Source organism: Providencia sp. PROV122, from assembly GCF_028482365.1.
Lineage (GTDB): Bacteria > Pseudomonadota > Gammaproteobacteria > Enterobacterales > Enterobacteriaceae > Providencia > Providencia stuartii.
Genome location: NZ_JAMPQI010000010.1, coordinates 57,672 through 115,342, shown reverse-complemented (window position 1 = coordinate 115,342; position 57,671 = coordinate 57,672). Strand labels below are relative to the sequence as shown.

The window sequence follows — 57,671 nt, the reverse complement described above, 5'->3', positions numbered from 1 at the left end:
ATGGTTAAAGCTAAAGACGAACGTCGTAGCCGTGACCTGGCTGATGAATATCAGGATGAAGAAGCTGAAGAAGCTGGGGATTCTGAAGAGTAATTGCGCAGGTGTTCACTAATCGTTTGGTGCTCACAGGCACGGTCTGTAAAGCATTAATTCGAAAAGTGAGTCCGTCGGGTATTCCTCACTGCCAGTTTGTTTTAGAACATCGTTCACAACAACAGGAAGCGGGATTGACTCGGCAAGCATGGTGCAGAATGCCCATCATTGTTAGCGGACAAGCCTTACAAGCCCATACTCACAGTATAACGGTCGGCAGTCGAATTACAGTGACAGGTTTTATTAGTACCCATCAAGGGCGCAATGGACTGAGTAAACTGGTTCTTCATGCCGAGCAGATTGATTTGATAGATTCTGGAGACTAGCCATATGGCACGTTATTTCCGTCGTCGCAAGTTCTGCCGTTTCACAGCGGAAGGCGTTCAAGAGATCGACTATAAAGATATCGCAACGCTGAAAAACTATATCACTGAAAGTGGTAAAATTGTACCAAGCCGTATCACCGGTACTCGTGCAAAATATCAGCGTCAGCTCGCTCGTGCTATCAAGCGCGCTCGCTACCTGTCTCTGTTGCCATATACTGATCGTCATCAGTAATTGGTACAGTCCATTAACGACTTTAAGAGGATAAGGTAATGCAAGTTATTCTGCTTGATAAAGTAGCTAACCTAGGTAGCCTGGGTGATCAGGTTAACGTTAAATCGGGCTATGCTCGTAACTACTTAGTTCCACAGGGCAAAGCTGTTCCTGCAACTAAGAAAAACATCGAATTCTTCGAAGCTCGCCGTGCTGAACTAGAAGCTAAATTGGCTGAAGTTCTGGCAGCAGCTCAAGCTCGTGCAGAAGCTGTTAATGCACTGGGCTCTGTGACTATTGCTTCTAAAGCAGGTGACGAAGGTAAACTGTTTGGTTCTATCGGTACTCGTGATATCGCTGATGCAGTCACTGCAGCAGGCGTTGCAATCGCGAAAAGCGAAGTTCGCCTACCAAACGGCGTTCTGCGTACTACTGGTGACCACGAAGTTCACTTCCAGTTACACAGCGATGTTTTTGCTGAGCTGAACGTTATCATCGTTGCTGAGTAATCAAAAATGATGGTAGTACTATCGGACTTATTCGATGGTACAAAAAAACACCGGCTTGTCCGGTGTTTTTTATTGCCTAAAAACCGTTATTTTTACTTAAAAGTCGTGAGCGTTTTACCTATCCTGCTGCTTTCCACGAAATAACCTTATTCACACCACTCCATCCTATATTGAGTACAGTGATACCACTGATTTGCGACTTTGATAGAAAATGGCAATAGCCTAATTTTCTCAAGTGTGAGTTAGAGTCGGAGCAATCGAGCTAAATGCGATTGCGTAATAGCAAATTTACCGCGTAAGGTTGATTGACAGTATGTGGCATAAAGCGAAATGGGATTTTTTGTATAAACATTAATGCCCCAGCTATTGCCTGATAGTGGAGCGTTAATGTTTTAACGAATAACTAAGGTGTACGGTAGTAACTACCATCACTTAAACGGGCAAAACTAACCGTTTTACCTTCCGCAGTTGTCACTTCTAAAAGCTGTACTTCACCTTTGGCATTCGCTTTCAAACGAATTTTCTGCCCTTGGCGCAAGTTACTCAATGGTTTTTCTGGGCCTTCAACGCGTGCCATGATAAATGCATCGTTGGCTTGCAGATGATTATCACGAAATAACTGAGCCAGTGTTTTTCCTTTTTGGACTTGATAATTTTGCCAATTATTAGTGGAAGGACGCGTAGCTGGACGCTTCTCTTGCTCTGTTGGTGTGGTCTGTTTTGGCTCTGATGGTGTGACCGGTTGCTTAGGTTGCTCGACAGTGGTAGGTGGAACGGTTTCAACGGGAGGCTCTTGAATAATTTCAGGCTCATTAGGTAAACGCGTTTGTGTGTCGTCTGTTCCACTACTGATGGTTGGCTCCTCCGAAGGGGCTTGGGTCACAATTTCCGGTGCTGTGGGTGGTGGAACTACAATAGGTTGTGGCTGATTTTGTGCTATTTGCTGATCGCTGTTTTTGTCATCGGCAGGTATAAAAAACGCCGCGATGATAATGATCGTTAAAACAGCAATACCAATACGATGAAATATTGAAAGTTTAAACATGACTCCTCCTTGATTGAGGAAACCCTAACAACAGGCAAAATAACTTGTGATAACAAGAATACTAGCACTGATTTGTAGTAATTTGATTACCCTAAGTTATTTTTCAGAGAACACTGAGCGGGATCAAGCCGTCCGAAAGGCTTTTATTCTTGATAGGCATTGTTTAGGTTTACCCATAAGAGAGGGGCTGTTATCCTTGGTTTTTTATCAAAAACCATACAGGTATTTTCATGGCAAACCAAAATTTTGATTCAGTAGAAGCTCAAGCAAGCTACGGTATTGGCCTGCAAGTTGGTCAACAACTATTAGAGTCTGGCTTAGAAGGCCTAGAGCCGGCAGCTATCTTAGCGGGTCTTACTGACGCATTAGAAGGTAATATGCCTTCAGTTCCCGTCGAAGCGCTACATAAAGCGTTACGTGAAATCCATGAGCGTGCAGATGCTGTTCGTGTAGCTCGCCAAGAAGCGATGGCCGCAGAAGGTCGTGCATTCCTTGAAGAAAACCAAAAACGTGAAGGTGTCTCAACCACTGAGTCTGGTTTGCAATTTTCTGTCATTAACCAAGGCGAAGGCGCAATTCCTACACGTACAGACCGTGTTCGCGTACATTATACCGGTCGCTTGATTGATGGTACTGTATTTGACAGCTCAGTGCAGCGCGGTCAACCCGCAGAGTTTCCTGTTAGCGGCGTTATTCAAGGTTGGATTGAAGCATTAACACTGATGCCTGTCGGTTCTAAATGGGAACTTTATATCCCTTCCGAGCTTGCTTATGGCGAACGTGGTGCAGGCGCATCTATTCCGCCATTCAGCACGCTAGTCTTTGAAGTTGAGTTACTCGAAATTCTGTAATCTTGGCGATCAGTATAACTGACTAAGCTACTATCAGGGCTTTGCAGGTCAGCCTTTTTATTATGAAGGCGAGGCCGCAAAGCCCTTTTTATGTTTTAAGCGGTAGGCGTAATTGTGGGTGAATCTTTTTTCGTTCTAAACACCCGTTTATTTATAAGACGTGCAATGATAATAAAAATCACAATACCAACGATGACGAAGAACTTATCTAAAGTGGCGATTTGTTGATTGGCCTTTATTGATAAATAGAGTAAGAATGCTAACAGGCTCATTATCGCCAGTAGTATAATGGTATTAATGAACGAAAGAAGCATTAAACGTTTTACCTTGAGTTGACTTCCTTGGAAAGGAATTGATCTATATATACTTAAAAGGAAGATAACGATAGCAGCTGCTGTTGCAGGAAATAACATGTCAGACGCTTGGTAACTCAGAAGCAAGAAGCCTTTTAATATCAGTTGATTCTCCTTGAATAATGCAATGCTATATACTGTGATAAAGGTAATAACAAGCGTAAAACATAACATGGTTATGGTATAGAGTGCATTGTAAATTAACCCATGATTTTTTTTTGTTAATACGAAATCATGACGCGCTTTTTTACAAAAAAATATTCTTGGTATAAATAGCAAAATAAGTATCAAGACGTTGATAATGCTAACTATAATGGAAAACCTGTAGGCATACACTAAGCTGGGGCGATGATATAATCCTATCCCTCCAAATGTCTTGTTCATGACTATGCCACTTAAGTGTTGCGTAAATTTGAGAATAAAAAAGTAGACAATGGCAATACCCGCAACAATAAGGATATTTTTAAGGTTAGCTTGGTTCAATTTGGTGTAGTAAAAGATAAGGCAAGTGGAAAGTAGGAAGATAAAAATCTTAATGAACCACTCTACCCTTAGGCCATATATAATCGAATTTAAATAATGCGGTGGCGCGTATAATAATGGTTGGATTGTCACGCTATAAAACCACAAATATTCAGTGAGGATCCAAACACTCACAAATATGGCGGGTAATCTAAAAAAAGAGAGTTTGGCTGCATTTGATTGACTCATTTTTATTCCTAAATTTTAGAGAATCACATAATTGATAGCGGTGATATATAAATAGAAGATTACATTCCCGTTCAAAAATGCTATCAAGCTTACTGTCATTTTTACTTATTGTTCTGTATGGCATTAAATCATAATGCGTTGTTGCTACTCGAGAATGGATCATAACGTTTGCTATCTTAATGTTGCCATCGGGCATAAATATAGGAATTTTTCTTAGTAGCGTGAGAGCTAAAAACCTAAACTAACTTCGGATATATATTCACAATCTATAATTGCTTTTATTTAAAAGAAGCTCACGGCTCTCGCTTATTTGTTTCTTACGCATACAAAACAATGGATTAAGCAATATCACTATTGCAAATGTCGAGTAATAAATCAAACTTAAAGCAAAATATAAAGCACTATTCTGATATAACGCAACATTTCCCCAAGAACACTATTCTTTTCATTAATTGAAACTACTTAGAAAGAAAATAATGTAGATTGATAAGGTAAGTGTGAAAGGTTTCTGTGGCTTCAATTAGCGTGCACTTACTATCTATGGCTGTTAATCTTAAGGTAAAGAGTGATGGAAAAGAGGTGAATCATGCTAAAACAAATTTGTGAACTGGCTATCGATGCAGGCTCTGCCATTATGGAGATCTATCATGCTCAAGAACCGCTACAAGTTGAGCAAAAAAGCGATAAATCTCCGGTGACGGCTGCGGATATTGCCGCTCATCAAATTATTACAGCGGGTTTGACTCGCATTGCACCGGATATTCCTCAGTTATCTGAAGAAGACCCCCCTTCATGGAATGAACGCAAAGGTTGGCAACGGTATTGGTTGGTTGATCCACTTGATGGTACAAAAGAATTTATTCATCGTAATGGGGATTTTACCGTTAACATTGCCTTGATTGAAAAGGGGATGCCCGTTATGGGGGTTATTTATGCGCCCGCCAAAGGCTTGCTCTATTATGCGGAGGGTAATCAAGCGTGGAAAGAAGAGGGTGGGCATAAACAGTCAATCCATGTTAAAGATATAACACCTCCAATCATAGCGATTAGCCGCTCTCATCAAGACGCTGAATTACGTGATTACCTTGCACAATTGGGGAACCATGACACGGTAGAAATTGGCTCATCATTAAAATTTTGCTTGGTAGCGGAAGGGAAAGCGCAGCTCTATCCTCGCTTTGGGCCAACTAACATTTGGGATACAGCAGCAGGGCATGCAATCGCAATGGCAGCTGGGGCTAAGGTGCTTGATTGGAATGGCAAAACATTAGATTACACACCACGTGAATCCTTTTTAAACCCAGGTTTTCGCGTAACGTTATTTTAAACTATGGTGAAATAATGTCGGGTAAATAACTTTATTTACCCGACAGCGCTGAATTAATTATCCAGTTTGAGCACTTTTGCCGTTGCCGCACGGATATCAGAGCAAGCTTTTGCATCGACTTTTAAGTCAATACCATAAGTTGGAATGATCTCTTTTAAGCGTGCTTCCCAGCCATCTGCACTAAGCTGCTCGGCAAAACAAGTTTTCAAAACGTTTAGCGCGATAAAGGCCGCAGTAGAAGCGCCCGGTGATGCTCCCATTAATACGGTGAAGGACTTATCTGCACTGGTAATTAGCTCCGTGCCGAATTCCAAGACCCCTTTCTTATCATGATCTGGCTTAATGATTTGTACACGTTGACCCGCGACAACTTCTTTCCAGTCTTCATGTTGTGCTTCAGGGTAGAACTCTTGTAGCATCGCAAACTGATGTGCTGATGTTTGTAATACTTGTCCAACTAAGTATTCCGCCAGCGACCAGTTATCTTTAGCAACTGCCAGCATCGGTTCGATGTTATTTAAGCGCACAGATTCAAACAAGTCTAAATAAGAGCCATGTTTAAGGAACTTACTGGAAAAACCCGCGTAAGGTCCGAATAGAAGTGAACGTTTGCCGCCAATGATACGTGTATCTAAGTGAGGCACTGACATCGGAGGGGAGCCTTTGCTTGCTTTACCATAAACTTTTGCATGATGGCGATTAGCAATCTCTTCGTTGTCGCAACGTAGCCAGATACCACTTACAGGGAAGCCACCGAAGCCTTTACCTTCTGGGATGCCTGATTTTTGTAGTAGCTCTATTGCACGTCCACCCGCGCCCACAAACACAAATTTCGCTGATGTGATGGTTTTTTCGTGAGTGAGTAGGTTTTTAACCTCAATATTCCATCGACCCTCTGCGGTTTTCTTAACATCAACCACTTCATGCTTGTAATGAACAGTGAAACCCGATTGCTGTGTTAATTGCTCCATCAATAAATGGGTCAATGCACCATAATCTACGTCAGCCCCCGTTACCACGCGTGTGACTGCAATGGCTTCTTTTGGATCACGGCCTTCCATAATCAACGGTGCCCACTCATTGATCTGCTTAGGATCATCACTGTATTCCATGTTTTGGTAGCAGTGATGAGCAGACATTTGGCGATAGCGTTGCTGGAGGAATTTTACGTTATCATCACCCCAAACAAAGCTCATATGTGGGCAAGGGTGAATGAAGTCACGGGGATCTTTGATTTTACCTTTGGTGACAAGATAGGACCAAAGTTGACGTGATAGGTCAAATTCAGTGTTAACTTCAAGCGCTTTGCTGATATCCACTGTACCATCTGGGTTCGGCGGCGTGTAGTTCATTTCACAGTTTGCTGCGTGACCTGTTCCCGCATTATTCCATGGGTGGGAACTTTCTTGAGCACAGTCATTGAGTCTTTCAAATATCGCAATATTCAGCGATGGCTCAAGCTCTTTTAAAAAAGTTGCGAGTGTGGTGCTCATGATACCTGCGCCAATGAGCGCAATATCAACTTGTTCTGAAATAGGCTTACTCATTCAAAAAACTCCTAAGACTTAGAGGGTTTAAAACACAGTTCAGTGCCTTCTTGATAAACAACATAAGCACGGCGCCATGGTTCATCACCAATTAAACGCCATTTATGGCCAGTACCTGTGTTGTCTTGTGCGAGTAAAATATCACCAGGCTTGATAATAAAAGTTGAGCCGTCTTTGGTTTCGAATTCTAAAGTGCCTGAAAGTGTGATGACATAACGTGGTACAGGATCTTTATGCCAATCCCAAGACCCACCAGAGGTTGTTTCACGAAATGAAAGTTCACTGACGGCAATAGCAGGCGTTTCTTTATCGCCTCTAGCTTCACCACTTAATTCAATCGTACCTTCTTCAAAAAGAGAATTGCCATCTTCACCGGTCCACATACGAACACAACGTATCATATTATTAACCTCTTACATTTTATATGGCTGAACAAACAACTTAATTGGTAAAAGAGTGAGACTTTCAATAAAGGACTTTCTAAAAAAGACTAAACTGAAAATTAATAATTAACCTACTCGTTATTGTTGTAAATATAAAATATCACATTATTTGATTGTATCGTGTTTTATTTAAAATAAACACTGTAGTTATTAGATTAATAGTTCCTGATAGTATATTTGTGAATAAAAAATTATCGTAACCTATTGATTGTAATTTGGTATTTTTATTTATTTTTTGAGCTGGGATAAGAAATGTCAATATTTCTAGTATAGAGGAAATAAAACGTATTAATGTAAAAATATAAGAAGAAATAAACCCTATTTAATTTTCCTTCTTGGTTCTTATCAAGAAGGAAAATAGAATAATATAAATAGTACTTTTAATGACTCTTTAAAATATTATTTAGGGCAATGTGTTGTATAAGCATAATCGTTTTTCCATCAACAATCTCACCACTTTTTATCGCGGCTAATGCTTTTGGGAATTCCCACTCTAATACTTCAATATCTTCACCTTCCTCGGTAAGCCCACCTCCCGAATTGATGCGGTCGCCATCGTGATATTCGGCAATATAAAAATAGAGTTTTTCAGTGACGGAGCCTGGGCTCATATAGGCTTCATAGACTTTTTCTATTTTTTCGATACGAAAACCTGTTTCTTCTTCTGTTTCGGCAATAATGCGTTCTTCGGGCGATGCATTATCAAGCAACCCAGCCGCAGCTTCGATAAGAAAATGAGGATAGCCGTTGATATACAAAGGAAGGCGGAATTGGCGGATCAGTATAATGGTATTTTTCGCTTGGTTGTAAAGTAGGATAACAGCCCCGTCTCCTCTGTCATATGACTCACGGGTTTGCTGCTGCCAACGACCATCGCGGCGTTGAATTTCGTAAGTGTATTTTTTTAAGGTATACCAATTATCAGAGAGTAAAGTTTCACGAATATGACGGATTTGGGGCGTTTTAGCAGACATGATGTTACCTTCGTAATAGGGGTAACGGTTAATTTAGCACTGTGGTCACCATCCTTAAATAAGAGTTTATGCCAGTTTTATCACATCAATCTCTATCAATATAAATAAGGCAGCCGTAGCGGCTACCTTAATTTTTACCAAAAGATTATTTTATAATTTGGATCTGTTTGACTTCCACTTCGCGTGTATTCCAGTCTTTGTCGATTTTACCGCGGATCTCTACTTTATCTTTTGGCGTGACATTAATGCCATTCCAGCGTTTTGGGCTAATTTCGAGATTGATGGTGCCTGTCCCATCGGTAAACTCATAATGTTTTTGATCTAACTGCTTAACAATATTACCACGCAAGATCACCCAGCTATCATCGGATAAATCGAGAGCTTTAGCGACCGTAGTTTCGCCGCTATTTGGGCCAGAAAAGCCACCAGCTTGGTTTGTTTGATTGGTGGTCGTCTGAGCCGCGCCTGGTCCATCAAAGCCACCATTTGCAGCGAGTACAGGTGCAGAAGCTAATGCAGCAATTAACGCGATTAAGGGTAATTTTTTCATAGTGGTCCTCTCCATTTGTTACCAAAATTTGTTTACGGGAGCTATTAAAACAAGAAATTCTTAACAGGATCTTAAGAACCCACAGAAAAAAAATATATTTTAAATTTAGTTCATAACAACTGGTCATATCCAAATTAATCGGATAAATATAACAATATTCTAATAAAGGAGAAAATCATGCGTATTTTGCTGATCGAAGATGACCGGTTAATTGGCGATGGTTTAAAAGTAGGATTAAGCCAACTTGGCTTTACCATTGATTGGTTTGCCGATGGTAAGCAAGGGCAAGTCGCCTTATTCGATGCGCCTTATGATGCCGTGATACTCGACCTTTCTCTGCCGAGTGTAGATGGTATGGAGATTTTGAAGTTTTGGCGCAAAGAAGGGCGTGATGAGCCTGTTTTAATCTTAACCGCAAGAGATGCCTTGGATCAGCGAGTTCAAGGGCTACAACAAGGTGCCGATGACTACCTTTGTAAGCCCTTTGCGCTTGCAGAAGTTGCCGCGCGTTTGCAGGCATTAATCCGTCGGCGTAGCGGGCAATTGTCGCCAATATTAAAGCATGGTCATATTGAAATGGATCCTGTTGCAATGACTGTCACCTGTCACGGTGAACGTATCGAATTAAAAAGTAAGGAGTTATCTCTATTATCCTTGTTTTTACATAATCCAAACAAGGTGCTGTCTCGTGCCTTCATTGAGGAAAAATTGTATAACTGGGATGAAGAGGTATCCAGCAATGCCGTCGAGGTGCATATTCACCATTTACGGCGTAAGTTAGGTACGCGTTTTATTCGAACAGTTCATGGTGTCGGCTACCGTTTAGGTGAGGAAGCATGAAAACCTTTAGCTTACGCTTAAAATTGACACTCATGCTGTTGCTACTCGCACTAATGACGTGGGGAGTGGCGAGTTTACTTGCGTGGCATCAAACATATAAAACGATCAATGAACTGTTTGATACTCAGCAAATGGTATTTGCTAAACGTTTGTCTGTATTACCTTCTGATCTCGATTTTAATGATGTTTCATTAGCAAAAACGAAGAAAATCTTACGTAAAAACCGTGGTAATCAAGATGATGATGCGCTGGCATTCGCCATTTTCACACCTCAAGGGGAGATGGTACTGAATGACGGTGATAATGGGCGCAAAATCCCGTTTAACTTTAGCCGAGAAGGGTTTACCGAAGGCAAAATTAAAGGAAGTGATGATGAATGGCGCTTTGTTTGGCTAAGATCATCGGAAGGGCAATATATTATTGTCGTGGGGCAAGAGTGGGAATATCGGCAAGATATGGCGATGGAGATTATGGTTGCGCAGTTTTTACCTTGGCTAATTGCGCTGCCTATCATGCTAATCCTGTTTTTATGGTTATTAACGCGTGCATTGAGGCCATTACATCAAGTCACAACCCAACTCTATCAACGGCGGCCCGATGAGCTGAGTTCAGTGCATGTTGAGCGGCTCCCCTCAGAAGTCAAGCCAATGTTAGATGCACTCAATAGCTTATTTACGCGTATTCAAGCGATGTTTGCTCGTGAACGCCAATTTACCTCGGATGCGGCCCATGAGCTACGTAGTCCGTTGGCAGCACTGAAAGTGCAGGCCGAAGTTGTGCAGATAGCAGGGCATGATCCTACCATTCGAGAACATGCGGTTGCTAACTTATCCGAAGGGATCGATAGAGCCACACGTCTTGTCGATCAGCTATTAACGCTTTCTCGTTTAGAGTCATTGTCACAGCTTGATGATGTGGAGCAACTTTCATGGTTAGCCTTAATTGAGTCTGCACTGCAAGATATCTCATTAGAGGCGAAAGCTGCACAGACGACAATGGATGTTGTAGTGGTTAATGAGCCACCATTATTGACTGGGCAGCGTCTGTTATTAGCTATCCTTTTAAGGAATTTGCTACATAATGCCATTCGCTATGGTAAGGCTGGTGGAAAAGTAGATATTGTACTGAATAAGGATCACCTCACGATCCATGATGATGGGCAAGGGGTAACTCAGGATGTTCTTAAACGGTTAGGTGAACGCTTTTATCGTCCACCGGGGCAAGAGAAAACAGGTAGTGGTTTAGGGTTATCTATTGCGAAACAGATTGCTGAGCTACACCATTTCAGATTGACTTTTGCAAATGGCGAAAATGGCGGTTTTTGCGTCAAAATCGCTTGGTAATAATGCTTGGTTATTAATAAATTCCAAATAATTATTCACCATATAAATTTAGTGGCTAATAAGTCTTTTTAGAATAACTCACTAGTGATAGATAAACTCACACCTCTCTTTTAATATGTGCACGACAGCGATGTTTCCGTGCACGAGAGGTGATGAGCGCTATTGAGCAAGTTCAGATTTAATTAATGTGATCACTTTATCCACTTCAGGGGCAGTGAGCGCACCGTCTTTGAAATAAAGCACTTTTCCTTGTTTATTCAAGATGATAATCGCTGAACTTTCTGGTGCGAGATGCCATGCTTTTTTAACGACACCATCGCTATCAACGATAAATTGCGAATAAGGAAACTCTTTTTTGCTGTCTTCAACACTGTTACTGACGAAAACACCTGTGCCAAAAATGGCATCATCCGCATTGATAATTGAGGTTGTTTGATAAGCATCATGGGGAAAATTCGCTTTTTTGATCGCTTCAATCAATGGTGCATTCAGCTCTTTAGCGGAAGAGCGCCCCGCAATGTGTTGAACTGTACGGACTTTTCCTGGTAATTGTTGGCTTTTCCACTCTTGATAGGAAAATTTCCCCTCTTGACTTAATAGCATCTCTCCTTTGTCTGTAACAGAAACTGCCGGTACAGGTTGATTTAGTTGGATTTGGCTTGCGAAAGCTGTGGATGATAAGGTGAGTAGGCAAGCAAGTAAAAAATTCTTTTTAATCATTATATTACCTCATTATTACTCGGTTTGAGAGTGTCATGCAATGACTGAAACATGGCAGTCATGTTTTGCGCTTACAGTTATAGCATAGCTCATCCGATGAGTTGTGAAACTGAAATTAACATTTTTGCAAAATTTAGCATAACTACAAAGTTTTTGAGGTTATTGACAGAATGTTCGTAGTGTCATTTTCTGTAAATGAATTGAATAAAACTGCAATAATAGAACCAAAGTAAATATTACTGGTCTATTATTAACGAGCGGTATGAGTGAACGAGTATCGTATGACAAAAGGAAAGGAAAAGTTCTAATGAAAATATTTAACCGTTATAACCCATCCAAAATTGCACTCTACGTTAAAACGCTATTCCGTGGTCGTATTTACATCAAAGGCTTTGGTGCATTTGAATTCAATTACGGCAAAATCTTACCACCTAAAGTGGGTGATAAGCGCCACTACAATGTAATGAGTGAGGTGAATAAACAAGTTCTGGTTCTACAATCTGAGTTGGGGTAAATGCTGTTGATTTAATTAAATAGTTGTTCGCTATTTAATTAAAAGCAGCGCCACACAAGGTGGCGCATCAAATGAAACGGCTTCGCTGTAAAGTATTACTCTTTGACTTTTTGTGTTGGTTGTTCTGCGTTAGCCGTTTCTGTGTTGTTTTTACCCGCTTGAACCACGACAGGTGCGGGTGGCGTTGTAATTCGGGTGACAAGCAACTGATCAATCTTATAGTTATCGATATCGACAACTTCAAATTTATAGCCTGCATATTTCACATAATCAGTACGTTTCGGCATTTTCCTTAAACGGTACATCATAAAGCCTGCAATGGTCTCGTAATTACTCACATCAGGGAATTCATCGATATCTAAAATACGCTGTACATCTTCAATCGGAGTACCGCCTTCAACCAGCCATGAGTTTTCATCCCGCGTGATAATCTGCTCTTCTTGGCCTGGCCCAATCAGATCACCCATTAATGTTGTCATAACGTCGTTGATCGTAATAAGCCCCATCACAAGAGCGTACTCGTTGAGAATGACGGCAAAATCGACCCCATTTGTTTTAAAAGCTTCGAGTGTATCGGAAAGCGAGAGGGTATCGGGGATCATCAGCGTATTTTGAATATGAACGCCATCTTGTAAGTTAAGGCTTTGACCATTCAAAACACGATTTAGCAAGACTTTTGAATCAACAAAGCCAATGACATGGTCAATATCACCACTGCAAACTAAAAACTTAGAATGCGGCTCGGTTGAAATTTTATGTTTAATACTCTCCTCTGACTCTTCTTTATCAAAGAAGATAATACTTTCACGTGGCGTCATTGCAGAGGGAACGGTACGTGATTCAAGTTCAAATACGTTTTCGATCAGTTCGTGCTCTTGCTTACGCAGCACACCTGCAACCGCCCCCGCTTCGACCACAGCAAAAATATCATCGGAGGTAATATCTTCATTACGTGCCGTTGGTAACTTGAAAATTTTGAAGATCAGGTTTGCAAGACCATTAAAAAACCAAACTAGAGGGCTTAATACGGTCAAACAAAAACGCATTGGATTGACAATTCGCACTGCGATGGCTTCAGGTTTCACCATTCCAATACGCTTAGGCGTTAGATCCGCCACTAAAATAAATAGGCTGGTGACAATCGTAAATGAAAGAATGGATGCGGTTTGCTGTGCCCAAGTTGGTGATAAGAAATGAATAAATACCTCTTGTAGTGATGGCGCAAAAGCAGATTCGCCGACAATACCTGCTAAGATGGCGACGGCGTTAAGGCCAATTTGCACTACGGTAAAAAACATACCCGGCATTTCTTGTAATTTTAGAACACGAGCGGCATTAACATTGCCCTCATCAGCCATGAGTTTCAATTTAATGCGGCGAGATGCTGCCAATGATATTTCTGACAGCGAAAAAAATGCGCTGATAGCACATAATAAAAGTACGATTAGTAAACTGTTAAGCATAAATTATCCAGACATTACCTTCAGGTATAACGGATCTTGATTTGAGATCACCTGAAGGTAACTCGTTCTACTACATAGGTAAAAATAACGCGGAGTGCGCAAAAATTCGGTTAGTGGCGTTATTATAGCATTAGGTTAAATTTTCTGCCTAGTTTATGTTCTGTGGTGGTAAACAAATACCGATTCCACCTAAACCACAATAGCCTGCTGGGTTTTTGTGAAGATACTGTTGATGGTAATCTTCCGCAAAATAAAACACTTCAAATGGCATGATTTCTGTGGTGATTTGGCGTGGATCACCCTGTGCTGCCATCGCTTGTTGATAAGCGTCCCGCGTCTTTGTGGCTTGCTGTAATTGCGAATCAGAGACGGTGTAGATAGCCGAACGGTATTGGGTGCCAATGTCACCCCCTTGGCGCATACCTTGTGCTGGATCGTGATTTTCCCAAAACAGGGTCAGTAAGTCTGCATAACTAATAGTTTGTGGGTCAAAGACGACTCTCACGATTTCAGTATGGCCGGTGAGACCCGTACACACTTCTTCGTAAGTTGGATTTGGCGTAATCCCGCCACTATAGCCAGCGGATGTTGAGTAAACGCCCGGTTGCTGCCAAAATAAACGCTCAACTCCCCAAAAACAGCCCATCGCAAAATAGGCAATTTCAGCGTTCTTCGGAATATTGTCAATCGAATGATGGTTAACCGCATGGTATGGTGAATGGGGAATAGCACTTTGCCTACCGGGTAGCGCTTGGGAAATATTTATGGGTTGTGACTGATTAGATGACATAACTATTCCTATGAGTAATGTTGTGCACGTTAGGTAAAAATTAGGATAAAAACTTGTATCTAAAATTTATTTTACTCAAAATAAATTGATATGGAGTCTTTAGTCAAACTATCAATGAACTTAGGAGCGGGCGTGTCAAAATACCCTATCATTTGTTTTCTCAGCTTAACGGCGGCGGTTTCTACGGCATATGCTGCAAATCTTCGCCTTAATATTGAAGGGCTTGAGGGGCAACCGAATCAGAACGTCCGAGTTCAATTATCTACGATTTCTCAAGATGAAGTTGTGCCTAATGGTCGCTTCCGTGCTCGGGTAACAAAAGCGATTGAGGATGGTTTAAAGCCGTTAGGCTACTACCAACCAAAAATTGAATTCAGCTATCAAGAAAATAAGCCACCAGCGCGTTCTGTGCTGACAGCGAAAGTGACTTTGGGTGAACCCATTCGAGTACAGGGTGTAAATATTGAATTAGAAGGGGGAGCCAAAAACGACCCTGACTATGCCAAAATGATTAAAAGTAATACACCCAAAATTGGTACGATCCAAAATGATGGTGAATATGAAAGCTTTAAAGGGAAGTTTAGTAGCCTAGCGATCCGTAAAGGTTATTTCGATGCGATAATGGAAAAAAGTCAGTTAGGGATATCGCTAGACCACCACGCGTCTTATTGGGATTTTAATTTTAATAGTGGTGAGCGTTATCGATTTGGTGCTATTTCCTATGAAGGTTCTCAAATTCGCACGGATTACCTAAATAACCTTGCTCCCTTTAAAGAGGGGGAATATTACACGTCAGAGCAATTAGCTGAATTTAACCGCCGATTAGTCGAAACTGGCTGGTTTACTTCGGCTATTGTCACTCCAAACATCGCTAAAGCGCGAGAAGATGATACTGACATATTGCCGATGGAAGGGGTGATGGTGCCTCGGGCAAAAAACTTTGTTGAATTGGGGGGCGGTTATGCGACAGACGTGGGGCCGCGTGTCAAAGCAACATGGAATAAGCCATGGGTCAACTCTCGTGGGCAAAGTATTACATCCAATATTAGCCTATCACAGCCAGAACAAATTATTGATGCAAGCTATAAGATCCCCCTTAAAGCCAATCCACTTGAACAATATTATGCCGTTCAAGGGGGGTATAAACGTACTGATTTAAACGATACGGAGTCTGATACCACAACGTTAAATCTGTCTCGTAACTGGGATTACTCCAGCGGTTGGCAGTATGGCGTCAATATGCGTTGGATGCTCAGTCACTTTACTCAGGCAGATGTCACAAATACCACGATGCTGCTCTATCCAGGGGCAAATGCGAGTCGCATTCGTCAACGCGGAGGGGTGATGCCAAGTTGGGGTGATAGCCAACGTTATTCTGTTGATTACTCAAATGAAATTTGGGGATCAGATATTGATTTTCTCGTGTTACAAACAAAACAGGTCTGGATCCGTTCTCCTTGGGAAGGGCACCGTTTTGTGTTTAGAGGCAACTTAGGTTGGATTGAAACTAATAACTTTGACAAAGTACCGCCAGACTTGCGTTTCTTCGCAGGGGGTGATGGCAGTGTACGTGGTTACGGTTACCAAAAAATCTCTCCAGAGGATAGTAAAGGCAAGCTAACCGGGGCATCTAAACTGGTTGTCGGCTCTATCGAGTATGATTACAACTTCACGGGTAATTGGTGGGGCGCCGCGTTCGTTGATACCGGTGAAGCAGTTAACGATATTAAGAAAAGCGATTTTAAAACAGGGGCCGGTGTAGGCGTCCGTTGGGTTTCTCCTGTAGGGCCAATTAAATTCGATTTGGCCACCCCAATTGGAGATTCGGATAACAATAAAATTCAATTTTACATCGGCTTGGGGACAGAACTATGAAATGGATGAAGTGGTTAAAATGGACAGGTCTCACCATTTTATTAGTCTTGATCTTGGTTTTTGCCGCGCTAGGCTGGGTACTTGGCACACAATCGGGCCTGCATTTTGCCTTGAACAGCGCCACCCGTTTTGTATCGGGGTTAGAAATCCGTTCGATTGAAGGGGATATCAATAATCTCACCTTGACCGACGTAAAATACCAAATGCCAGGTGTTGATGTGAATGCTGGAAAATTACATCTGGCGTTACGTTTAGGCTGTTTGACTAATCGGGAATTATGTATTGATGATCTTTCGACCGAAAATGTGGTCGTTAATGTTGATACATCCAAAATGCCACCTTCAGAAGAGACACCACCTTCTGAGCCATTAACAGAGTTGAATGCGCCACTGACCATCAACCTAAATCAACTACAACTGACTTCAACGCAAGTCAATGTGGATGGAATGGCGATTGATTTAGGGAAGTTTAAAACGGGTATTTCCTGGCAGAAAAAAGCGTTAACGGTAACGCCAACCGATATTATTGATTTGGCGATTAATTTACCTGAAAACAAAGAGGCACCACCAGAAGAGCCCGTCAAAGAAGTCGCGACTGGCGAAGAAAAATCTATTGGTGAAACGCTAAAAACATTATTCGCCAAACCGTTATTAGCGGAATTGCCGGAAGTGATTTTGCCTGTTGATCTAAATGTTGAAGGTATTAATGGTTCAAACTTGCAACTGACGGGAGCAACCGAAGCGGTTATTAATAGTTTGAATTTAACGCTTTCAAACGATGGGCAAAACGTTTTACTTAAGAAATTTACGATTGATTCACCGCAAGGTAATGTCGCCTTATCAGGCACCGCAACATTACAGGATAAGTGGCCGGTTTCTTTGTCGATAACAGGGGAAAGCCGCCTTGAAGATCTTAATGGACAAAAGATTGATTTATCCCTTAAAGGTGGATTGCTCGAAGAGTTAAAACTGGCACTGAATCTCAGTGGGCCAGTGAATGCGACGTTGAATGCTCAGACCGATCTTGGTCAGGCAGACTTACCTATTCAATTAACGCTAGAGAGCCAAAAATTGAGCTGGCCGCTGGTGGGAGAGGCTCAATATCAGCTTGATGGCACTCGTTTACGCTTAAATGGGCGTCCTTCGGCTTATGATTTATCCCTTCGCTCTGCGATTACCGGACAAGATATTCCACCTTCAACGCTAATGTTGGATGCGAAAGGTAATGAAGAGCAAATTAACCTTACGCGCCTACGTTTAGCGGCGTTGCAAGGTAATGCGGATATTACGGGGGTGGCTGACTGGAGCAAAGCGATCAGTTGGAATGCAGTACTGACGTTATCAGGTATCAATACCGCAAAACAGTGGCCTGAATGGCCAGCAAAAGTCGATGGTAAGATTGCTACTCGCGGTAGTCTTTATGGCGGTAGCTGGCAGTTACAAGTCCCTGAGATTAGCTTAGACGGTAACGTCAAGAATAATCCGCTAAAAGCACGCGGTCAGGCTTCAGGTAATGCGGCAGGGCAATGGAATATACCTGATCTGAAACTGTCATTGGGTAAAAACCACCTTGATGTTAAAGGAAGCCTTGCGGACAAATGGAACCTAGATACTAAAATCAATGCACCGGGCCTTGATGGCATATTGCCGGGGCTAGGTGGTGTGATCATCGGTGATGTAAAACTACGCGGTGATCTCGACGCACCAGAGGTACAAGCGGATCTTACCGCTCGTGGGGTGAGATGGCAAAAAGACCTATCCATTGATAATGCGGTTATTAAAGGAAAAGTCACATCGGGTGAGCAAATCAAAGGGGATTTATCCGTCGTTGTTCGTCAACTCAAACAGGCTGACTTGGTGATCAGCCAGCTAACATTAGATGCGAATGGGAGCGAGAAAAAACATACCGTAAAATTGGATGTGAAAGGTGAGCCAGTTTCGGGGCGCTTAACGTTAGCAGGTGGTTTCGATCGCCAAACTGAAACATGGAAAGGTAATCTCAGCAATACCTTATTTGAAACGCCAGTGGGTGAATGGCAATTAAGTAAGGTCATGGCGCTGGACTATGCAAACCAAACGCAAGAAGTGACTATTGGTACTCACTGTTGGGTGAATACCAATGCACGCCTTTGTGTTCCCAAACCGATTAAAGCAGGGAAAAGCGGTAGCGCCGATGTTGTGTTAGAACGCTTTGACCTTGCGATGTTAAAACCGTTCCTGACAGATGAGACACGTGTCAAAGGCGTATTTAGCGGTAAAGCCAATGTGGTATGGAAGGATGATGGCAGCTTGCCACAAGCTAAAGTCGATCTTAAAGGTGATGGTGTTAAAGCTGTTCAATTGGTTCAAGGTACACTATTACCGTTAGAGTTTGAGACTCTGACCTTGAATGCCGCATTGAAAAATGGCAAAGCAGACCTGAATTGGTTGTTTAAAATTGCCAACAATGGGCAGTTAAAAGGCAATGTTCATATTGCTGATTTGGAAAAGAGACGGCAGCTTTCAGGTAATGTCGAAATCAATGCGATTACCTTAGCGTTAATTAAGCCGTTATTAGGCGAGAAAGAAGTTGCCAATGGTAACCTAAATGCCAATTTACGTCTTGGCGGAACGGCGAATAACCCATTGCTAAATGGTAATTTATCCCTTTCAGGCTTAGAGATTAAATCGTCATTGATCCCATTTGATATCAAAAGTGGTCAATTAGGTATTGCCTTTAATGGTGCCAGCTCAGTCATGACGGGGCAAATTAATACGCCAGAAGGTTATCTGAATATTAATGGTGATGCGGATTGGCGTAAGGCAGAGGCATGGCACGCTAAAGTCATGGCCGTGGGTAACAATTTACGTGTATCCATGCCGCCAATGATCAAAGTGGATGTGCAGCCTGATATTGTGTTTGAAGCTTCACCGACCTTACTGACGTTAAACGGAAGTGTGAATATTCCGTGGGCAAGAATTACGGTTCAAGAAATTCCTGAATCAGCGGTAGGGGCTTCTTCCGATGTAGTGATGTTAGACAGTGACCTGAAACCTATTGAGAAGACAAGCACACCAATTCCAATTCAAACCAATCTGGATATTAAGATCGGCAACGATGTGATGTTGGATGCGTTTGGTCTGAAAGCTCGCTTAACAGGCATGTTGAAGGTACTGCAAAATAAACAAGGCCTGAGCTTGAATGGGCAAATCGATATTCCATCAGGGCGTTTCCGTGCTTATGGGCAAGATTTGATCGTGCGTAAGGGGCAAATCCAGTTCTCAGGTCCTCCGGAACAGCCTTTCTTGAACTTAGAAGCGATTCGTAATCCTGAAAACACGGCTGATAATGTGATTGCTGGTGTTAAGGTGACAGGGCTTGCAGACAAACCGAAAGTCGAGATATTCTCTGAGCCAGCCAAAACGCAACAAGAAGCTTTATCCTATTTGCTACGCGGAGAAGGATTAGAAAGCGGAGATGCTAATGGTTCACAAATGACATCAATGCTAATTGGACTCGGGGTGGCTCAAAGTGGGCAACTCGTAGGTAAGATTGGTGAAACATTTGGAGTATCTGATTTAGCCCTCGATACGCAAGGGGTTGGTGATAAATCACAAGTCGTGGTGAGCGGTAAAATTACCAATGACCTTCAAATTAAGTACGGTGTTGGTATATTTGACTCACTGGCAACGCTAACATTGCGTTATCGATTAATGCCTAAATTATATTTGGAAGCGGTGTCTGGTGTGAATCAGGCGCTGGATCTTCTTTATCAATTTGAGTTTTAATATATGCGTGTAATTGTTTATGGCAGTTTAAGGCGCAAGCAAGGAAATCATCACTGGATGACTTACGCTCAGTTGTTAGGCGAACATAGCTTAGAAGGCTATGAGCTTTATGACTTGGGGTATTATCCAGCGGTTATCAAAGGTGAAGGTGTGATTGAGTGCGAAGTGTATCGCATCAATCCCTCTATTTTGACTGAGTTAGATGAGTTAAAGAAAAATTCACAGGACTATGTTCGTGAATTAATCCCTACGCCATATGGCAATGCTTGGATTTATCTTTATCGGCATTCCGTTGAAGGCTTGCGTCGTATCAAATCAGGTGACTGGTTAAAACGTCACGAAGAAGAGTAATAAAGCGCCGGTAGCCAATGGGTTATCGGCGCTTTTTCTATAAAAAAGGCTCTCGTGTTACCACCAGAGCCTTCCCTTCCCGAGTTAGGGGAAATTATTTTTTAGCAGCGCGTTCGAAAGAAGAGATAATTTCGGCTTTAGCCGCTTCAACGTTATCCCAACCGTCTACTTTCACCCACTTACCTTTTTCTAAATCTTTGTAGTGTTCAAAGAAGTGTGTGATTTGTGCGCGTAGCAGCTCTGGCAGGTCGTTCACATCTTTAATGTGATCGTATTCTTTGCTCAGTTTAGTGTGTGGTACTGCAACTAATTTGGCATCTTCACCTGATTCATCAGTCATTTTTAATACGCCGACTGGACGGCAACGAATAACTGAGCCTGGTTGTAATGGGTAAGGTGTTGGTACCAGTACATCAACAGGGTCACCATCTAAAGATAGTGTGTTGTTGATGTAACCATAGTTACATGGATAGAACATCGCTGTAGACATAAAACGGTCTACAAATAGAGCGCCAGAGTCTTTATCAACTTCATATTTGATAGGATCTGCATTAGCAGGGATTTCGATGATAACGTAGATATCTTCTGGCAGATCTTTACCTGCCGGTACATTGTTCAGGCCCATGAAAAAGTATCCTTTATGTTAAAAACTAATATGCCCATCAATAAGTTAAGCCCTATCTAAGCAACTTAAAACGATTTTGGGTACATAACGTGAAAGGTATTATAGCCGTAAAGAGGGGTAAAACTCACTAGTTGGTAGGGCATTCATAAAAAAAAGCTGAGAAAAGGCCACAAAAAAGGCGGGATTAGCCCGCCTTAGCGCGATGAATAACATTATTCAGCGTCAGGGAACTCACGCATAAAGGATTCTGCTTTTTCAACCATAGAAGCTGTACCAACAAAGAAAGGAACGCGTTGGTGAAGTTCAGTTGGGTTGATATCTAAAATACGGTCACGTCCGTTACTCGCTTTACCGCCTGCTTGTTCTGCAAGGAACGCAATTGGGTTGCATTCGTACAGTAAGCGGAGCTTACCATTTGGATGGCTTGCCGTGCTTGGGTAGATATAGATGCCGCCTTTAAGCAAGTTACGGTGGAAATCCGCAACCAGCGAGCCAATGTAGCGAGTCGTATAAGGGCGACCTGTCGCTTCATCTTGTTCTTGGCAGTATTTAATGTATTTTTTCACGCCCATAGGGAACTTGATGTAGTTACCTTCGTTGATTGAATACATTTTTCCTTCTGTTGGGAACATCACTTTTTCGTGAGAGAGGCAGAAGACACCAAGTGATGGATCATAGGTAAAGGCATGTACGCCACATCCTGTGGTATACACCAACATGGTGGATGAACCGTAAACGACGTAACCTGCCGCGACTTGACGATGACCTGGTTGCAAGAAGTCAGCTTCAGTCACCGGTTGGCCAATTGGGGTAATACGATGGTAGATAGAGAAGATTGTTCCGACGGAAACGTTTACATCGATATTCGAAGAACCATCCAGTGGATCCATTAATACGACATATTTCGCGTTTTCTGCACGATCGCCTTCGAAAATGACGATTTCATCTTCTTCTTCGGAGGCAATACCAGCTACTTCCCCGCGAGCTTTCAAAGCGGCTTTTAATTTTTCGTTTGCATACAGGTCAAGCTTCATCTGGACTTCACCTTGGACATTCGACACACCGCTTGTGCCAAGAATGTCTACAAGTCCAGCTTTGTTAATATCACGATGGATAATTTTAGCGCCCAGTTTGATTGCTGACAGTAATGCGGTCAGTTCTCCTGTTGCATGAGGAAAATCTTGTTGCTTATCGACGATGAATTCGCCTAATGTTTTCATGACGAAGGTCCTGAATATAATTGACAGAGGTTTGCAGGGGGGAATTGTACCCTTGCGCGTGGAGTTAATCTATACCCTTGATACGTTGTACCGCCGCGATGTGGGCCGTATTTTGTTACCTAAGTCACATACTTGAGCATGTACTCTTGGGATAACAGTAACTGGCTCTTGTTGCCGCGTTTGGATCATTTTGGGAATACTCTGCCTATTTTTCCCTGTATTTAATTCGAATTTTTTGTCTATATAAACCTAACGTTGATGGGTAGAATAGTGACAAACCTCATGCTATTGGATGGAAAATAATGCACATACATATTTTGGGTATCTGCGGTACGTTTATGGGGAGCTTGGCAATACTGGCTCGCTCCCTCGGGCATAAAGTAACAGGCTCCGATGCAAACGTGTACCCTCCGATGAGTACCTTACTAGAAAAGCAAGGTATTGAACTCATTCAGGGCTATGACCCTAGTCAGCTAGAACCAGCACCTGATATGGTCGTTATTGGTAATGCGATGACGCGTGGTAACCCTTGTGTTGAAGCGGTATTGGAAAAAGGCCTCACTTATACATCTGGTCCACAATGGCTACATGATCATGTACTTCCTGAACGCTGGGTACTCGCTGTCGCGGGCACCCATGGTAAAACAACCACGGCGGGGATGCTTGCTTGGATCTTAGAAGATTGCGGTTATAAACCAGGGTTTTTAATTGGAGGCGTGCCAGGGAACTTTGAAGTATCAGCCCAATTAGGGGAAAGTCCCTTTTTTGTGATTGAAGCTGATGAGTATGATTGCGCGTTTTTCGATAAGCGTTCGAAATTTGTACACTACAGTCCAAGAACGCTGGTGCTCAATAACCTTGAGTTCGACCATGCCGATATTTTTGAAAATTTAGAAGCCATCCAAAAACAGTTCCACCATCTTGTTCGTATTGTGCCTGCTAGCGGTAAAATTTTCATGCCAGATAGCGATAATAACCTTAAACAGGTTATGACGATGGGCTGCTGGAGTGAGCAAGAGTTCGTCGGTGAACATGGTGAATGGCAAGCGAAAAAGCTGAACCACGATGGCAGCCAGTTCGAAGTCTATTATCAACAACAACGTGTGGGTGAGGTGAATTGGTCACAAGTGGGTAATCACAATATCCAAAATGCGTTGATGGCAATTGCCGCAGCACATCACGTAGGCGTGCCCGCCAAAGAAGCGTGCTTTGCTTTAGGTAAATTTATTAATGCTCGTCGCCGCCTTGAATTACGGGGGGTTGAGTATGGTGTCAGTGTTTATGATGATTTTGCTCATCATCCAACGGCGATCCTCGCAACACTGGAAGCGCTGCGCAGTAAAGTTGGGGGTACTTCCCGCATACTGGCGGTATTAGAGCCACGCTCTAATACTATGAAGTTAGGGGTTAATAAAAGTGATATTGCTCCGGCGTTAGGTCGTGCTGATGAAGTTTTAATATTCCGTGGATGGTCACTGAAATTGCGGAAAAATGTGTTCAACCTGCCCGTTGGAGTGGTGATATTGATGCGTTGGCACAAATGGTCATTGAAACCGCTCAGCCTGGCGATCATATTCTTGTTATGAGTAATGGGGGTTTTGGTGATATCCACGGTAAGTTACTCGCCGGCTTAAAAAATAAAGCAGAGACAGAGTTAGACGACTAAATATAATGGCTGACGCAAAATGCCACTTCCCTTAACAGGACAGTGGCATTTTTTGTTTTTGGATAGTAGAAAACGTCTCGTATGTTATACGACTAAACCCAGTGAATGATATTGGTGAAATGCATTGGGTTAGCGCTGTAAAATCGCGCTCTTGGCGAGGTGTGCCGAGGCTAAATGTTAACTCGCCTCAATAAATTGGCGACTATAACAATAACTATACTGTAGCTCTTGTTTTAGGCTGCCCATGTAGCAATCTAAAGAATCTGTGCAGAGATGGAAAAGACAACCAACAGCGATAGCCTTTAATTTCCACGATGGCATCAAAAAGAGGATACAATAAGCGATTGCCGCCCAGAGAGTATGTAATGGGTGAAAACCAATGCCACAGCGATTAGGATCAAAAATTGGATCCGCAAGAAGATGGTCTAAATCAATCGCCATCGTGGCTATCATAAGCAGTGACGCTAATTTCCAATTTTTGCGCCAAAATAGATAACCGAAGAGAATGGGAACTAAAAAGTGAAATCCATAGTGCACAACGTTTCTGAATATCTCAAATATCACTTTGATAGCCCATCGTTTTTATATTCAATCGCGCACGAATGCGCGAATGGAATAGAAATTAAAAAATAAAAATGGATTTAAAGCTCTTGATCAAAGAGTGAAAGGATCGCTTCGTAAAGCTCTTTAGTTGTAAAATTATTCGCTGGTGTAGAGAAAATGGTATCATCCCCTGCGATACTGCCTAAGATCCCTTCCGCTTTCCCTAAAGAATCTAGCAAGCGTGCAATCAATTGTGCGGCGCCGGGGCTTGTTCTGATCACCACAACAGAATGGTTGTAATCGATATCCAGTACTAGGTTTTTTAATGGGCTAGTCGCCGTGGGAACGCCAGGCTCTGTGGGTAAGCAGTAGACCATTTCCATTTTTGCGTTGCGAGTGCGCACAGCACCGAACTTAGTCAGCATTCTGGAAATTTTTGATTGGTTGATATTTTCAAAGCCTTGCTCTTGCAGTGCGATAACAATTTCAGCCTGAGAGCTAAATTTTTCTTCTTTAAGCAGCGCTTTGAACGCTTTAACCAAGTCTTCTTGTTTAGACGGTGTACGCATAATTAACCCATCCTATGACAATAAATTGGTCTGTATTATCTGTAAATGTGAATTTTTATGCAACAAAATTGCGTTATGATGGTTTTGTATACGATGAAAAATGAAGGCTATTGTCTTTTTTATGCATAAAAAGAGAACATTGATGAAAGTTTAGTTTAGCAAAAGTTGATAAATAAAAATAATCAATAATCTTAATGATTTATGCCTATATAAGAAGAAAATAGACCCAGTAGCATAGAGAGGTAATGCAATTTGTTGCCAAAAGGTGTAAATTTTTTGTTAATCACTTTGTGAATAACGGGATTATCAGCAGTAAAAACAATTTATTATGCAAAAATCAATAGTGATAAAAACTATTTGTTAAAAAAGTGCCCCTTATCTCATTAACAGATAAGGATTTTGTTTAGAATAGATGAAATCAGTGCGTAAGCCTATACACATTAATATGCTTCAACATCTGTTAATGAATTGTTTTTTATCAGTAATGTGTTTACTACATAACAAGATGAATCAATATACTTTTTTAAGTACAAATAAAGGAGTTTCAGAATGAAAGTTGCAGTCCTAGGCGCAGCAGGTGGTATTGGTCAGGCTCTGGCCCTTCTTCTTAAAAACCAGCTTCCAGCAGGTTCAGAACTCTCACTATATGACATCGCACCAGTAACTCCGGGTGTTGCTGCGGACCTTAGCCATATCCCAACTGACGTTAAAGTAGTTGGTTTCTCAGGTGAAGATGCGACTCCTGCACTGAAAGGCGCTGATGTTGTCCTGATCTCAGCAGGTGTTGCTCGTAAACCAGGTATGGATCGTTCAGACCTATTTAATGTTAACGCGGGTATTATTCGCAATTTGACTCAACAAATCGCTGATACTTGTCCAAAAGCATTAATCGGTATCATTACTAACCCAGTTAACACAACAGTGGCTATTGCGGCTGAAGTGCTGAAAAAAGCAGGCGTTTACGACAAAAACCGTCTATTCGGTGTAACGACTCTGGATATCATCCGTTCTAATACTTTCGTTGCTGAACTGAAAGGTAAGAAACCACACGAAATCGAAGTGCCTGTCATCGGTGGTCACTCAGGTGTTACTATCCTGCCTCTATTGTCTCAGATCCCAGGTGTTAGCTTCACCGATGAAGAAGTTGTTGCTTTGACTAAACGTATCCAAAACGCAGGTACTGAAGTTGTTGAAGCAAAAGCAGGTGGCGGATCTGCAACACTGTCAATGGGCCAAGCAGCAGCACGTCTAGGCCTGTCTCTGATCCGTGGCCTACAAGGTGAGCCAAATGTTATCGAATGTGTTTACACCGAAGGTGAAGGTGAACACGCTCGCTTCTTTGCTCAGCCAGTCCGTTTAGGTAAAAATGGTATCGAAGAGCATATCTCTTACGGCAAACTGAGTGAGTTTGAACAAAAAGCACTGAAAGACATGCTTGATGTACTGAGAAAAGATATCGAACTAGGTGAAAAATTCATTAATGGCTAATTGCTATTAATTTTCACTTATTTCTTAAGAAAACCGCTGTCCTGATATTGTTGGGGCAGCGGTTTTTTTTATATTCTTTCAGCTTGAGGTTGGGGTTTTTTCTCTTACTTTTCTTTCTAATAATTCACCTGTAATTGGATTGAAATAGCGGCTTGGCCATATCTCTGAAGGATGAATTCCGAGATAATTCGCAATAATCCATTCACCTTTAGGCCAAGGACGAGATAAGGCATTCGCCAGTGTGGAGGAGCTTAAACCTGCTTGTCGAGATATTGCTGCTAAAGTCGTTCCGCGTTTACGTAAAGCGGCAATTATATCTGCTGGATGCCAATCCGATTTCCGTAAGATCATTTTTTAGTCCTTTTTTTACTCAGAATCATGTAGAGTTAGTAGTACATCTAACAGGAGATTGTGATACATTCACTGCAATAGCCCTGTTATTGGAAATAAAATAACAGAAATTTTCCAAAATTATTTCTAATTTTTTCTAAAAATTCAGTTTTATGAAAGGAGTTTTATTTTTATGAAATATAAGAAAGATTTGGCATATATATTTGTGATTTTATCTAACATATTGAAAGTAAAAACTAACTAGTTTGGGTTATCTGTAAAAATCACATATTAATGATAGATGTTATAAGTACAGCTAATATATAAAGACGATCGCATGAAAAAAGATAACTGTGACCTCGTGTATATCCAATCTATTGTTATTAAAAGAAATTAAAATATACTTTACATGTATAACTCATAAATTAATTAATAATAAATATTAATAAAACAAAAAAGAAAAAGGTTATTGAGAAAATAAACACGTTTTTCAGCAATTATTATTAAATTGTAAATCGTGACTAGGAGGGTCAGGCATGCAAAAAGAATGGTTAACGGCGAAAGAGTTAGTTGGCTTAAAAGGACTCCCAATGACTACTCAAGGTATCAATGCGATGGCTCGTCGTGAAAACTGGTTATGCCGCAAGCGGCGGGGGATTCAAGGAAAGGCGTTGGAATATCATATTAATAGTTTGCCTGAAGGTTTATTTGAGCCCCTTTCTGTTTATGAAGCCCCAGCATTATATCAAGCAAAACATCATGATAATGCATTTATTTGGCAGGAAGTTTATCACCAGCTTTCTCCGGAAGAGCGTAACCTTATATTGGCATTTATTATGCGTGAAGGTGTAATAGCATTGGTAGATTTAATAAATAAAAAATAATTTACCTAAAAAATCGGTTTGGGTAATTCAATAATGAAGAATAGGCATATTGGTACTCAACATATTCTTTATTAACAATATTTAGATAGAGCCTCAACGGCAGATTTCATAATATAAGTTCGAAAGAGATAATATGAAAAAAATGTGGTTCACTGCGAAAGAATTAGCAGGTTTAGAAGGCTTACCAACTTCTCCTCAAGGTATTAATTTGATGGCTAGAAGAGAAGGATGGAAAAATCGTCGTAAGCGTGGCGTTCAAGGTAAAGCCGTCGAGTATCATCTAGAGAGCTTACCTGGAGAAATACAGAGTCAATTGAGTCTTTCTGAGCCTTCAGTGGGCTATCAAAGCCAAAGAATGGATGCTTCACAAATTTGGATGGAAGCCTATTACCAACTCACTGAAGCGGAGCGTGATAAAGTGGTGAAATATATTTTGCGTTATGGCCTTTCATCATTGCTCGCTAGGATCGAAAAAGAAGAAAAAGGGGAAGAGTAGTCTCTTTCCCCCTCATCGCATTCAAAACAATACGTTTAACGCTATGAGTGACGTGAAATAGCCACCTCTGCGAGGCTGATTAACGCGTCTTTATAAACTGAATCATCAAGAGTACTCAAAGCATCAATGGCTTTTTGCGATTCCTCTTTTGCGCGAGCGTAGGTGTACTCCAGTGAGCCGCAACGTTTCATAGTTGCCAGCACAGTGTCCAGTAGGTGACGGCCATTGCCCTGCTCGATCGCTTGGCGGATCAAGGCGGCTTCTTCCTCGGTTCCATGGTTCATTGCATGAAGTAGGGGCAGCGTAGGCTTCCCTTCATCAAGGTCATCCCCGGTATTTTTGCCTAATTGCTTATTATCTGCGTCATAATCCAACAAATCATCAATCAATTGAAAGGCAGTGCCGAGATAGCGACCGTAATCTTGCAAGGCTTTCTCTTGCTCGGGGGTTGCTGATGCTAAAATTGCCGATGCATGCGCGGCAGCTTCAAACAAACGAGCGGTTTTACTGTAGATCACTTGCATGTAGTTTTCTTCAGTAATGTTAGGATCGTTACAGTTCATTAACTGTAAGACTTCACCTTCAGCGATAACGTTCGTCGCTTCCGACATGAGTTTAAGGACACGCATCGAGTCAAGATCCGTCATCATTTGAAAGGATCGTGTATAAATAAAGTCCCCAACGAGGACACTCGCAGCATTACCAAATACGGCGTTCGCTGTTTGTTTACCGCGGCGCATGTCGGATTCGTCGACAACATCATCATGCAATAAAGTTGCAGTATGGATAAACTCGATCAGCGCAGCAACTTGAATATGTTTTTGCCCTGAATAACCAAGGGATCGTCCTGCCAATACCGCGATCATTGGACGGATCCTTTTCCCACCACCGCTAACAATGTAATAACCAAGTTGGTTAATTAGCGCAACGTCTGAATTCAATTGACTGAGGATTGCTTCGTTTACTGCTGACATATCCTCGCTAGTCAGTTCAACAATAGATTCTAAATTCATCGTAATTTATTCATATTATAGGATTTTAGCCGCCACCCTTTAGTCAAAAAGGTGTCGCCAATAGAACAGTTATAGCCTAAGCATAACATTAATATTTCTAAGATAATTAGTTGTAATGCAAAAAATGTTTAAATAAGTAACAATTCGAGTTATTCATCATAAATCAAAGGCTGACCGGAGTATGGAATAAAAAAGTCGGTTTTTTTGTGATCTAAATGCATTATTGGCTTGTGTTCTGACGCTTTTTTGCGTAGAATTCGCGCCCTATTGTGAATATTTTATAGCGTGCTCAGGAATTAAATTTTTTAGCGGGTACGCGGAAAGCGGAGTTAATATGTACGCGGTTTTCCAAAGTGGTGGTAAACAACACCGAGTTAGCGAAGGTCAAACTGTCCGCCTAGAAAAGCTGGACATCGCAACAGGTGAAACTGTTGAATTTGATCACGTTCTGATGGTTGCTAATGGCGACGATATCAAAATTGGCGCTCCTGTCGTTGAAGGCGTTAAAGTGAAAGCGGAAGTGGTTGCACACGGTCGTGGCGATAAAGTTAAGATTGTCAAATTCCGTCGTCGTAAACACAGCCGTAAACAACAGGGTCACCGTCAGTGGTTCACTGATGTTAAGATCACTGGCATCGCTTAAGATTTAGGAGAGCAGATTAATGGCACACAAAAAGGCTGGCGGCTCGACTCGTAACGGTCGCGATTCAGAAGCAAAACGTCTGGGTGTAAAACGTTTCGGTGGCGAAGCTGTATTAGCAGGTAGCATCATCGTTCGTCAACGTGGTACTAAGTTCCACGCAGGTAACAACGTAGGTTGTGGCCGTGACCACACTCTGTACGCTTTAGCGGACGGAAAAGTTAAATTTGAAGTTAAAGGTCCACAAAACCGTAAATTTATCAGCATCGAAGCTGAATAAGTTTTCTGACTTTTAATTCGAATTAAAGCCCTGCAAAAACTTTTTGCGGGGCTTTTTATATTTAGAATACGCCATCTCTGGGTAACACGGCCATCCAGCACTATAATGGCTATCATACGGAGAAAGAATTATGAAATTTGTAGATGAAGCCAAAATATTGGTTGTGGCGGGGGATGGTGGCAATGGTTGTGTCAGCTTCCGCCGCGAAAAATACATTCCAAAAGGCGGTCCTGACGGTGGTGACGGCGGTGATGGTGGTGATGTCTATCTGCAAGCCGACGAAAACCTGAATACACTCATCGACTACCGTTTTGAAAAATCTTTCCGCGCAGAGCGTGGGCAAAATGGTCAAAGTCGTGACTGTACAGGGAAACGTGGTCAAGATATCACGATCAAGGTGCCTGTCGGAACGCGTATACGCGATCTCGGTACTGGAGAAATACTGGGTGATATGACTCGCCATGAGCAGCGCCAAATGGTCGCGAAGGGCGGTTTCCATGGTTTGGGTAATACACGCTTTAAATCTTCAGTTAACCGCGCTCCACGTCAACGTACGATGGGGACGCCTGGTGAAACTCGTGAGCTGATGTTAGAGCTGATGCTGCTCGCTGATGTGGGTATGCTAGGGATGCCGAACGCGGGTAAATCGACCTTTATTCGTTCGGTATCGGCAGCGAAACCAAAAGTCGCTGATTATCCATTTACTACGCTAGTACCGAGCTTAGGTGTCGTGCGTATGGATAACGAAAAAAGCTTTGTGGTTGCGGATATTCCAGGGTTAATCGAAGGTGCTGCGGAAGGCGCAGGTTTAGGGATCCGTTTCCTTAAACACTTAGAACGCTGTCGCGTGCTATTGCATCTGATCGACATCTGCCCGATCGATGAATCGGATCCTGTGGAAAATGCCAAGATCATTATTAGCGAACTCGAAAAATACAGCGAAAAACTGGCAGAAAAACCACGTTGGTTAGTGTTTAACAAAGTGGATATTTTAGGCCCTGAAGAGTCCGCAAAACGTGCTGCTGAAATCGCTAAAGCGATGGGTTGGGAAGATAAATACTATATGATCTCCGCGGTGAATCACGAAGGTGTGAAGGCACTGTGCTGGGATATTATGGAGTTTATGGAAACTCAGCCGCGTGATATGGCAGCATCGGAAGATGAAAAACAGCCTGAAAAAGTTGAATTTATGTGGGATGACTACCATAAAGAGCAACTCGAAGGTGCTGAAGATCTGGATGACTGGGATGATGATTGGGACGAAGATGACGACGAAGGTGTCGAAATCATCTATCAGAAATAATCAATCTCAGAAAAACCCCCAATGATTGGGGGTTTTTTCAAATATAAAGATTGTTTTATTTACGGGGAATTGATCGAAGGATCAATTTTTCTGGTAAAGATCTTTATACAACCGACTCTCAAAACGCACGAGAGGAACGCGTCGGCTCCGTTGTTGGTTTTGTGGTACCGCATAGGCAGAGATAAACTGTACGAAAGCAACGCGTTGCCCACTAGCCGTCGTGATAAAGCCTGCTAAGTTATAGACGCCTTGTAAAGCCCCTGTTTTAGCTGAAACTTTGCCATTCACACCGGCTTCATCTAAGCCGCCACGGTAACGTAATGTACCGTCATGTCCTGCAAGAGGCAGCATAGAGATAAAATCAAGTTGCTGATCGTTTTTAGCGATAAATTGTAGAATTTCCATCATTGTCGTCGGCGTGATCAGGTTATGGCGGGATAAACCAGAGCCGTCGACCATAACGGTATTACCTAAATCGATGCCCGCTTTTTGTTTTAAAACCTGCCTAACAGCATCCGACCCCGAGCGCCACGTACCGGGAACACCGTAATAGTCTCGACCAATAGTACGAAAGACAGTATCAGCAATCATATTGTCTGATTTTTTCAACATCACCTTCAATAGGTCATGCAGCGGCTGAGATTCGGTTTTGACGAGGACCTGCGATTGTGCCGTTGGTTGGGTACGCTTTTTGACATGCCCTGTTAGCGCTATGCCCGCATTTTGCAGTTCATTTTTAACAATAGCGCCGGAATAGCTTGCGCCATTTTGTACCGCAAAGGCAAGGGGGAGAGGTTCACTACGTTGTGATAGACAGCCTGTTAACGTGTAGCGATTTAGCTCGCCAGGAACCACATCCAGTTCACAATAACGCCCTTCAGGGTCTCCCTTGGCTAATGTTTTAACCTCACTGAACATATTGACGGGGTAGAAACTGGCTGCCTTGATATAAGCCATATCCCCTATTTTTTGAGCGGGATAGAGTGAAACAGAAAAACAGTTTCTATCGATAATGGCTGCGGCAGGCGGCGCACTAAAGCATTGCGTCATATCGTTCCATACCCAGCCCGGCGCTTTATCATGGCTAGTAAATGCCGAAATATCGACAATTAAATCACCTTCAACTTTGTGGATACCAATCTGTTTCAGCGCATTGACCATATTGCGGATTTGCTGGCGTGTGAGTGTTGGGTCGCCACTAAAGCGGATAACGAGGTCGCCCGTTAGCGTATTGTTGTTTAATTTTGCATTGGTTTCGAAATTCGTCACAAAACGGTAATCAGGACCAAGCTGTAGCAAAGCCGCGAGGGCAGTGACGACTTTTTGGGTACTTGCAGGCAGTGCCATTTGCTGCGCATTGTAATCAATAATGGGGGTGTCACTACCGACTTTTTGCGCAACCAGAGCGAGGTTAGTACCATCGGGTAAATATTGCTTATAATCATCAATTGGAATGGCAAATGCTTGTCCTGTGGTGAAGACAAGTCCTAAAGTGATGATCCATTTTCTGGTAAGTGTTAATAACGGCATAAATTTCACGCATTAGGGTAGACATACTGTACATACTAAAGTGTAATGCCTGAAAAAGTAAACGATGACCCGCTATTAACTCTACGTTAGAATGGTTAGCATTGTGATAAGATAAGTGTGTGAATGGGTTTTAAAGACACATTCACAGCCTGTGTATTGTTTGAGCCTCCCCATTAACCATGGGGCGGTTCAGTGTACTGTTGTTACAAAAATCAGGAAGATACTTATTTTTAGATAGGATTGAAACAGAGGTATTTATCAATGAAACAGATTCCAATGACGGTATTGGGTGCAGATAAGTTACGAGAAGAGCTCGATTATCTTAAATCTGTCCGCCGCCCGGAAATTATTGCAGCGATTGCGGAAGCCCGCGAACACGGTGACTTGAAAGAGAACGCAGAATATCATGCCGCTCGCGAACAACAGGGCTTTTGTGAAGGCCGAATTCAAGAAATTGAATCCAAGCTTTCCCATGCTCAGGTTATTGACGTCACGAAAATGACAAACAATGGTCGTGTGATTTTTGGTGCGACAGTTACTGTGTTGAATGTTGATACGGATGAAGAGCTGACTTATCGCATTGTGGGTGATGATGAAGCAGATATTAAAATCAATCTGATTTCCGTTAACTCACCGATTGCACGCGGCTTGATCGGTAAAGAACAGGATGATGTTGTCACTATCAAAACGCCCGGTGGCGACGTTGAGTTCGAAATTCTTAAAGTTGAGTATATCTGATTCCTATTTGCCTGAATTGGTTATATTATTTTACTGTATTAGCGAAAAAGGCCGCTGGCGGCCTTTTTCTTCATATAAAAGCTGCCTTCAATGGCATTTTTATATAAATTAAGGGTGATTATTTAGGTAAAATAATTTTGCGCTCATCCGATGGACGGTAGAGAACAAGTATCTTGCCTATAATTTGTACATTAACAGCACCTGTTTCGCGAACGATCGCTGCGGCGATCAAATTTTTAGTTTCGCGATCTTCGCCTGCGATTTTGACTTTGATAAGCTCATGATGTGCTAATGAAAGTTCAATCTCAGCTAAAACACCCTCAGTTAACCCATTGTTACCAATCATAACAACTGGGTTGAGGTGATGAGCGAGGCTTTTCAGGTGTTGGATTTGTTTTTTATTAAGATTCATCGATTTTTTGCTTCGTTAGTATTGAAAATGGCTTATTCTACCGCCATCTGATATCTATCACCATCAATTATATTTATCGGATGGTAAAGAAGTAACAATGAACACCCAAAATAATTCGAATTACATGCAGTGGTATCATCAACGTTCATGTAGGCCGAAAAATGATGGGGATAGATGTGCTCTATTTAGTATAGTTGGAAAATGCAATGGCCAATAAAAAACGTTCGGCAAGCTCTAGTCGCTGGTTGCAAGAACATTTTAGTGATAAATATGTTCAACAAGCACAAAAAAAAGGGCTTCGCTCACGTGCATGGTTTAAACTGGATGAAATCCAGCAAAGTGATAAAATTTTTAAACCAGGTATGACCGTTGTTGATTTGGGGGCAGCACCCGGAGGCTGGTCACAGTATGTGGTTAGTCAAATAGGCCATAATGGCCGGGTGATTGCTTGTGATATTTTACCGATGGACCCGATTGTTGGCGTTGATTTCCTTCAAGGAGATTTTCGTGAAGAAGCAGTGCTAGCTGCGCTGTTAGAGCGGGTTGGAGATAAAAAAGTCCAGGTAGTCATGTCTGACATGGCTCCCAATATGAGTGGGACTCCCGCGGTCGATATACCTCGGTCGATGTATTTGGTTGAGTTAGCATTGGATATGTGCCGTGCTGTGCTGGCTCCTGGGGGCAGTTTTATTGTTAAAGTGTTTCAGGGGGAAGGCTTTGACGAGTACCTCAGGGATATCCGTTCCCTATTTACGAAAGTAAAAGTTCGTAAACCCGAATCTTCGCGGGCACGATCGCGTGAAGTATACATTGTAGCGACAGGGCTAAAACTGTAGTACCCTGAACGTTATTTGTTAACACAGTTGTAATATGAGGTTAATCCCTTGAGTGACATGGCGAAAAACCTGATTCTCTGGTTAGTCATCGCAGTTGTTCTGATGTCCTTGTTCCAGAGTTTTGGCCCAAGCGATTCGAATAATCGCAGAGTTGATTATTCTACGTTTATCAATGAGTTAGCCCAGGATCAGGTACGTGAAGTTCGTATCACAGGTCGTGAATTAAACGTCAGAAAGGCTGATAATAGCCGTTATACAACTTATCTTCCTATGCAGGATGAGAAGCTGTTAGACACGTTGCTAAATAAGCACGTAACTGTCGTTGGTGAGCCACCAGAAGAACCTAGCTTTCTGCAAACTATCTTTATTTCCTGGTTCCCAATGCTTCTGCTGATCGGTGTCTGGATCTTCTTTATGCGCCAAATGCAAGGCGGTGGCGGTAAAGGAGCAATGTCATTCGGTAAAAGCAAAGCTCGAATGCTAACGGAAGATCAAATCAAAACGACTTTTGCCGATGTTGCTGGCTGTGATGAAGCAAAAGAAGAAGTTGGTGAAATTGTTGATTTTCTACGTGAACCAGCTCGTTTCCAGAAGTTGGGAGGTAAAATACCAAAAGGCGTCCTGATGGTAGGTCCTCCAGGTACAGGTAAAACTTTGCTTGCTAAAGCAATTGCTGGTGAAGCCAAAGTACCATTTTTTACGATTTCAGGTTCTGACTTTGTTGAAATGTTTGTCGGTGTTGGTGCATCGCGTGTTCGTGATATGTTCGAACAAGCGAAAAAAGCAGCACCTTGTATTATCTTTATCGATGAAATCGATGCGGTTGGTCGTCAACGTGGCGCTGGTTTAGGTGGTGGTCACGATGAGCGTGAACAGACTCTGAACCAAATGCTGGTTGAGATGGACGGTTTTGAAGGCAATGAGGGTATTATTGTTATTGCGGCAACAAACCGTGCTGATGTTTTGGACCCTGCATTATTACGTCCAGGCCGTTTTGACCGTCAGGTTATGGTAGGTTTACCAGATGTACGCGGTCGTGAACAAATATTAAAAGTTCACATGCGTCGTGTTCCTATTGATCCTGCTGTTGATACAGCCATCCTTGCTAGAGCAACGCCTGGGTTCTCCGGTGCTGAATTGGCAAACCTAGTGAATGAAGCAGCCCTGTTTGCGGCTCGTGCCAACAAACGCGTTGTTTCAATGGTTGAGTTTGAAAAAGCTAGGGATAAAGTATGGCTGGGGGCTGAACATCGTTCTTTGATGATGACAGAAGAACAAAAAGAAGCTACCGCGTATCACGAAGCAGGCCATGCAATTGTTGGTTATCTGATGCCTGAGCATGACCCTGTGCATAAAGTGACGATTATCCCTCGTGGGGGGGCATTGGGCGTTACTTTCTATCTACCTGAAGGCGACCAAGTCAGTGCAAGCCGTCAGAAATTAGAAGGGAATATCGCTAGCACATACGGTGGTCGTATTGCAGAAGAGTTAATTTATGGTCATGACAAAGTCTCTACAGGGGCGTCAGGCGATATTCAGCAAGCAACCAACACCGCTAGAAAAATGGTGACTCAGTGGGGCTTCTCTGAGAAGTTAGGGCCAGTACTGTATGCTGACGAGGAAGGGCCTGCATTTTTAGGTCGCTCGGGGCACAGCTCGACTTATTCGGATGAAACTGCTCGCATTATTGATGAAGAGATTAAAGCAATTATTGAGCGCGCTTACCAAGTCGCCTATAAAACGCTGACAGACAATATGGATATTCTGCATGCTATGAAAGATGCATTATTGAAATATGAAACCATTGATATGCCAATGATTGATGATTTGATGAATCGTCGTCCTGTACGCGAACCGGCGGGCTGGGATGAAGACAAAAAAGTCAACAATGTAACGGGTTCTTTTGGTGCTGCGGTTAATACATCAAAACCTGAAACAACGACTGAAAAACCTCAATCTGAAGAGCCAAAAAACAGTAATGATGAATCTCATTCATCAGACAATACAAACGATAACAAACCACAATAAGCTATCGTTAAGTGATATGGAAAAACCCCAGTTCTCTGGGGTTTTTTACGTTAAGGTGAAATAACGATGAAAATTAGAGCAAGGGCTTGTGAACTCGATCTATCCACACCAAAAGTGATGGGGATTTTGAATGTTACTCCTGATTCATTTTCAGATGGTGGCACTCATAATCGTTATCATGACGCATTGGAACATGCCGCTAAGATGGTGAATGAAGGGGCATCGATTATTGATATTGGCGGTGAATCGACGCGTCCGGGAGCGGCAGAGGTTTCTGTCAATGAAGAACTCGATAGAGTTATTCCAATTGTGGAAGCCATTGCACAGCGTTTTGATGTGTGGATTTCTGTTGATACCTCAAAAGCGGAAGTGATGTCAGAAGCCGCAAAAGCAGGTATGCACCTAATCAATGATATTCGCTCATTACATGAGCCAGGAGCCATTGAAGTTGCGGCACAAAGTGGCTTACCCGTTTGTATTATGCATATGCAAGGTCAGCCAAGAACCATGCAAGATGCGCCTAATTATGAAAATGTTGTAGCAGATATTAAAGCTTATTTTGATGCTGAAATTGCGCGTTGTGTCGCGGCAGGTATCGATAAACAGCAGATAATACTCGATCCCGGTTTTGGTTTTGGTAAAAACCTGTCACATAATTATCAACTGTTGGCAAATTTGGATCAGTTTCATGATTTCGGACTACCGCTATTGGCAGGAATGTCTCGTAAATCTATGATTGGAAACTTATTGAATGTTCCACCACAAGAAAGGCTTGTGGGAAGTATTGCTTGCGCAACTATTGCAGCGATGCAAGGCGCACAGATTATTCGTGTACATGATGTCAAAGAGACCGTACAAGCAATGCAGATCGTTCAGATGACTCTGTCAGAAAAGGAAAAGTTAGCGTATGAGTAACCGTAAATATTTTGGTACTGATGGTATTCGTGGCAAAGTGGGTGACAGCCCAATCACGCCTGATTTCGTATTAAAATTAGGCTGGGCAGCAGGGAAAGTTCTTGCTCGCCATGGCTCACGAAAAATTATTATTGGTAAAGATACGCGTATCTCCGGTTATATGTTGGAGTCATCTTTAGAAGCGGGTCTAGCGGCTGCGGGTTTATCTGCGTCATTTACTGGCCCAATGCCAACACCTGCTGTAGCTTATCTGACACGTACTTTCCGCGCTGAGGCGGGGATTGTAATTTCTGCGTCTCATAACCCTTATGATGATAATGGGATTAAATTCTTCTCGATTGATGGGACTAAATTGCCTGATGAAGTCGAAGAAGCGATAGAAGCGGAGATGGAAAAACCAATCACATGTGTTGAATCCGCAGAGCTAGGTCGCGCAAACCGTATTGTTGATGCTGCGGGTCGTTATATTGAATTTTGTAAGGGCACTTTCCCTAGTGAACAAAGCCTCTCTAGCCTAAAAGTCGTTATCGACTGTGCTAATGGCGCAACTTACCATATTGCACCGAATGTATTTCGTGAGTTAGGGGCTGAAGTCATCGCGATTGGCTGTGAACCTAATGGGATCAACATTAATGAGAAGTGTGGCGCTACGGATGTTCGCATGCTACAAGAGCGTGTGCTTGCAGAAAAAGCGGATGTGGGGCTAGCCTTTGATGGTGATGGTGACCGTTTGATTATGGTTGACCATGAAGGTAATAAAGTCGATGGTGACCAAATTCTCTATATCATTGCGCGTGAAGCATTACGTCAAGGCCAATTAAAAGGTGGTGTTATCGGCACGCTGATGAGCAATATGGGGTTAGAAATCGCTCTGAAACAACTTGGCATTCCTTTTGAGCGCGCAAAAGTGGGTGACCGCTATGTACTTGAGAAGCTCCAAGAAAAAGGTTGGAGAATGGGGGCTGAAAACTCAGGTCATATTATCTTATTAGATAAAACGACGACGGGTGACGGTATTGTGGCTGGTCTGCAAGTACTCAGTGCGATGGTTCGTAACCAAATGAGTTTGCATGACTTATGCAGTGGCATGAAACTGTTACCGCAAGTATTGGTTAACGTACGCTTTTCTGGCTCACATGACCCATTACAAAGTGAAGCTGTATTGGCCGCGAGTGAGCAAGTCGAGAAAGAGTTGGCAGGCAAAGGTCGTGTTCTGCTGAGAAAATCAGGTACAGAACCTTTGATTCGAGTTATGGTCGAAGGTGAAAATGAAGCTGACGTTTTGGCGATGGCTAACCGCATTGCTGATGCAGTAAAAGCGGCAGGTTAATCATTTTAACGATAGGATCGTTTAAAAATAAGGCACTAACTGAGAGCCTGACAAAATTGCCCATCCCGAGTTCATTTGCTGTTTTTTTCCGCAAATGAACTCAGGAAATGAAATTTGGCTTGCTTGTCGGCTCAGCTTTGGTTAGTATTCGCACCTGCTTAATCCCGTAAAGGTCATACTTAAGCGGCAAATAAGCGGGTGTGCAGTATTATAGGTCATAGTGGTTACACTATGTTCCGCAAACTGAATAGGTAACTCAAATGTACATAGCTCTTTTAATTGTTTTCTTGTTGGTAGCTATCGGCCTGATTGGTCTGATCATGTTACAACAAGGTAAAGGTGCTGACATGGGTGCGTCATTCGGTGCGGGTGCCTCTGCAACACTGTTTGGTTCATCGGGTTCTGGTAACTTCATGACTCGTATGACTGGAATCTTGGCTGCTGTATTTTTCATTATCAGTTTGATCCTTGGCAATATGACTGCCAATAAATATGGAACTGGTAGCAAATGGGAAAATATTAGTGAACCGGCAAAAGTCGAGCAACCAACAGACGTTCCGGCAGCACCAGCAACACCAACGAGCGATATCCCTCGTTAAGTGTTAAAGATTCCGGATGAAGGCATTTAAGCCATCATCAATAAAGTAAAAAAGAATTTGAGGTTATTGTTAAGTTATTCATCAATAACCTCGCCTCAGTGCCGAGGTGGTGAAATTGGTATACACGCTACCTTGAGGTGGTAGTGCCTACAAAACGGGCGTACGGGTTCAAGTCCCGTCCTCGGCACCATTATTTAAGATAACTTGTGCTCTACAGGTTATTTGTGTAGAATATGTCACGTTTTCAAACGCGGGATGGAGCAGCTTGGTAGCTCGTCGGGCTCATAACCCGAAGGTCGTCGGTTCAAATCCGGCTCCCGCAACCAATTCTTAGTCAGCATATCTTATCAGATGTATTTATCGGAAATTCTCATCGATTTATCACGGTTTTAAAGATATACTAAGAACATGGTGAACCCGTTGGCACTACAGGGTCCAGTTTCATAAAGCCCCGAAATTTCGGGGTTTTTTGTTATTTGACAATCGAATTAACTGGGCTTTTATAGCCCTTTTTTTATGTCTGGGGGTGGGCTTGTCCACATTAGAACAAAAATTGACAGAGATGATTTCAGCACCGGTGGAAGCACTTGGCTTTGAATTTGTAGGCTTAGAGTTTGTCCGTGCTCGTACATCGACATTGCGTGTTTTCATTGATAGTGAAGAAGGCATCACTGTTGATGATTGTGCTGATGTCAGCCATCAGGTGAGTGCAGTATTGGATGTCGAAGATCCAATCTCTGTGGTCTATAACCTAGAAATATCGTCACCAGGGCTAGAACGCCCACTGTTCACTGTCGCACATTATGAGCGTTTTGTCGGTGAAGAGGTGGCACTGACTTTACGCATTGCGATGCAGAACCGCCGTAGATGGCAAGGCATTATAAAAGCTGTCGAAGGTGAAATGATAACGGTTACTGTGGATGGTAAGGATGAAGTGTTCGCCCTTGGCAACATCCAGAAAGCTAACTTGGTACCCCACTTTTAATTAAGTTCAATGAGGCAACTAGGATGAACAAAGAAATTCTGGCTGTTGTAGAAGCGGTTTCTAACGAAAAATCCCTCCCTCGTGAAAAAATCTTCGAGGCACTGGAAACGGCACTAGCGACAGCAACCAAAAAGAAATATGAGCAAGAAATTGACGTTCGTGTCGAAATCGATCGCAAATCCGGTGATTTTGATACCTTCCGTCGTTGGCTGATCGTTGAAGATGTAACGATGCCAACACGTGAAATTACGTTAGAAGCAGCACAATTTGAAAACCCAGAGCTAAAACTGGGCGAATACGTTGAAGACCAAATCGAGTCCGTTGCTTTCGACCGTATTACAACCCAAACTGCAAAACAAGTGATCGTACAGAAAGTACGTGAAGCGGAACGTGCGATGGTGGTTGATCAATTCCGTGAGCAACAAGGTGAGATCATCACCGCTCAAGTTAAGAAAGTAAACCGTGAAAATATCACGTTAGATCTTGGTAACAATGCTGAAGCGGTGATCTTACGAGAAGATATGTTACCGCGTGAAAACTTCCGTCCAGGTGACCGCATCCGTGGAGTCCTGTATGATGTTCGTCCGGAAGCACGTGGCGCACAACTTTTTGTTACCCGTTCTCGCCCAGAAATGTTGGTTGAATTATTCCGCATTGAAGTGCCAGAAATTGGTGAAGAAATTATTGAAATCAAAGCCGCTGCTCGTGATCCGGGTTCTCGCGCTAAGATCGCAGTAAAAACTAACGATAAGCGTATTGACCCGGTCGGTGCGTGCGTTGGTATGCGTGGCGCGCGAGTTCAAGCTGTTTCTAGTGAGCTAGGCGGCGAGCGAATTGATATTGTGTTATGGGATGATAACCCAGCTCAATTCGTGATTAATGCAATGGCTCCGGCTGATGTGGCATCTATTGTGGTTGATGAAGACAAATGTACAATGGATGTTGCCGTAGAAAGCAGTAACTTAGCTCAGGCGATTGGTCGTAACGGCCAAAATGTGCGCTTAGCAGCACAGTTACTGAAAAAACACCGTGGTGATGACAAATGGGAATTGAATGTCATGACTGCAGAAGAGCTGAATGCAAAACATCAGGCAGAAGCGCATGCTTCTATTGACACATTCACTAAGCATCTTGACATTGATGAAGAGTTCGCCACTGCACTTGTTGAAGAAGGCTTCTCGACGTTAGAAGAACTGGCCTACGTGCCTATCAAAGAGCTTCTGGAAATTGACGGTTTAGATGAAGAAACTGTTGAAGTTCTACGTGAAAGAGCGAAAGCGGCCCTCACTACGATTGAATTGGCTCAAAAAGAGAGTCTAGGTGATAACCAGCCGGCAGAAGATTTATTGAATCTGGATGGTATGGATAATACTCTGGCCTATAATTTGGCTATTCGCGGTATCTGTACACTGGAAGATCTTGCTGAGCAGGGCATCGACGACCTGATTGATATCGAGGGTCTGGATGGTGAGAAGGCAGGTGCACTCATCATGGCCGCACGTAATATTTGCTGGTTCGGTAACGATGCGTAAACACTGTAGCAGGAAGGAACGGCATGACAGAAACTGTAAAATCATTGGCAGCAGAAATTCAAACCACAGTTGAACGCCTGGTACAGCAATTTGCTGAAGCAGGGATCAAAAAAGGTGAGAATGACTCTGTTAGTCAGGCAGAAAAAGAAACATTGCTGGGGCACTTGAATCGTGAGCAAGGCGGTTCAGCGAGCCAGCCAAGTAAGTTAACATTGCAACGTAAAACACGTAGTACGTTGAGTGTTCCAGTCACCGGTGGTAAGAGCAAATCGGTAAATGTAGAAGTCCGCAAAAAACGCACTTATGTGAACCGCGACGCTGAGCAAGCGCAAGCGGAAGAACAGGCGAAGCGTGAAGCGGAAGAGCAAGCACGGCGCGAAGCTGAAGAACTGGCTAAACGTGAAGCAGAAGCAAAACGTATCGCAGAAGAAAATGCGAAGCGTGAAGCGGAAGCAAAGCGTGCAGCCGAAGAGAAAGCAAAACGTGAAGCAGCTGAGAAAGCTACGCGCGAAGTAGCGGAAAGAGAAAAAGTGAAATCAAGCGAAAATCATCAAAAAGCTGGCAAAGCCGGTGAGACCAACTCTGAAAAACAGCGCCGTGAAGCTGAAGCAGCAGCTCTGAAGCGTAAAGTTGAAGAAGAAACTCAACGTAAAGTTGAAGCAGAAGCGAGACGTGTCGCAGAAGAGGCTCGCAAAATGGCAGAAGAAAACAACGAAAAATGGAACAATGATTCCAGAATCGACGACGATAGTGACTATCACACGACGACTTCTCGCCATGCTCGTGCAGCGGAAGATGAAAGCGACGAAAAAGAAGAAGGTCGTCGTTCTCGTAACCGTAGTGCGAAAGCGCCTCGCCAAAAGAAAGGCAATAAGCTTTCTGAAAAAGCCGATCGTGAAGAAGAACGCGCTGCTGGCCGCTCTAATCGCGTCAAAGGTAAACAACGTAAAGGTAGTTCACTGCAACAGAGCTTTAACAAGCCTGCGGCAGCAGTAAACCGTGACGTGGTTATCGGTGAAACGATCACTGTTGGTGAACTCGCTAACAAAATGGCGGTGAAAGGTTCACAAGTGATTAAAACAATGATGAAGATGGGCGCGATGGCGACTATCAACCAAGTCATTGACCAAGAAACTGCGCAGCTTGTTGCAGAAGAGATGGGTCACAAAGTTATCCTTCGTCGCGAAAATGAGCTAGAAGAAGCGGTAATGAATGACCGTGATACGGGTTCAGCAGTTGAAGAGCCACGTGCACCGGTTGTTACCATCATGGGTCACGTTGACCATGGTAAAACATCACTGCTTGACTATATTCGTTCAACGAAAGTCGCTTCAGGCGAAGCAGGTGGTATCACTCAGCACATCGGTGCTTACCATGTGAAAACTGATAAAGGGATGATCACCTTCTTAGATACTCCGGGTCACGCCGCGTTTACGTCAATGCGTGCTCGTGGTGCTCAGGCGACGGATATCGTTGTTCTGGTTGTTGCAGCAGACGATGGTGTGATGCCACAAACTATCGAAGCCATCCAACACGCAAAAGCGGCGGGTGTGCCTATCGTTGTTGCTGTGAACAAAATTGATAAACCAGAAGCGGATCCAGATCGTGTAAGAAATGAGCTGTCACAATACGGTGTTATTTCTGAAGATTGGGGTGGTGATACTCAGTTTATTAGCGTATCAGCGAAAAAAGGTACCGGTATCGATGAGCTGCTTGATGCTATCTTGCTACAAGCAGAAGTCCTCGAGCTGAAAGCAGTTTACGCAGGTATGGCAAGCGGTGTTGTTGTTGAATCTTACCTTGATAAAGGTCGTGGTCCAGTTGCAACGATTCTTGTTCAAGAAGGTACGCTCAACAAAGGCGATATTGTTCTTTGTGGTTTTGAATACGGCCGTATTCGTGCAATGCGTAACGAACTCGGTAAAGAAGTTCAATCTGCTGGCCCATCAATGCCTGTTGAGATTTTAGGTCTATCCAATGTTCCATCCGCAGGTGATGAAGCAACCGTTGTTCGTGACGAGAAAAAAGCACGTGAAGTTGCATTGTATCGCCAAGGTAAATTCCGCGATGTGAAATTGGCTCGCCAACAGAAATCTAAACTGGAAAACATGTTTGCTAACATGGAAGAAGGTAAAGTTTCTGAACTGAACATTGTTCTAAAAACCGACGTTCAAGGTACTTGTGAAGCGATTACTGACTCACTGTTAAAACTATCGACTGATGAAGTTAAAATCAAAATCATCGGTTCTGGTGTGGGTGGTATTACCGAAACTGACGCAACTCTGGCTGCGGCATCGAATGCGATCATTCTTGGCTTTAACGTTCGTGCTGACGCATCTGCTCGCCGCGTTATTGAGAGTGAAAGTGTTGACTTACGTTACTACTCCGTCATCTATAGCTTGATTGATGAAATCAAACAAGCGATGAGCGGTATGTTAGCACCTGAATACAAACAGCAAATCATGGGTCTTGCAGAAGTCCGTGACGTCTTTAAATCACCGAAGTTTGGTGCTATCGCTGGTTGTATGGTGACAGAAGGTACTATCAAGCGTAATAACCCAATCCGTGTTCTGCGTGATAACGTGGTTATTTACGAAGGTGAGCTGGAGTCACTGCGTCGCTTTAAAGATGACGTCAACGAAGTCCGTAATGGTATGGAGTGTGGTATCGGTGTTAAGAACTACAACGATGTCCGTGTTGGCGATATGATTGAAGTCTTTGAAGTGATTGAAGTTAAACGTTCGATTGACGGTTAATTTCTTTTATACCCGCGAAGGGGGCATATCGCTTATCGCGGGTATCCATAGCTTTGTATTTATTGGGGGGCAATAGCCCCCCAAAATGTCAGGAGATATAACGATGGCAAGAGAATTTAGTCGTTCTCAGCGCGTAGCCCAAGAAATGCAAAAAGAAATTGCGATTATCTTGCAGCGTGAAGTTAAAGATCCCCGCATTGGCATGGCAACTGTTTCAGGTGTCGAGCTATCAAGAGACTTGGCTTATGGTAAAGTTTTCGTGACTTTCCTTAACATTTCTCATGAAGAACATGAGTCTCAAATGGTTCAAGATGGCATTAAAGCGCTCAATGAAGCTTCTGGCTTTATTCGTTCTTTGCTAGGAAAAGCGATGCGTTTACGCGTTATTCCAGAGTTAACGTTCTCTTACGATAGCTCATTGGTTGACGGTATGCGTATGTCTAACTTAGTTTCCAATGTTATTCGTAATGATGAAATGCGTCGTGCGAACGCGGATGATAAAGAGGAAAAATAATGGGGCGTCGTCGTAGCGGCCGTGACATACATGGCGTTTTGCTGCTGGATAAACCCACTGATATTTCTTCAAACGATGCGCTGCAAAAAGTGCGGCGCTTCTTCAATGCAAATAAAGCGGGTCACACGGGAGCGTTAGATCCACTTGCAACAGGGATGCTCCCTGTTTGTCTCGGTGAAGCAACCAAGTTTTCTCAATTTTTACTCGACTCAGACAAGCGTTATCGTGTGATTGCCCGTCTAGGACAACGTACTGACACTTCGGATTCCCATGGTCAAATCATCAGTGAGCGTAACGTTGAGTTTACACAAGCTCAGCTTGATGAGGCATTAGCGCATTTTCGTGGTGATACATTGCAAGTGCCATCAATGTATTCGGCACTAAAACATCAAGGGAAACCTTTGTATGAGTATGCGCGTAAAGGGATCACCGTTGAGCGGGAAGCACGGCCTATCACAGTGTATGAGTTACAGTTTATTCGTTTAGAAAATAATGAACTGGAACTGGAAATTCACTGCTCTAAAGGTACTTATATTCGTACCATTATTGACGATTTAGGTGAGATGTTAGGTTGTGGTGCACATGTCATTTACCTACGACGCTTGCAGGTAGCAAACTACCCTTATGCGCGGATGGTGACATTAGAGCAGCTCGCCGCATTAAGAGCGCAAGTTGATGAAGGCAATGGCACTTTTGAATCGCTGCTCGACCCTTTATTGTTGCCGATGGATACTGCGGTGGTGCATTTTCCTGCCGTTAATTTGACAGAAGAAACGGCGGCATACTTTAAGCAGGGCCAGCCTGTTAGGGCGAATATTGGTCAATTAGCGGAAGGCACCATGGTTCGCGTGACTTGTGGTACTGTTGAACGTTTTATTGGCATTGCGTTGATCAGTGAAGATATGCGGGTTGCTCCTCGGCGTTTAGTTGTTGAAAATGAATAATCCGCATGGCGGCACTTATTGCTTTGCGACTATAAGCAGCGTAGAATAGCGGCGCTTAATCTGTGAGATGCTAAATTAGAGATTGGCTCTCATTACATACATTTATACATTTGGAGTTTAATATGTCTCTAAGTACTGAAGCTAAAGCAAAAATCGTTGCTGAATTCGGCCGCGATGCTAACGACACTGGTTCAAGCGAAGTGCAAATCGCTTTGTTGACCGCTCAAATCAACCATCTGCAAAGCCACTTTGCAGAGCACAAAAAAGATCACCACAGCCGTCGTGGTCTGCTGCGTATGGTTGCTCAGCGTCGTAGATTGCAAGCTTATCTGAAAAGCAAAGATATCGCGCGTTACACCGCTCTTATCGAGCGTCTGGGTCTGCGTCGTTAATCGAGTCAGTTTCAGTGGAAAGGGGCCTAATGGCCCCTTTTCTTCTAAAAGTTATATTTAAAGTTGAAGTAAGACTCGAATTATACTTAACTTAAATGCTAAGCTATGATTCGTAATTAATTGTTTTATTAACGCCTCTTCAGCTACACCGATTCGCGCGGCTAATGAGAAAATTGATCATTTGAATATCTGTCTTCTCATTAGTCGCGAGGCTGTAGTTAGGAAGAGAAAGCCAATGCCACGAGAGAGAGTCGAGTAGCCTAAAATAAAGGGTACTATTTTGTTAAATCCTATCGTACGCAAATTTCAATACGGTCAACATACCGTATCCATTGAAACCGGCATGATAGCGCGTCAAGCGACTGCCGCTGTTATGGTAAACATGGATGATACAGCCGTTTTCGTGACCGCGGTTGCTCAGAAAAAAGTTAAAGAAGGCCAAGACTTCTTCCCTCTGACCGTTAACTACCAAGAGCGCTCTTATGCTGCTGGTCGTATTCCAGGCAGTTTCTTCCGTCGTGAAGGCCGCCCTGGTGAAGGTGAAACGCTGATCGCGCGTCTTATTGACCGCCCATTACGCCCTCTGTTCCCAGAAGGTTTCCTGAACGAAATCCAAATCATCGCAACCGTTGTTTCTGTTAACCCACAAGTTAACCCGGATATTGTTGCTATGATCGGTGCATCGGCTGCATTGGCGTTGTCTGGTGTTCCTTTTAATGGCCCAATTGGTGCGGCACGTGTTGGTTTTATCAATGACCAATATGTTCTGAACCCAACAGCAGATGAGCTAAAATTAAGCCGCCTTGATTTAGTGGTAGCAGGAACAGAAAGCGCAGTTCTGATGGTTGAGTCAGAAGCGGATCTGTTAAGCGAAGAGCAAATGCTGGGTGCCGTTGTTTTTGGTCATGATCAACAACAAATCGTGATTCAAGAAATCAATGAGTTAGTTAAAGAAGCAGGTAAAGAAAAATGGGATTGGCAACCAGAGCCAGTTAACCAAGCTTTACGTGATAAAGTTGCAGCGCTGGCTGAAAGCCGTATGGGTGATGCTTATCGTATCACTGAAAAACAAGAGCGTTATGAGCAAGTTGACCTGATCAAAGAAGAAGTCACAGCAGCAATCGTGGCTGAAGATGAAAATGTCGACGTAGCTGAAGTTGCTGACATTCTAGCGAACCTAGAAAAACAAGTTGTTCGTAGCCGTGTCATTCGTGGTGAGCCACGTATTGATGGTCGTGAAAAAGACATGGTTCGTGCGCTGGATGTACGCACTAGCGTTCTGCCACGTACTCACGGTTCTGCGCTATTTACCCGTGGTGAAACTCAGGCATTAGTCACTGCAACACTGGGTACTGAACGTGATGCACAGGTTATTGACCAGTTAATGGGCGAATATACTGACCGCTTCTTGTTCCACTATAACTTCCCTCCATACTCTGTTGGTGAAACAGGTATGGTTGGTTCGCCTAAGCGTCGTGAAATTGGTCATGGTCGTTTAGCGAAACGCGGTGTGATGGCGGTCATGCCTGATCATGCTGATTTCCCATACACTGTTCGTGTTGTATCTGAAATCACTGAATCAAACGGTTCATCATCAATGGCGTCGGTTTGTGGTGCTTCTTTAGCACTGATGGATGCAGGTGTACCAATTAAAGCAGCGGTTGCTGGTATTGCTATGGGTCTGGTTAAAGAAGGCGATGATTTCGTCGTACTTTCTGACATCCTTGGTGATGAAGACCATTTAGGCGATATGGACTTTAAAGTCGCAGGTAGCCGTGATGGTATCAGCGCACTGCAAATGGATATTAAAATCGAAGGTATTACTCGCGAAATCATGCAAGTTGCATTGAACCAAGCAAAAGGTGCTCGTCTGCACATCCTAGGTACAATGGAACAAGCGATTAACAGCCCTCGTGATGATATTTCTGAATTTGCACCACGTATTCACACTATCCGCATTAATCCAGATAAGATTAAAGATGTTATCGGTAAAGGTGGTTCGGTTATCCGTGCGCTGACAGAAGAAACTGGCACTACAATCGAAATTGAAGATGATGGTACAGTGAAAATTGCTGCAACTGATGGCTTGAAAGCAAAAGAAGCTATCCGTCGTATCGAAGAAATTACTGCTGAAGTCGAAGTCGGCCGTGTTTACCAAGGTAAAGTTACTCGTATCGTTGACTTTGGTGCGTTCGTTGCTATCGGTGGTGGTAAAGAAGGCTTAGTGCATATTTCTCAAATCGCCGATAAGCGTGTTGAGAAAGTGACTGACTATCTGCAAATGGGTCAAGAAGTTCCTGTTAAGGTGTTGGAAATCGACCGTCAAGGCCGTATCCGCCTGAGCATGAAAGAAGCTGTTGCGACTGAAGAAACTCCAGCACAGCAGCAGGACTCAGCAGAATAGGCTGAATCTAAGCAGCGCCCTATAAGTTAGGGCGCATAGCCGTAATTTGCTGAAATAGTGGTAATGTAAGGGCGGAGTATGCTGAATAGTATCTGTCTTCGGTTTAGGGGCTTAAGCACGTTTACTCGTGTGGTCTCTGCGCTTATCTTTTTTGTGCTCATTGGATGCAGCAGTAAAGATTGGCGTAAAAACGAGGTATTTGCTGTTCCTCTGCAACCTTCATTACAACAAGAAGTAATATTGGCTCGTATGGAACAAATCCTTGCGAGCCGATCTTTAACCGATGACGAATACGCTCAGCTTTTATATGAGCGCGGAGTGTTGTATGATAGTCTCGGTTTGAGGGCGTTAGCGCGCAATGATTTTTCAACGGCGTTAGCGATTCGCCCTGATATTCCTGAAATTTTTAACTTTTTAGGAATATATTTTACGCAGGCTGGCAACTATGATGCCGCCTATGAAGCGTTTGATTCTGTATTAGAGCTTGATCCAACTTACACTTTCGCGCGTATGAACCGCGGCATCGCATTATATTACGGTGGTCGGTACAAACTAGCGCAAGATGATCTGCTGGCGTATTATCAGATAGATCCAAATGATCCTTTTCGCACGCTATGGCTTTATCTCGTTGAGAAAGACATAGACCCGCGAGTGGCGCAAGATAATCTTGCAGCTCGTTATGACCGTGCGGAGAAAGGGCTATGGGGCTGGAATATCGTAGAGTTTTACCTTGGCAAAATCAGTGAAAACACATTGATGGAGCGCTTGAAAGAAACTTCTACGGATAACACTTCGCTCGCTGAGCATCTCAGTGAAACTAACTTCTATTTAGGTAAGCATTACCTAAGTCTGGGGGATAAGGATAGCGCAACTGCGTTATTCAAACTGACGGTGGCTAACAACGCTCATAGCTTTGTTGAACACCGCTATGCATTGTTGGAATTGGCGCTGTTAGGCCAAGAACAAGACGACCTTTTAGAATCGGGCCAGCAATAGCTGACGAACATTTCATCACTATTTTTTGAGTCATCATCCTTCGGGGTGACGGCCTATTTGTTCGTTTAATAACACAATTTGAGCCAGTTCACATTTTAAATGAAAATGACCGAAATGATTTTCGCACGGTTATGTAAACTGGCCGCCATTAAGTATGAGGCACCTTTACATGACCACCGAGACTGATATCTCTTTCGCTGATTTAGGTTTATCAGCGTCTATTTTGACTGCACTAAACGACCTGGGATATGAAAAACCTTCTCCGATCCAAAAACAATGTATTCCATTGTTAATGGACGGTAATGATGTGTTGGGTATGGCACAGACGGGGAGTGGTAAAACCGCAGCCTTTAGTTTGCCGCTACTGCACAACATTGATCCAGATTTAAAAGCTCCGCAAATTCTAGTCCTAGCCCCAACACGTGAGTTGGCGGTTCAGGTTGCTGAAGCGATGGGCGATTTTTCTAAACACATGAGCCGTGTTAACGTGGTGGCCCTATATGGTGGCCAGCGTTACGACGTGCAATTGCGTGCTTTGCGCCAAGGGCCACAAGTTGTTGTAGGAACGCCTGGGCGTCTGCTTGATCATCTGAAACGCGGTACATTAGACCTGTCTAAATTGAAAGGCTTAGTACTGGATGAAGCTGATGAAATGCTGCGTATGGGCTTTATTGAAGATGTTGAAAACATCATGAGCCAAATTCCAGCAGAGCATCAAACAGCGCTGTTTTCAGCGACGATGCCAGAACCAATTCGTCGTATAACACGCCGTTTCATGAAAGAGCCTAAAGAAATTCGTATTCAGGCTAGCATCACAACACGTCCAGATATTGCTCAAAGCTATTGGACTGTTTACGGCATGCGCAAAAATGAGGCTCTGGTTCGTTTCTTAGAAGCCGAAGATTTTGACGCAGCAATTATTTTTGTTCGTACAAAGAATGCAACGCTGGAAGTGGCAGAAGCGCTCGAGCGCAACGGTTATAACAGTGCTGCATTGAACGGTGATATGAACCAAGCGCTACGTGAACAAACGCTAGAACGTTTAAAAGACGGTCGTTTGGATATTTTGATCGCCACTGACGTTGCTGCTCGTGGTCTTGATGTTGACCGTATTAGCTTAGTCGTTAACTATGACATCCCAATGGATGCAGAGTCTTATGTTCACCGTATCGGTCGTACTGGCCGTGCAGGGCGTGCTGGCCGTGCACTCTTGTTCGTAGAGAACCGTGAGCGTCGTTTGCTGCGTAACGTTGAACGCACCATGAAGCTAACGATCCCTGAAGTTGAACTGCCAGATTCACAATTGCTAAGTGAACGTCGTCAGGCGAAATTTGCTGAAAAAATCCAACAGCAATTTGAAAGCAGTGACTTAGACCAATACCGCGCGCTGTTAAAGAAACTGTCACCGTCAGAAGATGTTGATATGGAAACATTGGCCGCCGCGTTGCTAAAAATGGCTCAAGGTGAGCGTGCACTTATTCTGCCACCAGATGCACCGCGTCGCCCACGTCGTGAATTCAATGACCGTGATGATCGCCGTCGTGATCGTAATGGCAATGGCTTTGACCGTGCAGAGCGTGGTGATCGTAGTGGTCGTCGTGAGCGCCGTGATGTTGGCGATATGGAAATGTATCGCATCGAAGTCGGCCGTGATGATGGCGTAGAAGTGCGTCACATTGTAGGGGCGATTGCCAATGAAGCGGATATTAGCAGCCGTTATATTGGTAATATCAAGCTGTTTGGCTCTCACTCAACGATTGAGCTACCAAAAGGCATGCCAACCGAAGTGTTAACTCACTTAAGCCGTGCACGCATTTTGAATAAACCAATGCAAATGCAATTAATTGGTGATGCACAGCCGTTTGAACGTCGTGAGCGTCGTGGTGGTTCACGCCGTGACGGTGGCTTTAATGGTGAGCGTCGCAACGACCGTGAGGGTGGCAATCGTCGTGGTGGCCATCGTGGTAACGGACGTGGTCGTAATGAAGATCACAACTCGGCAGCTCCGCGCCGCCGTAGCACCAGCCATAATGCTTAATTACACACATTTACCGAGTGTTTCTATTTAGGAAGCACGACTTAAATTGTGAAAAAACCGCTTCAAATTAATGGAGCGGTTTTTTTATGTTGTTCTAACACGACAGGTAATAACACTATTTATTATCTAATAATTCTTCCGCTTGCCTTTGTGGTATTGGTAATTCGTCATGGCTGACAATCACTTTTTTCAGTTTATGATTAAACGCCGTAACGGTAATTTCTTCTAATAACCTGACTTCAACGGGGCTTAGTCCACCTTCATTTTTTTCTAAGGCTTGTATAACAATGCGGTGATGAGGGGTTAAAGGAAGGCGAATACTGAGTTTCATTGCATCAATAAGCTGTATTAGGAGGCTTTGGGCGACGTAGAAATCTCCGACAATTAACCGAGAAGATGAGAACTCCCCTTCGGCGGTGTACTCCTCATGGGTCTTTAGGTTTTTTAAAGTCATTGAGTTAGTGCGAAGTTGTAAATAGAAGTCCGCCATGTGTGATCTCCTTATAAACTCGTTATCCGCCAAGTTGCAGTATGTTGACTTGTCGCCTAGCGACAACGCAAATTATTTAGAGTCAGTATGGCACATTAAATGATCCCCAGCGCTTCTTTTAGTGGTTTTAAGTAACGACGGCTGACAGGAATATGTTCGCCCGACCTTAAAACGAGCTCTGCTTGCCCATTGTCACCAAACAAAATCTCACTTAATTCTGTCATGTTCACCAAATACTGGCGATGGCAACGGACCAAAGGTGTGCGTAACTCTAGCGTTCTCAGTGTCAGTTCGGTGAAGCCCTCTTGACCTTGCGTGCTCATCACATAAACACCACTCATCCGCGAGGTCACATACTGCACTTCGTCCAACTTCATCAGCCAAATACGACTGTGACCAGTACAAGGAATAAATTTGAGTGGTTCATGGTCACTTAGGATCTCGAGATCTTGTTTTTGCTTGCCTTGGCGTAGACGGGTTAGTGTTTTATTTAGCCTTTCACTCTCTAATGGTTTTAATAAGTAATCAAAAGCATGTTCTTCAAAGGCCTGTATGGCAAATTCATTAAATGCAGTTAGAAAGACAATATAAGGCCTATCTTCAGGGTCGAGCATGCGTACCATTTCAAGGCCCGTAATACGTGGCATCTGAATATCAAGAAACACGACATCGGGCTTCTTTTTATGGATAACACTGATCGCCTCAATGGCATTGGCACACTCATCCATAATTTCAATATCATCATGCTCTTCCAACAAACAGCGTACATTTTCCCGCGCAAGTGGTTCATCATCAACAATCAATACATTCATAGAAATTTAATCATTTTATTCTGTTAGCCTATAAGGCAGACGTAATTGCACTCGCGTAAACTGTTCAGGTTCATATTCCACGCTAACGCCATATTGTTCGCCATATTTTAGGCGTAGACGCTTATCAACTAGGCTCATGCCTAATCCATCGTTCTGAGCTGTGGGTTGATAAAGACCTGCATTATCTTCTATCTCAATATAAACCTGTTCACAGCGTATATAACTTCTAATTGTAATATATCCAGTGTCTAATAACTGTGAGGTACCGTGTTTAATTGCATTTTCAACGATCGGTTGTAGGGAAAAGGCAGGTAACTCTACTTGTCTTAATGCTTCAGGGATATCCAGCTCTATCTGTAATTTCTCACAAAAGCGTGCTTTCTCAATTTGTAAGTAAGCATTTACATGCTCTAACTCTTCGCCAAGCGTTGCATTTTGTTCCGGACGCTTAAGGTTATTACGAAAGAAGGTGGAAATATATTGCACTAGCTGACCCGCTTGTTGGCTGTCTCTGCGAATAACGGCTTGTAGCGTATTGAGGACATTAAATAAGAAGTGAGGGTTTACTTGCGCGTGAAGTAGCTTCACTTCGGATTGTAGTAATGATTGTTTATTGCGTTCATATTGCCCAGCAAGGATTTGTGCCGAAAATAGACTCGCAATGCCTTCACCCAATGTACGGTTGATAGAGCTAAATAAACGGTTTTTGGCCTCATACAGTTTAATTGTACCAATAACGCGTTCGTTCTCTCCCCTAAGTGGGATCACCAGTGCAGACCCGAGCTTACATGTTGGGCTTAACGAACATTTATAGGGGGTTTCATTACCATCGGCATACACCACCTCGTTATTATCAATTGCTCGGCGCGATTGTTCTGAAGCTATGGGGGTTCCGGGGCAATGGTGATCGGCTCCTATCCCAATAAAAGCTAATATTTTTTCTCTATCGGTGATGGCGACCGCACCAATTTCTAGCTCTTGATAGATAATTTTAGCCACTTTCATACTGTTATCGGTATTGAAACCTTTACGTAAAATACCATCTGTGCAGAGGGCTATTTTTAGGGCCTGTGCGGAGAATGCGGTTGTGTATTTTTCTACGATAGCGCGGCGATCGAGTAAAATCCGAATAAACATCGCGGCACCAATCGTGTTGGCAATGACCATCGGGGCGGCAATACTTTTGACCAGTTCCAGTGCTTCGCCGAAAGGGCGGGCAAGTAATAGGATGATCAGCATCTGAATAATTTCGGCCACAAAGGTAACGCAACTGGCGGTGAGAGGATTAAATATTTTATTGATCTGACCGCGTTTCATATAGTAGCGGTGGACTAAGCCACCAATTAGCCCTTCCACGATGGTGGAGACCATACAACTGAAGGCGGTCATGCCGCCGAGTGAGTAACGGTGCAATCCTCCCGTGAAGCCAACAGCAAACCCAACCGCGGGGCCACCAAGTAATCCACCAAGGACAGAGCCAATGGCGCGTGTATTTGCTATTGAGTCGTTAATGTGTAACCCAAAATAGGTTCCCATGATGCAGAAAACCGAGAAAATGAGATAGCACATCACTTTATGGGGTAAGCGAATGGTCACTTTTAATAATGGAATAACAAGGGGGGTTTTACTGAGCGCCCATGCAATGACCAAATAAACGCACATCTGCTGTAGTAGTAGCAGAATGAGATCAAACTCGTACATAAAGGTTTCCAGTTGGTGGCGTCTTAACAGGGCAATTGTAACGTAAGCGGCTGATTTGATAATAGCGATTTGGTCAAAGTTAACTTTTCTTTATTTGACATAAGGGGCAAGTCACTTCAATATTATATATCCCCCTTCTATTTGTGACCTTGCGCACAAATTTATTAACGCTGTATCGGCAATTACTGCGATAATTTTATAGCCATAGTTTCCTCCGTGATTATTTAGGGTTTTACTAATAATGAAAAAAAGAACAATAGCACTGATTTTGTTGATGCTGATTTTGATAGCGGCGGCGGCACTTTTCCATTCTCACAATCAATTTTTGCTATTACAAGGTGAAGTTGATGCACCCGAAGTCATGGTTACATCTAAGGCTAAAGGTCGTGTTATTGAGCGTCATGTTGAGCGTGGGGATGATGTTAAAAAGGGGCAGTTATTATTGACCTTAGAAAGCCCTGAGCTAACAGCGCAATACGCTGCCTTGAAAGCCGCAAGAGATCAAGCAAAGGCACAGTTAGCACAATCGCTCCATGGCACTCGCGAAGAGACGATCCGTCACCTGCAAGCCTCATTGGCACAAGCCAATTCACAATACCAAAATGCGTCTCGTGAATACCAACGCTTAAGTAATTTATCGGCTAAAGGCTATGTTTCAGCCAATGAGCTTGATAATGCGCGTAAAGCGAAAGAAGTTGCTTTTCAGCAAGTTCAAGGGGCAAAAGCGCAGCTTGAAGAAGCTAAGAATGGTGATCGCATTGAACTGCGTCAAAAATATGAGGCGGCGCTGAATGAAGCTGAACAAAAACTCGCGGAGCTTCAAGTCCAATTAGATGATTTACAAGTGAAAGCGCCAGTGGATGGGGAAATCGGTCCTATTCCCGCAGAAGTAGGGGAAATTTTCAATGCGGGCAGCCCGCTTTTGACCATGGTGCGTATACCGCAGTCTTACTTTATCTATAACTTACGTGAAGACATTCTTGTCGATGTGAAAAAAGGCGATAGAGTTCAGCTTGATGTGCCTGCATTAGGCGATAAAAAAATCGAAGCTGAGGTGCGTTATATTGCGCCAAAAGGGGATTACGCAACAAAAAGGGCAACACGTGCAACAGGGGATTTTGACTTGAAAACCTTTGAGGTTCGTTTGTATCCAGTAGAGCCTGTTGACGGCTTAAGGCCTGGAATGAGCGTGCTATGGCGCTGGGATAAATAAAAGGCGCGAGTATGAGATTAAAATTCGCTTGGCATGGTTTTGAGCATGCATTCAGTCGAGAAACACAAGCCGCTATTCGTAGTCCGGTTTTTCACTGGTTAAGCTGGTTGTTTCCATTAATGTTATTCACGTTAGTTAGTGCTAACTTCTCAGAAGGAACGTTGATGGATTTGCCTGTTTCGGTGGTGGATAATGACAGAAGCCCCGTTTCCCGACAAATTATCCGGGATCTCAATGCTGGACCCCATGCTGACGTTAAAGCGATTGATAATAATCTTAATACATCGTTAAAACGATTAGCCAGTGCACAGGATTATGCGCTGCTGTACGTGCCGACTAATTTTGAGGCCGATGCATTACGGGGGCGTCAACCTGAGCTACGCATGTACTATAACGCGCTGTTTTATGCGTCAGGGAGCTATGCAATCCAAGACTTTAGTGGGCTGGTGGCTGAGCTAAATGCCAAATATCGAACTCAGTTGGCAGGTTCGATGGGGAAAGCATTACCACCGCTCGCTCAAGTGACCCTCTCTTATGACAGTTTATTTAACCCTAGTGGTAGTTATATTTATTATCAGCAATTTGCGGCTACCATTCATATGCTACAACTGTTTGTGGTGACCTGTACGATTTACACATTATCACGTAGTTCTATCTTACAAAGCGTGAAGCCTTTCGGTATGGCGGTCTTAGGGAAAATGGCTCCTTATACGCTATTTTTTACGACACTGTTAGTGGTTGAACTTGCGGCTTTGGTCAGTATTTTTGATGCTAAGGTTGTGGGGAATCCCCTCTATATGATAATGGTGGGCTTTTTCTATGTAATAGCGGCGCAAAGTATTGGGC

The 57,671-nt window shown here is 43.2% G+C and carries 55 protein-coding genes, 2 tRNA genes and 1 pseudogene (2 of these 58 cut by a window edge); 38 read left to right on the top strand and 20 right to left on the bottom strand.

Features of this window, described 5'->3' with window-relative positions; genetic code table 11:
* The 4 genes in view from rpsF to rplI are tightly spaced (at most 38 nt apart) and all read left to right on the top strand, a layout consistent with a single transcriptional unit that may run on beyond the window.
* Positions 1 to 93: the final stretch of a 30S ribosomal protein S6 gene (rpsF, locus tag PSE69_RS08985; protein WP_004915670.1), read on the top strand. 303 nt of this gene lie to the left of the window's left edge; 93 of the gene's 396 nt are visible here — the last part of the coding sequence; the start codon falls outside the window, past its left edge; it ends in the stop codon at positions 91 to 93.
* An 8-nt stretch (positions 94 to 101) separates the two neighbouring features.
* Complete coding sequence (gene priB / locus PSE69_RS08980) at positions 102 to 419, top strand: primosomal replication protein N (protein ID WP_071599631.1); 318 nt, start codon at positions 102 to 104, stop codon at positions 417 to 419.
* Positions 420 to 423: 4 nt separating this feature from the next.
* Complete coding sequence (gene rpsR, locus PSE69_RS08975) at positions 424 to 651, top strand: 30S ribosomal protein S18 (protein WP_000135199.1); 228 nt, start codon at positions 424 to 426, stop codon at positions 649 to 651.
* A gap of 38 nt (positions 652 to 689) precedes the next feature.
* Positions 690 to 1,139 carry a 50S ribosomal protein L9 gene (gene rplI / locus PSE69_RS08970; RefSeq protein WP_004915671.1) on the top strand — a complete coding sequence of 150 codons (450 nt, stop codon included), beginning with the start codon at positions 690 to 692 and terminating at the stop codon, positions 1,137 to 1,139.
* Between the two features lie 403 nt (positions 1,140 to 1,542).
* Here the strand turns inward: rplI and PSE69_RS08965 are convergent, their stop codons facing one another.
* On the bottom strand, positions 1,543 to 2,184 hold the full coding sequence (locus PSE69_RS08965) for a LysM-like peptidoglycan-binding domain-containing protein (RefSeq protein ID WP_121874728.1): 642 nt from the start codon (positions 2,182 to 2,184) through the stop codon (positions 1,543 to 1,545).
* Between the two features lie 230 nt (positions 2,185 to 2,414).
* Here PSE69_RS08965 and fklB point away from each other — a divergent pair, with 230 nt between their 5' ends.
* Positions 2,415 to 3,035: an FKBP-type peptidyl-prolyl cis-trans isomerase gene (gene fklB, locus PSE69_RS08960; protein ID WP_004915679.1), complete on the top strand. Its 621-nt coding sequence runs from the start codon at positions 2,415 to 2,417 to the stop codon at positions 3,033 to 3,035.
* A 95-nt stretch (positions 3,036 to 3,130) separates the two neighbouring features.
* Here fklB and PSE69_RS08955 read toward each other — a convergent pair whose 3' ends face one another.
* The gene (locus tag PSE69_RS08955) at positions 3,131 to 4,099 is read right to left on the bottom strand and encodes a hypothetical protein (protein WP_036942656.1); all 969 of its coding nucleotides are present in this window, start codon (positions 4,097 to 4,099) and stop codon (positions 3,131 to 3,133) included.
* Between the two features lie 586 nt (positions 4,100 to 4,685).
* Here PSE69_RS08955 and cysQ point away from each other — a divergent pair.
* Entirely contained in the window at positions 4,686 to 5,426 is a 741-nt protein-coding gene (gene cysQ, locus PSE69_RS08950; RefSeq protein WP_004915686.1) for a 3'(2'),5'-bisphosphate nucleotidase CysQ, read from the top strand.
* A 53-nt stretch (positions 5,427 to 5,479) separates the two neighbouring features.
* Here cysQ and mqo read toward each other — a convergent pair whose 3' ends face one another.
* The 4 genes from mqo to PSE69_RS08930 all read right to left on the bottom strand — a co-directional run bounded on the left by mqo (position 5,480) and on the right by PSE69_RS08930 (position 8,940).
* Positions 5,480 to 6,973: a malate dehydrogenase (quinone) gene (gene mqo, locus PSE69_RS08945; RefSeq protein ID WP_004915691.1), complete on the bottom strand. Its 1,494-nt coding sequence runs from the start codon at positions 6,971 to 6,973 to the stop codon at positions 5,480 to 5,482.
* Between the two features lie 11 nt (positions 6,974 to 6,984).
* Positions 6,985 to 7,374 carry a cupin domain-containing protein gene (locus PSE69_RS08940; protein ID WP_014657311.1) on the bottom strand — a complete coding sequence of 130 codons (390 nt, stop codon included), beginning with the start codon at positions 7,372 to 7,374 and terminating at the stop codon, positions 6,985 to 6,987.
* A gap of 422 nt (positions 7,375 to 7,796) precedes the next feature.
* Positions 7,797 to 8,390, bottom strand: coding sequence for an NUDIX domain-containing protein (locus PSE69_RS08935; protein WP_014657312.1), 594 nt, complete (start codon positions 8,388 to 8,390; stop codon positions 7,797 to 7,799).
* A 145-nt stretch (positions 8,391 to 8,535) separates the two neighbouring features.
* Positions 8,536 to 8,940: a YgiW/YdeI family stress tolerance OB fold protein gene (locus PSE69_RS08930; protein WP_036942658.1), complete on the bottom strand. Its 405-nt coding sequence runs from the start codon at positions 8,938 to 8,940 to the stop codon at positions 8,536 to 8,538.
* Between the two features lie 177 nt (positions 8,941 to 9,117).
* Here PSE69_RS08930 and qseB point away from each other — a divergent pair, with 177 nt between their 5' ends.
* Together qseB and qseC are read left to right on the top strand one after the other, a co-directional pair.
* Entirely contained in the window at positions 9,118 to 9,780 is a 663-nt protein-coding gene (qseB, locus tag PSE69_RS08925) for a quorum sensing response regulator transcription factor QseB (RefSeq protein WP_004915700.1), read from the top strand.
* The gene (qseC, locus tag PSE69_RS08920) at positions 9,777 to 11,123 is read left to right on the top strand and encodes a quorum sensing histidine kinase QseC (protein ID WP_053110811.1); all 1,347 of its coding nucleotides are present in this window, start codon (positions 9,777 to 9,779) and stop codon (positions 11,121 to 11,123) included. The genes qseB and qseC overlap by 4 nt, the downstream gene beginning before the upstream one ends.
* Before the next feature lie 159 nt (positions 11,124 to 11,282).
* Here the strand turns inward: qseC and PSE69_RS08915 are convergent, their stop codons facing one another.
* Positions 11,283 to 11,843, bottom strand: coding sequence for a YtfJ family protein (locus tag PSE69_RS08915; RefSeq protein ID WP_004915703.1), 561 nt, complete (start codon positions 11,841 to 11,843; stop codon positions 11,283 to 11,285).
* Positions 11,844 to 12,150: 307 nt separating this feature from the next.
* Between PSE69_RS08915 and PSE69_RS08910 the strand changes: the two genes are divergently transcribed.
* Positions 12,151 to 12,357, top strand: a complete 207-nt coding sequence (locus tag PSE69_RS08910; RefSeq protein WP_014657315.1) for a DUF1107 domain-containing protein — start codon at positions 12,151 to 12,153, stop codon at positions 12,355 to 12,357.
* Positions 12,358 to 12,452: 95 nt separating this feature from the next.
* On the opposite strand, the gene PSE69_RS08905 is transcribed toward PSE69_RS08910, so the two are convergent.
* Together PSE69_RS08905 and msrA are read right to left on the bottom strand one after the other, a co-directional pair.
* A complete protein-coding gene (locus PSE69_RS08905; protein ID WP_121874806.1) occupies positions 12,453 to 13,820 on the bottom strand; it encodes a hemolysin family protein in 1,368 nt (455 codons plus the stop codon).
* 148 nt (positions 13,821 to 13,968) lie between these two features.
* On the bottom strand, positions 13,969 to 14,610 hold the full coding sequence (gene msrA, locus PSE69_RS08900) for a peptide-methionine (S)-S-oxide reductase MsrA (protein WP_036942667.1): 642 nt from the start codon (positions 14,608 to 14,610) through the stop codon (positions 13,969 to 13,971).
* 132 nt (positions 14,611 to 14,742) lie between these two features.
* On the opposite strand from msrA, the gene tamA reads away from it, so the two are divergent.
* Genes tamA through PSE69_RS08885 form a run of 3 tightly spaced genes read left to right on the top strand, consistent with a single transcriptional unit; the run spans position 14,743 to position 20,603 of the window.
* On the top strand, positions 14,743 to 16,485 hold the full coding sequence (tamA, locus tag PSE69_RS08895) for an autotransporter assembly complex protein TamA (protein ID WP_036944083.1): 1,743 nt from the start codon (positions 14,743 to 14,745) through the stop codon (positions 16,483 to 16,485).
* The gene (gene tamB / locus PSE69_RS08890) at positions 16,482 to 20,252 is read left to right on the top strand and encodes an autotransporter assembly complex protein TamB (protein WP_121874805.1); all 3,771 of its coding nucleotides are present in this window, start codon (positions 16,482 to 16,484) and stop codon (positions 20,250 to 20,252) included. Before tamA ends, tamB begins: the two co-directional genes overlap by 4 nt.
* 3 nt (positions 20,253 to 20,255) lie before the next feature.
* Positions 20,256 to 20,603, top strand: coding sequence for a gamma-glutamylcyclotransferase family protein (locus PSE69_RS08885; protein ID WP_004915721.1), 348 nt, complete (start codon positions 20,256 to 20,258; stop codon positions 20,601 to 20,603).
* Positions 20,604 to 20,697: 94 nt separating this feature from the next.
* Here PSE69_RS08885 and ppa read toward each other — a convergent pair whose 3' ends face one another.
* Together ppa and fbp are read right to left on the bottom strand one after the other, a co-directional pair.
* Positions 20,698 to 21,228, bottom strand: a complete 531-nt coding sequence (ppa, locus tag PSE69_RS08880; protein ID WP_004915724.1) for an inorganic diphosphatase — start codon at positions 21,226 to 21,228, stop codon at positions 20,698 to 20,700.
* Between the two features lie 212 nt (positions 21,229 to 21,440).
* Positions 21,441 to 22,448 (bottom strand): class 1 fructose-bisphosphatase, encoded by a 1,008-nt coding sequence (gene fbp, locus PSE69_RS08875; protein WP_004915725.1) that lies wholly within the window; start codon positions 22,446 to 22,448, stop codon positions 21,441 to 21,443.
* A gap of 302 nt (positions 22,449 to 22,750) precedes the next feature.
* On the opposite strand from fbp, the pseudogene mpl reads away from it, so the two are divergent.
* A pseudogene (gene mpl / locus PSE69_RS08870) lies at positions 22,751 to 24,114 on the top strand (UDP-N-acetylmuramate:L-alanyl-gamma-D-glutamyl-meso-diaminopimelate ligase).
* Positions 24,115 to 24,291: 177 nt separating this feature from the next.
* Here mpl and PSE69_RS08865 read toward each other — a convergent pair.
* Positions 24,292 to 24,678, bottom strand: a complete 387-nt coding sequence (locus tag PSE69_RS08865) for a DUF6122 family protein (protein WP_004915730.1) — start codon at positions 24,676 to 24,678, stop codon at positions 24,292 to 24,294.
* Positions 24,679 to 24,755: 77 nt separating this feature from the next.
* Entirely contained in the window at positions 24,756 to 25,226 is a 471-nt protein-coding gene (gene argR, locus PSE69_RS08860; protein ID WP_004915733.1) for a transcriptional regulator ArgR, read from the bottom strand.
* 549 nt (positions 25,227 to 25,775) lie between these two features.
* On the opposite strand from argR, the gene mdh reads away from it, so the two are divergent.
* Positions 25,776 to 26,714, top strand: a complete 939-nt coding sequence (gene mdh, locus PSE69_RS08855; RefSeq protein ID WP_004915736.1) for a malate dehydrogenase — start codon at positions 25,776 to 25,778, stop codon at positions 26,712 to 26,714.
* Between the two features lie 78 nt (positions 26,715 to 26,792).
* Here the strand turns inward: mdh and PSE69_RS08850 are convergent, their stop codons facing one another.
* The gene (locus PSE69_RS08850) at positions 26,793 to 27,065 is read right to left on the bottom strand and encodes a helix-turn-helix domain-containing protein (protein WP_004915739.1); all 273 of its coding nucleotides are present in this window, start codon (positions 27,063 to 27,065) and stop codon (positions 26,793 to 26,795) included.
* A gap of 515 nt (positions 27,066 to 27,580) precedes the next feature.
* Here PSE69_RS08850 and PSE69_RS08845 point away from each other — a divergent pair.
* Positions 27,581 to 27,928, top strand: coding sequence for a DNA-binding protein (locus PSE69_RS08845; RefSeq protein WP_004915743.1), 348 nt, complete (start codon positions 27,581 to 27,583; stop codon positions 27,926 to 27,928).
* 133 nt (positions 27,929 to 28,061) lie between these two features.
* Positions 28,062 to 28,424: a DNA-binding protein gene (locus PSE69_RS08840; protein WP_004915746.1), complete on the top strand. Its 363-nt coding sequence runs from the start codon at positions 28,062 to 28,064 to the stop codon at positions 28,422 to 28,424.
* A gap of 41 nt (positions 28,425 to 28,465) precedes the next feature.
* On the opposite strand, the gene ispB is transcribed toward PSE69_RS08840, so the two are convergent.
* Positions 28,466 to 29,437: an octaprenyl diphosphate synthase gene (gene ispB, locus PSE69_RS08835; RefSeq protein WP_004915749.1), complete on the bottom strand. Its 972-nt coding sequence runs from the start codon at positions 29,435 to 29,437 to the stop codon at positions 28,466 to 28,468.
* Positions 29,438 to 29,771: 334 nt separating this feature from the next.
* Here ispB and rplU point away from each other — a divergent pair, with 334 nt between their 5' ends.
* From rplU to cgtA, 3 genes are all read left to right on the top strand, one after another.
* Entirely contained in the window at positions 29,772 to 30,080 is a 309-nt protein-coding gene (gene rplU, locus PSE69_RS08830) for a 50S ribosomal protein L21 (protein ID WP_004915752.1), read from the top strand.
* Between the two features lie 19 nt (positions 30,081 to 30,099).
* The gene (gene rpmA, locus PSE69_RS08825; protein ID WP_004915755.1) at positions 30,100 to 30,357 is read left to right on the top strand and encodes a 50S ribosomal protein L27; all 258 of its coding nucleotides are present in this window, start codon (positions 30,100 to 30,102) and stop codon (positions 30,355 to 30,357) included.
* 130 nt (positions 30,358 to 30,487) lie between these two features.
* On the top strand, positions 30,488 to 31,660 hold the full coding sequence (gene cgtA, locus PSE69_RS08820) for an Obg family GTPase CgtA (protein ID WP_004915758.1): 1,173 nt from the start codon (positions 30,488 to 30,490) through the stop codon (positions 31,658 to 31,660).
* A gap of 81 nt (positions 31,661 to 31,741) precedes the next feature.
* Here cgtA and dacB read toward each other — a convergent pair whose 3' ends face one another.
* The gene (gene dacB / locus PSE69_RS08815; RefSeq protein WP_004915760.1) at positions 31,742 to 33,190 is read right to left on the bottom strand and encodes a serine-type D-Ala-D-Ala carboxypeptidase; all 1,449 of its coding nucleotides are present in this window, start codon (positions 33,188 to 33,190) and stop codon (positions 31,742 to 31,744) included.
* Between the two features lie 261 nt (positions 33,191 to 33,451).
* On the opposite strand from dacB, the gene greA reads away from it, so the two are divergent.
* Positions 33,452 to 33,928 (top strand): transcription elongation factor GreA, encoded by a 477-nt coding sequence (greA, locus tag PSE69_RS08810; RefSeq protein ID WP_004915763.1) that lies wholly within the window; start codon positions 33,452 to 33,454, stop codon positions 33,926 to 33,928.
* A 118-nt stretch (positions 33,929 to 34,046) separates the two neighbouring features.
* Here the strand turns inward: greA and yhbY are convergent, their stop codons facing one another.
* A complete protein-coding gene (yhbY, locus tag PSE69_RS08805; protein ID WP_014657324.1) occupies positions 34,047 to 34,340 on the bottom strand; it encodes a ribosome assembly RNA-binding protein YhbY in 294 nt (97 codons plus the stop codon).
* A 206-nt stretch (positions 34,341 to 34,546) separates the two neighbouring features.
* On the opposite strand from yhbY, the gene rlmE reads away from it, so the two are divergent.
* The 16 genes from rlmE to PSE69_RS08725 all read left to right on the top strand — a co-directional run bounded on the left by rlmE (position 34,547) and on the right by PSE69_RS08725 (position 52,609).
* On the top strand, positions 34,547 to 35,176 hold the full coding sequence (rlmE, locus tag PSE69_RS08800; protein WP_004915770.1) for a 23S rRNA (uridine(2552)-2'-O)-methyltransferase RlmE: 630 nt from the start codon (positions 34,547 to 34,549) through the stop codon (positions 35,174 to 35,176).
* A 48-nt stretch (positions 35,177 to 35,224) separates the two neighbouring features.
* Entirely contained in the window at positions 35,225 to 37,204 is a 1,980-nt protein-coding gene (gene ftsH / locus PSE69_RS08795; protein ID WP_127891335.1) for an ATP-dependent zinc metalloprotease FtsH, read from the top strand.
* A gap of 66 nt (positions 37,205 to 37,270) precedes the next feature.
* Positions 37,271 to 38,119, top strand: a complete 849-nt coding sequence (gene folP / locus PSE69_RS08790) for a dihydropteroate synthase (RefSeq protein ID WP_004915787.1) — start codon at positions 37,271 to 37,273, stop codon at positions 38,117 to 38,119.
* Positions 38,112 to 39,449: a phosphoglucosamine mutase gene (gene glmM / locus PSE69_RS08785; RefSeq protein ID WP_004915791.1), complete on the top strand. Its 1,338-nt coding sequence runs from the start codon at positions 38,112 to 38,114 to the stop codon at positions 39,447 to 39,449. The genes folP and glmM overlap by 8 nt, the downstream gene beginning before the upstream one ends.
* A 260-nt stretch (positions 39,450 to 39,709) precedes the next feature.
* Positions 39,710 to 40,048 (top strand): preprotein translocase subunit SecG, encoded by a 339-nt coding sequence (gene secG / locus PSE69_RS08780; protein WP_004915793.1) that lies wholly within the window; start codon positions 39,710 to 39,712, stop codon positions 40,046 to 40,048.
* Positions 40,049 to 40,148: 100 nt separating this feature from the next.
* Positions 40,149 to 40,238 (top strand) — tRNA-Leu (locus PSE69_RS08775).
* A 59-nt stretch (positions 40,239 to 40,297) separates the two neighbouring features.
* A tRNA-Met gene (locus PSE69_RS08770) sits at positions 40,298 to 40,374 on the top strand.
* Between the two features lie 206 nt (positions 40,375 to 40,580).
* Complete coding sequence (gene rimP, locus PSE69_RS08765) at positions 40,581 to 41,033, top strand: ribosome maturation factor RimP (protein ID WP_014657325.1); 453 nt, start codon at positions 40,581 to 40,583, stop codon at positions 41,031 to 41,033.
* A gap of 23 nt (positions 41,034 to 41,056) precedes the next feature.
* Positions 41,057 to 42,565, top strand: coding sequence for a transcription termination factor NusA (gene nusA, locus PSE69_RS08760; protein WP_004915799.1), 1,509 nt, complete (start codon positions 41,057 to 41,059; stop codon positions 42,563 to 42,565).
* A gap of 23 nt (positions 42,566 to 42,588) precedes the next feature.
* The gene (gene infB / locus PSE69_RS08755) at positions 42,589 to 45,321 is read left to right on the top strand and encodes a translation initiation factor IF-2 (protein WP_004915802.1); all 2,733 of its coding nucleotides are present in this window, start codon (positions 42,589 to 42,591) and stop codon (positions 45,319 to 45,321) included.
* A gap of 103 nt (positions 45,322 to 45,424) precedes the next feature.
* The gene (rbfA, locus tag PSE69_RS08750) at positions 45,425 to 45,835 is read left to right on the top strand and encodes a 30S ribosome-binding factor RbfA (RefSeq protein ID WP_014657326.1); all 411 of its coding nucleotides are present in this window, start codon (positions 45,425 to 45,427) and stop codon (positions 45,833 to 45,835) included.
* The gene (gene truB, locus PSE69_RS08745; RefSeq protein ID WP_121874804.1) at positions 45,835 to 46,779 is read left to right on the top strand and encodes a tRNA pseudouridine(55) synthase TruB; all 945 of its coding nucleotides are present in this window, start codon (positions 45,835 to 45,837) and stop codon (positions 46,777 to 46,779) included. The genes rbfA and truB overlap by 1 nt, the downstream gene beginning before the upstream one ends.
* Before the next feature lie 122 nt (positions 46,780 to 46,901).
* Positions 46,902 to 47,171: a 30S ribosomal protein S15 gene (gene rpsO / locus PSE69_RS08740; RefSeq protein WP_004915813.1), complete on the top strand. Its 270-nt coding sequence runs from the start codon at positions 46,902 to 46,904 to the stop codon at positions 47,169 to 47,171.
* Between the two features lie 280 nt (positions 47,172 to 47,451).
* Positions 47,452 to 49,575: a polyribonucleotide nucleotidyltransferase gene (gene pnp / locus PSE69_RS08735; RefSeq protein ID WP_014657328.1), complete on the top strand. Its 2,124-nt coding sequence runs from the start codon at positions 47,452 to 47,454 to the stop codon at positions 49,573 to 49,575.
* Between the two features lie 78 nt (positions 49,576 to 49,653).
* On the top strand, positions 49,654 to 50,571 hold the full coding sequence (gene nlpI, locus PSE69_RS08730) for a lipoprotein NlpI (RefSeq protein ID WP_004915819.1): 918 nt from the start codon (positions 49,654 to 49,656) through the stop codon (positions 50,569 to 50,571).
* A 169-nt stretch (positions 50,572 to 50,740) separates the two neighbouring features.
* Complete coding sequence (locus PSE69_RS08725; RefSeq protein ID WP_004915822.1) at positions 50,741 to 52,609, top strand: DEAD/DEAH family ATP-dependent RNA helicase; 1,869 nt, start codon at positions 50,741 to 50,743, stop codon at positions 52,607 to 52,609.
* Positions 52,610 to 52,724: 115 nt separating this feature from the next.
* On the opposite strand, the gene PSE69_RS08720 is transcribed toward PSE69_RS08725, so the two are convergent.
* The 3 genes from PSE69_RS08720 to PSE69_RS08710 all read right to left on the bottom strand — a co-directional run bounded on the left by PSE69_RS08720 (position 52,725) and on the right by PSE69_RS08710 (position 55,612).
* Positions 52,725 to 53,099: a YjaA family stress response protein gene (locus PSE69_RS08720; protein WP_014657330.1), complete on the bottom strand. Its 375-nt coding sequence runs from the start codon at positions 53,097 to 53,099 to the stop codon at positions 52,725 to 52,727.
* 95 nt (positions 53,100 to 53,194) lie between these two features.
* Complete coding sequence (btsR, locus tag PSE69_RS08715; protein WP_014657331.1) at positions 53,195 to 53,911, bottom strand: two-component system response regulator BtsR; 717 nt, start codon at positions 53,909 to 53,911, stop codon at positions 53,195 to 53,197.
* A gap of 15 nt (positions 53,912 to 53,926) precedes the next feature.
* Entirely contained in the window at positions 53,927 to 55,612 is a 1,686-nt protein-coding gene (locus tag PSE69_RS08710; RefSeq protein ID WP_004915834.1) for a sensor histidine kinase, read from the bottom strand.
* A gap of 241 nt (positions 55,613 to 55,853) precedes the next feature.
* On the opposite strand from PSE69_RS08710, the gene PSE69_RS08705 reads away from it, so the two are divergent.
* Together PSE69_RS08705 and PSE69_RS08700 are read left to right on the top strand one after the other, a co-directional pair.
* Positions 55,854 to 56,825 carry an HlyD family secretion protein gene (locus PSE69_RS08705; protein ID WP_004915837.1) on the top strand — a complete coding sequence of 324 codons (972 nt, stop codon included), beginning with the start codon at positions 55,854 to 55,856 and terminating at the stop codon, positions 56,823 to 56,825.
* Positions 56,826 to 56,836: 11 nt separating this feature from the next.
* Positions 56,837 to 57,671, top strand: the 5' portion of a protein-coding gene (locus PSE69_RS08700) for an ABC transporter permease (RefSeq protein WP_004915838.1). Its footprint extends 311 nt past the window's final position; only the first 835 of its 1,146 coding nucleotides appear in the window; the start codon lies at positions 56,837 to 56,839; its stop codon lies beyond the right edge, outside the window.

Excerpts from the sequence above, each read along its gene's own strand:
- PSE69_RS08955 (WP_036942656.1), bottom strand. The coding sequence starts at position 4,099 with ATGAGTCAATCAAATGCAGCCAAACTCTCTTTTTTTAGATTACCCGCC.
- truB (WP_121874804.1), top strand. The coding sequence starts at position 45,835 with ATGGGGCGTCGTCGTAGCGGCCGTGACATACATGGCGTTTTGCTGCTG.
- ppa (WP_004915724.1), bottom strand. The coding sequence starts at position 21,228 with ATGGGCCTGAACAATGTACCGGCAGGTAAAGATCTGCCAGAAGATATC.
- ispB (WP_004915749.1), bottom strand. The coding sequence starts at position 29,437 with ATGAATTTAGAATCTATTGTTGAACTGACTAGCGAGGATATGTCAGCA.
- secG (WP_004915793.1), top strand. The coding sequence starts at position 39,710 with ATGTACATAGCTCTTTTAATTGTTTTCTTGTTGGTAGCTATCGGCCTG.
- qseC (WP_053110811.1), top strand. The coding sequence starts at position 9,777 with ATGAAAACCTTTAGCTTACGCTTAAAATTGACACTCATGCTGTTGCTA.
- cgtA (WP_004915758.1), top strand. The coding sequence starts at position 30,488 with ATGAAATTTGTAGATGAAGCCAAAATATTGGTTGTGGCGGGGGATGGT.
- qseB (WP_004915700.1), top strand. The coding sequence starts at position 9,118 with ATGCGTATTTTGCTGATCGAAGATGACCGGTTAATTGGCGATGGTTTA.
- rplU (WP_004915752.1), top strand. The coding sequence starts at position 29,772 with ATGTACGCGGTTTTCCAAAGTGGTGGTAAACAACACCGAGTTAGCGAA.
- PSE69_RS08930 (WP_036942658.1), bottom strand. The coding sequence starts at position 8,940 with ATGAAAAAATTACCCTTAATCGCGTTAATTGCTGCATTAGCTTCTGCA.
- PSE69_RS08910 (WP_014657315.1), top strand. The coding sequence starts at position 12,151 with ATGAAAATATTTAACCGTTATAACCCATCCAAAATTGCACTCTACGTT.
- yhbY (WP_014657324.1), bottom strand. The coding sequence starts at position 34,340 with ATGAATCTTAATAAAAAACAAATCCAACACCTGAAAAGCCTCGCTCAT.
- PSE69_RS08845 (WP_004915743.1), top strand. The coding sequence starts at position 27,581 with ATGCAAAAAGAATGGTTAACGGCGAAAGAGTTAGTTGGCTTAAAAGGA.
- PSE69_RS08840 (WP_004915746.1), top strand. The coding sequence starts at position 28,062 with ATGAAAAAAATGTGGTTCACTGCGAAAGAATTAGCAGGTTTAGAAGGC.
- nusA (WP_004915799.1), top strand. The coding sequence starts at position 41,057 with ATGAACAAAGAAATTCTGGCTGTTGTAGAAGCGGTTTCTAACGAAAAA.
- folP (WP_004915787.1), top strand. The coding sequence starts at position 37,271 with ATGAAAATTAGAGCAAGGGCTTGTGAACTCGATCTATCCACACCAAAA.
- PSE69_RS08710 (WP_004915834.1), bottom strand. The coding sequence starts at position 55,612 with ATGTACGAGTTTGATCTCATTCTGCTACTACTACAGCAGATGTGCGTT.
- fklB (WP_004915679.1), top strand. The coding sequence starts at position 2,415 with ATGGCAAACCAAAATTTTGATTCAGTAGAAGCTCAAGCAAGCTACGGT.
- rbfA (WP_014657326.1), top strand. The coding sequence starts at position 45,425 with ATGGCAAGAGAATTTAGTCGTTCTCAGCGCGTAGCCCAAGAAATGCAA.
- PSE69_RS08850 (WP_004915739.1), bottom strand. The coding sequence starts at position 27,065 with ATGATCTTACGGAAATCGGATTGGCATCCAGCAGATATAATTGCCGCT.
- PSE69_RS08720 (WP_014657330.1), bottom strand. The coding sequence starts at position 53,099 with ATGGCGGACTTCTATTTACAACTTCGCACTAACTCAATGACTTTAAAA.
- dacB (WP_004915760.1), bottom strand. The coding sequence starts at position 33,190 with ATGCCGTTATTAACACTTACCAGAAAATGGATCATCACTTTAGGACTT.
- rpmA (WP_004915755.1), top strand. The coding sequence starts at position 30,100 with ATGGCACACAAAAAGGCTGGCGGCTCGACTCGTAACGGTCGCGATTCA.
- btsR (WP_014657331.1), bottom strand. The coding sequence starts at position 53,911 with ATGAATGTATTGATTGTTGATGATGAACCACTTGCGCGGGAAAATGTA.
- rpsO (WP_004915813.1), top strand. The coding sequence starts at position 46,902 with ATGTCTCTAAGTACTGAAGCTAAAGCAAAAATCGTTGCTGAATTCGGC.
- PSE69_RS08905 (WP_121874806.1), bottom strand. The coding sequence starts at position 13,820 with ATGCTTAACAGTTTACTAATCGTACTTTTATTATGTGCTATCAGCGCA.
- tamB (WP_121874805.1), top strand. The coding sequence starts at position 16,482 with ATGAAATGGATGAAGTGGTTAAAATGGACAGGTCTCACCATTTTATTA.
- glmM (WP_004915791.1), top strand. The coding sequence starts at position 38,112 with ATGAGTAACCGTAAATATTTTGGTACTGATGGTATTCGTGGCAAAGTG.
- mqo (WP_004915691.1), bottom strand. The coding sequence starts at position 6,973 with ATGAGTAAGCCTATTTCAGAACAAGTTGATATTGCGCTCATTGGCGCA.
- rlmE (WP_004915770.1), top strand. The coding sequence starts at position 34,547 with ATGGCCAATAAAAAACGTTCGGCAAGCTCTAGTCGCTGGTTGCAAGAA.
- nlpI (WP_004915819.1), top strand. The coding sequence starts at position 49,654 with ATGCTGAATAGTATCTGTCTTCGGTTTAGGGGCTTAAGCACGTTTACT.
- PSE69_RS08965 (WP_121874728.1), bottom strand. The coding sequence starts at position 2,184 with ATGTTTAAACTTTCAATATTTCATCGTATTGGTATTGCTGTTTTAACG.
- PSE69_RS08935 (WP_014657312.1), bottom strand. The coding sequence starts at position 8,390 with ATGTCTGCTAAAACGCCCCAAATCCGTCATATTCGTGAAACTTTACTC.
- PSE69_RS08940 (WP_014657311.1), bottom strand. The coding sequence starts at position 7,374 with ATGATACGTTGTGTTCGTATGTGGACCGGTGAAGATGGCAATTCTCTT.
- PSE69_RS08725 (WP_004915822.1), top strand. The coding sequence starts at position 50,741 with ATGACCACCGAGACTGATATCTCTTTCGCTGATTTAGGTTTATCAGCG.
- PSE69_RS08885 (WP_004915721.1), top strand. The coding sequence starts at position 20,256 with ATGCGTGTAATTGTTTATGGCAGTTTAAGGCGCAAGCAAGGAAATCAT.
- argR (WP_004915733.1), bottom strand. The coding sequence starts at position 25,226 with ATGCGTACACCGTCTAAACAAGAAGACTTGGTTAAAGCGTTCAAAGCG.
- PSE69_RS08915 (WP_004915703.1), bottom strand. The coding sequence starts at position 11,843 with ATGATTAAAAAGAATTTTTTACTTGCTTGCCTACTCACCTTATCATCC.
- PSE69_RS08705 (WP_004915837.1), top strand. The coding sequence starts at position 55,854 with ATGAAAAAAAGAACAATAGCACTGATTTTGTTGATGCTGATTTTGATA.
- cysQ (WP_004915686.1), top strand. The coding sequence starts at position 4,686 with ATGCTAAAACAAATTTGTGAACTGGCTATCGATGCAGGCTCTGCCATT.
- rpsR (WP_000135199.1), top strand. The coding sequence starts at position 424 with ATGGCACGTTATTTCCGTCGTCGCAAGTTCTGCCGTTTCACAGCGGAA.
- rplI (WP_004915671.1), top strand. The coding sequence starts at position 690 with ATGCAAGTTATTCTGCTTGATAAAGTAGCTAACCTAGGTAGCCTGGGT.
- infB (WP_004915802.1), top strand. The coding sequence starts at position 42,589 with ATGACAGAAACTGTAAAATCATTGGCAGCAGAAATTCAAACCACAGTT.
- greA (WP_004915763.1), top strand. The coding sequence starts at position 33,452 with ATGAAACAGATTCCAATGACGGTATTGGGTGCAGATAAGTTACGAGAA.
- fbp (WP_004915725.1), bottom strand. The coding sequence starts at position 22,448 with ATGAAAACATTAGGCGAATTCATCGTCGATAAGCAACAAGATTTTCCT.
- msrA (WP_036942667.1), bottom strand. The coding sequence starts at position 14,610 with ATGTCATCTAATCAGTCACAACCCATAAATATTTCCCAAGCGCTACCC.
- mdh (WP_004915736.1), top strand. The coding sequence starts at position 25,776 with ATGAAAGTTGCAGTCCTAGGCGCAGCAGGTGGTATTGGTCAGGCTCTG.